51 protein-coding genes and 2 tRNA genes (2 of these 53 cut by a window edge) are annotated in these 57671 nt (G+C 69.6%); 13 read left to right on the top strand and 40 right to left on the bottom strand.

Annotated features, from left to right (window positions below; translation table 11 throughout):
* Positions 1-424, top strand: the 3' portion of a protein-coding gene (locus tag C5E05_RS12260) for an APC family permease (RefSeq protein ID WP_104342082.1). The gene continues 1100 nt to the left of window position 1, outside the view; 424 of the gene's 1524 nt are visible here — the last part of the coding sequence; its start codon lies off the left edge, out of view; the stop codon is at positions 422-424.
* Between the two features lie 126 nt (positions 425-550).
* Complete coding sequence (locus C5E05_RS12265; RefSeq protein WP_104243791.1) at positions 551-1789, top strand: saccharopine dehydrogenase family protein; 1239 nt, start codon at positions 551-553, stop codon at positions 1787-1789.
* Between the two features lie 245 nt (positions 1790-2034).
* Here the strand turns inward: C5E05_RS12265 and rbsK are convergent, their stop codons facing one another.
* The 9 genes from rbsK to soxR form a co-directional block, all read right to left on the bottom strand.
* Entirely contained in the window at positions 2035-2964 is a 930-nt protein-coding gene (rbsK, locus tag C5E05_RS12270; RefSeq protein WP_104307499.1) for a ribokinase, read from the bottom strand.
* Positions 2961-3371, bottom strand: coding sequence for a DUF6157 family protein (locus C5E05_RS12275; protein WP_104243794.1), 411 nt, complete (start codon positions 3369-3371; stop codon positions 2961-2963). The genes rbsK and C5E05_RS12275 overlap by 4 nt, the downstream gene beginning before the upstream one ends.
* Positions 3372-3413: 42 nt before the next feature.
* Positions 3414-3965, bottom strand: coding sequence for an AAA family ATPase (locus C5E05_RS12280; protein ID WP_258064859.1), 552 nt, complete (start codon positions 3963-3965; stop codon positions 3414-3416).
* A gap of 189 nt (positions 3966-4154) precedes the next feature.
* A complete protein-coding gene (locus C5E05_RS12285; RefSeq protein ID WP_104243798.1) occupies positions 4155-4712 on the bottom strand; it encodes a YceI family protein in 558 nt (185 codons plus the stop codon).
* A gap of 166 nt (positions 4713-4878) precedes the next feature.
* Positions 4879-6168 carry an ATP-dependent RecD-like DNA helicase gene (locus tag C5E05_RS12290; RefSeq protein WP_104243800.1) on the bottom strand — a complete coding sequence of 430 codons (1290 nt, stop codon included), beginning with the start codon at positions 6166-6168 and terminating at the stop codon, positions 4879-4881.
* Positions 6165-8318: a cytochrome c oxidase assembly protein gene (locus C5E05_RS12295; protein ID WP_228496663.1), complete on the bottom strand. Its 2154-nt coding sequence runs from the start codon at positions 8316-8318 to the stop codon at positions 6165-6167. Before C5E05_RS12295 ends, C5E05_RS12290 begins: the two co-directional genes overlap by 4 nt.
* A gap of 125 nt (positions 8319-8443) precedes the next feature.
* On the bottom strand, positions 8444-8731 hold the full coding sequence (locus C5E05_RS12300; protein WP_068483913.1) for an HU family DNA-binding protein: 288 nt from the start codon (positions 8729-8731) through the stop codon (positions 8444-8446).
* A 256-nt stretch (positions 8732-8987) separates the two neighbouring features.
* Positions 8988-10706 (bottom strand): AMP-binding protein, encoded by a 1719-nt coding sequence (locus C5E05_RS12305; protein ID WP_104342116.1) that lies wholly within the window; start codon positions 10704-10706, stop codon positions 8988-8990.
* Positions 10707-10968: 262 nt separating this feature from the next.
* Positions 10969-11460, bottom strand: coding sequence for a redox-sensitive transcriptional activator SoxR (gene soxR / locus C5E05_RS12315; RefSeq protein ID WP_374953210.1), 492 nt, complete (start codon positions 11458-11460; stop codon positions 10969-10971).
* Between the two features lie 115 nt (positions 11461-11575).
* Between soxR and C5E05_RS12320 the strand changes: the two genes are divergently transcribed.
* The 3 genes from C5E05_RS12320 to C5E05_RS12330 all read left to right on the top strand — a co-directional run bounded on the left by C5E05_RS12320 (position 11576) and on the right by C5E05_RS12330 (position 13728).
* Positions 11576-12115, top strand: a complete 540-nt coding sequence (locus C5E05_RS12320; RefSeq protein WP_104307695.1) for a flavin reductase family protein — start codon at positions 11576-11578, stop codon at positions 12113-12115.
* Between the two features lie 124 nt (positions 12116-12239).
* Positions 12240-12863, top strand: a complete 624-nt coding sequence (locus C5E05_RS12325) for a superoxide dismutase (RefSeq protein ID WP_104244356.1) — start codon at positions 12240-12242, stop codon at positions 12861-12863.
* Positions 12864-12957: 94 nt separating this feature from the next.
* The gene (locus C5E05_RS12330) at positions 12958-13728 is read left to right on the top strand and encodes an EI24 domain-containing protein (protein ID WP_104342117.1); all 771 of its coding nucleotides are present in this window, start codon (positions 12958-12960) and stop codon (positions 13726-13728) included.
* Between the two features lie 309 nt (positions 13729-14037).
* Here the strand turns inward: C5E05_RS12330 and C5E05_RS12335 are convergent, their stop codons facing one another.
* From C5E05_RS12335 to serS, 18 genes are all read right to left on the bottom strand, one after another.
* Complete coding sequence (locus C5E05_RS12335) at positions 14038-14883, bottom strand: hypothetical protein (protein WP_104342084.1); 846 nt, start codon at positions 14881-14883, stop codon at positions 14038-14040.
* 238 nt (positions 14884-15121) lie between these two features.
* On the bottom strand, positions 15122-16006 hold the full coding sequence (locus C5E05_RS12340) for a helix-turn-helix domain-containing protein (RefSeq protein ID WP_104342085.1): 885 nt from the start codon (positions 16004-16006) through the stop codon (positions 15122-15124).
* A 24-nt stretch (positions 16007-16030) separates the two neighbouring features.
* Positions 16031-17242 carry a PLP-dependent aminotransferase family protein gene (locus C5E05_RS12345; protein ID WP_104342086.1) on the bottom strand — a complete coding sequence of 404 codons (1212 nt, stop codon included), beginning with the start codon at positions 17240-17242 and terminating at the stop codon, positions 16031-16033.
* Positions 17243-17316: 74 nt separating this feature from the next.
* The gene (locus tag C5E05_RS12350; protein ID WP_104342087.1) at positions 17317-19020 is read right to left on the bottom strand and encodes an ABC transporter ATP-binding protein; all 1704 of its coding nucleotides are present in this window, start codon (positions 19018-19020) and stop codon (positions 17317-17319) included.
* A 22-nt stretch (positions 19021-19042) separates the two neighbouring features.
* On the bottom strand, positions 19043-19912 hold the full coding sequence (locus tag C5E05_RS12355) for an ABC transporter permease (protein ID WP_104342088.1): 870 nt from the start codon (positions 19910-19912) through the stop codon (positions 19043-19045).
* Positions 19909-20958, bottom strand: a complete 1050-nt coding sequence (locus C5E05_RS12360) for an ABC transporter permease (RefSeq protein ID WP_104244344.1) — start codon at positions 20956-20958, stop codon at positions 19909-19911. Before C5E05_RS12360 ends, C5E05_RS12355 begins: the two co-directional genes overlap by 4 nt.
* 26 nt (positions 20959-20984) lie before the next feature.
* Complete coding sequence (locus C5E05_RS12365) at positions 20985-22643, bottom strand: ABC transporter substrate-binding protein (protein WP_104307691.1); 1659 nt, start codon at positions 22641-22643, stop codon at positions 20985-20987.
* 143 nt (positions 22644-22786) lie between these two features.
* Positions 22787-24229: an FAD-binding oxidoreductase gene (locus tag C5E05_RS12370; RefSeq protein WP_104342089.1), complete on the bottom strand. Its 1443-nt coding sequence runs from the start codon at positions 24227-24229 to the stop codon at positions 22787-22789.
* Positions 24230-24583: 354 nt separating this feature from the next.
* Positions 24584-25996 carry a glycoside hydrolase family 1 protein gene (locus C5E05_RS12375; protein WP_104244338.1) on the bottom strand — a complete coding sequence of 471 codons (1413 nt, stop codon included), beginning with the start codon at positions 25994-25996 and terminating at the stop codon, positions 24584-24586.
* 59 nt (positions 25997-26055) lie between these two features.
* A complete protein-coding gene (locus C5E05_RS12380) occupies positions 26056-27915 on the bottom strand; it encodes a beta-glucoside-specific PTS transporter subunit IIABC (protein WP_104342090.1) in 1860 nt (619 codons plus the stop codon).
* A gap of 187 nt (positions 27916-28102) precedes the next feature.
* On the bottom strand, positions 28103-29020 hold the full coding sequence (locus C5E05_RS12385) for a PRD domain-containing protein (RefSeq protein ID WP_104342118.1): 918 nt from the start codon (positions 29018-29020) through the stop codon (positions 28103-28105).
* A 158-nt stretch (positions 29021-29178) separates the two neighbouring features.
* Positions 29179-29268: transfer RNA gene (locus tag C5E05_RS12390), tRNA-Ser, on the bottom strand.
* 165 nt (positions 29269-29433) lie between these two features.
* Positions 29434-30723, bottom strand: a complete 1290-nt coding sequence (locus C5E05_RS12395; protein WP_104342091.1) for an LCP family protein — start codon at positions 30721-30723, stop codon at positions 29434-29436.
* A 117-nt stretch (positions 30724-30840) separates the two neighbouring features.
* Positions 30841-32190 carry an LCP family protein gene (locus C5E05_RS12400; RefSeq protein ID WP_104307687.1) on the bottom strand — a complete coding sequence of 450 codons (1350 nt, stop codon included), beginning with the start codon at positions 32188-32190 and terminating at the stop codon, positions 30841-30843.
* A gap of 29 nt (positions 32191-32219) precedes the next feature.
* Positions 32220-32307, bottom strand: a tRNA-Ser gene (locus tag C5E05_RS12405).
* Between the two features lie 100 nt (positions 32308-32407).
* Positions 32408-33865, bottom strand: coding sequence for an LssY C-terminal domain-containing protein (locus C5E05_RS12410; RefSeq protein ID WP_104342092.1), 1458 nt, complete (start codon positions 33863-33865; stop codon positions 32408-32410).
* An 8-nt stretch (positions 33866-33873) separates the two neighbouring features.
* A complete protein-coding gene (locus C5E05_RS12415) occupies positions 33874-34710 on the bottom strand; it encodes an HAD family hydrolase (RefSeq protein WP_194686498.1) in 837 nt (278 codons plus the stop codon).
* On the bottom strand, positions 34707-35972 hold the full coding sequence (gene serS / locus C5E05_RS12420) for a serine--tRNA ligase (RefSeq protein ID WP_104307686.1): 1266 nt from the start codon (positions 35970-35972) through the stop codon (positions 34707-34709). Before serS ends, C5E05_RS12415 begins: the two co-directional genes overlap by 4 nt.
* A gap of 85 nt (positions 35973-36057) precedes the next feature.
* Here serS and C5E05_RS12425 point away from each other — a divergent pair, with 85 nt between their 5' ends.
* The 3 genes from C5E05_RS12425 (at position 36058) to C5E05_RS12435 (ending at position 38019) form a co-directional block, all read left to right on the top strand.
* Positions 36058-37224 (top strand): diacylglycerol kinase family protein, encoded by a 1167-nt coding sequence (locus C5E05_RS12425; protein WP_104244317.1) that lies wholly within the window; start codon positions 36058-36060, stop codon positions 37222-37224.
* A gap of 164 nt (positions 37225-37388) precedes the next feature.
* On the top strand, positions 37389-37637 hold the full coding sequence (locus C5E05_RS12430) for a helix-turn-helix domain-containing protein (RefSeq protein ID WP_104244315.1): 249 nt from the start codon (positions 37389-37391) through the stop codon (positions 37635-37637).
* Between the two features lie 67 nt (positions 37638-37704).
* Positions 37705-38019 carry a DUF6907 domain-containing protein gene (locus C5E05_RS12435; protein ID WP_104307685.1) on the top strand — a complete coding sequence of 105 codons (315 nt, stop codon included), beginning with the start codon at positions 37705-37707 and terminating at the stop codon, positions 38017-38019.
* On the opposite strand, the gene C5E05_RS12440 is transcribed toward C5E05_RS12435, so the two are convergent.
* Positions 38016-38342 carry a hypothetical protein gene (locus C5E05_RS12440; RefSeq protein ID WP_104342093.1) on the bottom strand — a complete coding sequence of 109 codons (327 nt, stop codon included), beginning with the start codon at positions 38340-38342 and terminating at the stop codon, positions 38016-38018. The genes C5E05_RS12435 and C5E05_RS12440 overlap by 4 nt on opposite strands.
* A 245-nt stretch (positions 38343-38587) precedes the next feature.
* Between C5E05_RS12440 and C5E05_RS12445 the strand changes: the two genes are divergently transcribed.
* On the top strand, positions 38588-38911 hold the full coding sequence (locus tag C5E05_RS12445) for a DUF6907 domain-containing protein (protein WP_104300585.1): 324 nt from the start codon (positions 38588-38590) through the stop codon (positions 38909-38911).
* Here the strand turns inward: C5E05_RS12445 and pheA are convergent.
* Positions 38908-39855 carry a prephenate dehydratase gene (gene pheA, locus C5E05_RS12450; protein ID WP_104300583.1) on the bottom strand — a complete coding sequence of 316 codons (948 nt, stop codon included), beginning with the start codon at positions 39853-39855 and terminating at the stop codon, positions 38908-38910. The two genes, C5E05_RS12445 and pheA, sit on opposite strands and share 4 nt — an antisense overlap.
* Before the next feature lie 67 nt (positions 39856-39922).
* Here pheA and pgm point away from each other — a divergent pair, with 67 nt between their 5' ends.
* The gene (gene pgm, locus C5E05_RS12455) at positions 39923-41551 is read left to right on the top strand and encodes a phosphoglucomutase (alpha-D-glucose-1,6-bisphosphate-dependent) (protein WP_104244331.1); all 1629 of its coding nucleotides are present in this window, start codon (positions 39923-39925) and stop codon (positions 41549-41551) included.
* Positions 41552-41653: 102 nt separating this feature from the next.
* On the opposite strand, the gene C5E05_RS12460 is transcribed toward pgm, so the two are convergent.
* A complete protein-coding gene (locus C5E05_RS12460) occupies positions 41654-44176 on the bottom strand; it encodes a zinc ribbon domain-containing protein (protein ID WP_146081111.1) in 2523 nt (840 codons plus the stop codon).
* Positions 44177-44245: 69 nt separating this feature from the next.
* Entirely contained in the window at positions 44246-45178 is a 933-nt protein-coding gene (locus C5E05_RS12465) for a M15 family metallopeptidase (RefSeq protein WP_104300578.1), read from the bottom strand.
* 147 nt (positions 45179-45325) lie between these two features.
* Here C5E05_RS12465 and C5E05_RS12470 point away from each other — a divergent pair, with 147 nt between their 5' ends.
* Complete coding sequence (locus C5E05_RS12470) at positions 45326-45613, top strand: GNAT family N-acetyltransferase (RefSeq protein ID WP_104244301.1); 288 nt, start codon at positions 45326-45328, stop codon at positions 45611-45613.
* Between the two features lie 30 nt (positions 45614-45643).
* Here the strand turns inward: C5E05_RS12470 and eccCa are convergent, their stop codons facing one another.
* From eccCa to C5E05_RS12495, 5 genes are read right to left on the bottom strand one after another with little or no spacing between them, the layout of a single operon-like run.
* Entirely contained in the window at positions 45644-49615 is a 3972-nt protein-coding gene (gene eccCa / locus C5E05_RS12475; protein ID WP_104342095.1) for a type VII secretion protein EccCa, read from the bottom strand.
* Positions 49612-50466, bottom strand: a complete 855-nt coding sequence (locus C5E05_RS20365; RefSeq protein ID WP_104342096.1) for a hypothetical protein — start codon at positions 50464-50466, stop codon at positions 49612-49614. Before C5E05_RS20365 ends, eccCa begins: the two co-directional genes overlap by 4 nt.
* Complete coding sequence (locus C5E05_RS12485) at positions 50463-51797, bottom strand: EsaB/YukD family protein (RefSeq protein WP_104342097.1); 1335 nt, start codon at positions 51795-51797, stop codon at positions 50463-50465. The genes C5E05_RS20365 and C5E05_RS12485 overlap by 4 nt, the downstream gene beginning before the upstream one ends.
* Positions 51798-51844: 47 nt before the next feature.
* Positions 51845-52345, bottom strand: coding sequence for a hypothetical protein (locus tag C5E05_RS12490; RefSeq protein WP_104244293.1), 501 nt, complete (start codon positions 52343-52345; stop codon positions 51845-51847).
* Entirely contained in the window at positions 52342-53079 is a 738-nt protein-coding gene (locus C5E05_RS12495; protein ID WP_146081112.1) for an FHA domain-containing protein, read from the bottom strand. The genes C5E05_RS12490 and C5E05_RS12495 overlap by 4 nt, the downstream gene beginning before the upstream one ends.
* Positions 53080-53220: 141 nt before the next feature.
* On the opposite strand from C5E05_RS12495, the gene C5E05_RS12500 reads away from it, so the two are divergent.
* A complete protein-coding gene (locus tag C5E05_RS12500; protein WP_104244289.1) occupies positions 53221-53568 on the top strand; it encodes a hypothetical protein in 348 nt (115 codons plus the stop codon).
* 25 nt (positions 53569-53593) lie between these two features.
* Entirely contained in the window at positions 53594-53902 is a 309-nt protein-coding gene (locus C5E05_RS12505) for a hypothetical protein (RefSeq protein ID WP_104244287.1), read from the top strand.
* A gap of 148 nt (positions 53903-54050) precedes the next feature.
* Here the strand turns inward: C5E05_RS12505 and C5E05_RS12510 are convergent, their stop codons facing one another.
* The 4 genes in view from C5E05_RS12510 to C5E05_RS12530 are tightly spaced (at most 9 nt apart) and all read right to left on the bottom strand, a layout consistent with a single transcriptional unit that may run on beyond the window.
* Complete coding sequence (locus C5E05_RS12510; RefSeq protein WP_104342099.1) at positions 54051-54557, bottom strand: DUF6301 family protein; 507 nt, start codon at positions 54555-54557, stop codon at positions 54051-54053.
* Between the two features lie 9 nt (positions 54558-54566).
* The gene (locus C5E05_RS20185) at positions 54567-57095 is read right to left on the bottom strand and encodes a hypothetical protein (RefSeq protein WP_181059555.1); all 2529 of its coding nucleotides are present in this window, start codon (positions 57093-57095) and stop codon (positions 54567-54569) included.
* Positions 57092-57460 carry a DUF6507 family protein gene (locus C5E05_RS12525; RefSeq protein WP_104332614.1) on the bottom strand — a complete coding sequence of 123 codons (369 nt, stop codon included), beginning with the start codon at positions 57458-57460 and terminating at the stop codon, positions 57092-57094. The genes C5E05_RS20185 and C5E05_RS12525 overlap by 4 nt, the downstream gene beginning before the upstream one ends.
* A gap of 1 nt (position 57461) precedes the next feature.
* Positions 57462-57671 carry the 3' portion of a hypothetical protein gene (locus C5E05_RS12530; protein ID WP_104342100.1) on the bottom strand. It continues 126 nt past the right edge of the window, so the window shows 210 of its 336 coding nt (coding positions 127-336); the start codon falls outside the window, past its right edge; it ends in the stop codon at positions 57462-57464.

Here is a 57671-nt window from a genome sequence, read left to right on the forward strand (position 1 = left end):
CATCGTCGCGATCGTCTACTACGTCGGCATGAGCTTCGTGTCGAACAGCGTGCTGCAGGACTCGATCCTCTCGATCGGCCTCGCCATCGCGTTCTTCTACGGCATCGCGAGCTTCGCCTGCATCTGGTACTTCCGCACGAGCCTCTTCACGTCGACCCGCAACTTCCTCTACCGGTTCCTGTTCCCGCTGCTCGGCGGCGTGTTCATGGTGTGGGCGTTCTTCCAGTCGGCGATCGACATGGCCAACCCCGAATACGGATACACGACCTTCTTCGGCCTCGGCAGCGCGTTCGTCATCGGCATCGGCTCGTTTGTCATCGGCTTCATCCTCATGTTCGTCTGGGCCGCAATGCCCGGCTCGAAGGACTACTTCGAGAAGCGCACCATCAACCGCCACTCGGCGATCCTCACCCCGGAAGACTGACCCGCGGCCAGGGCGTCCCGCCTCTCGGCTGGGCACTCGAGCCGCACCGCATGACCTACCAACCGCAAGGTTCACACCGTGGACCGGGCAGCACATCCACCGCACGTGATCAGAGAAAGGCCTTTCGTGCATATCCTCATCATCGGTGCCGGAGGCGTCGGCGCAGCCGCTGCCCGCATCGCGAAGCGACGCAGCTTCTTCGACTCCTGCCTCATCGCCGACTACGACCCCTCCCGCCCGCAGGATCTCGTCGCCGAACTCGGCGACGACCGATTCCGCGCGGCCCAGGTGGATGCGTCCGACCCCGGTGCCGTCGAGGCGCTCGTGCGCGACAACGGCATCACCCACGTCCTCAACGCCGTCGACCCCCGCTTCGTGATGCCCATCTTCACCGGCGTCACCGGTGCCGGCGCGACCTACCTCGACATGGCGATGAGCCTCTCGAAGCCGCACCCCGAGCATCCGCACGAGCAGACCGGCGTGAAGCTCGGCGACGAGCAGTTCGAGCACGATGCGGCACTGAAGGAGCGCGGCGTCCTGGCGCTGTGCGGCATCGGCGTCGAGCCAGGCCTCTCGGACGTGTTCGCCCGCTATGCGGAAGATGAGCTGTTCTCGGAGATCGACGAGCTCGGCGTGCGCGACGGCGCCAACCTCACCGTCGAGGGCTACGACTTCGCCCCGTCCTTCTCGATCTGGACGACCATCGAGGAATGCCTCAACCCGCCCGTCATCTTCGAGCGCGAGCGCGGCTGGTACACGACGCCGCCCTTCAGCGAAGCTGAGGTGTTCGACTTCCCCGAGGGCATCGGCCCCGTCGAGTGCGTCAACGTCGAGCACGAGGAGGTGCTCCTCATGCCGCGGTGGACCGACGCGAAGCGCGTCACGTTCAAGTACGGACTCGGCCAGGAGTTCATCGACGTGCTCAAGACGCTGCACATGCTCGGCCTCGACAGCACCGACCCGGTCAGCGTCAAGGGCCAGCAGGTGTCGCCTCGCGATGTCGTCGCCGCGGTGCTGCCGGACCCCGCGAAGCTGGGCGACCGGATGCGCGGCAAGACCTGCGCGGGCCTCCTCGTGACCGGCAAGGGCAAGGACGGCGAGCCGAAGCAGGTGTACCTGTACCACGTGGCCGACAACGAGCAGACGATGGCGAAGGACAATTCGCAGGCCGTCGTCTGGCAGACCGCTATCAACCCGGTCATCGCCCTCGAGCTGCTCGCGACGGGCGTCTGGTCTGGTGCCGGCGTGCTCGCGCCCGAGGCGTTCGACGCGAAGCCGTTCCTGGAGCTGCTCGGCTCGGCGGAGCCCGCCGGCTACGGTTCGCCGTGGCACGTGCAGGACCGCAGCGCGGCGCTGTCCGCGTAAGCGCAGGGGTCCGCTGACCAACTTCAGTGCGATTTCGGGCCGAAAGCGCTGTTTTGACGCCGCTCGGCCCGATATTGCACTGAAGTTGGACAGCGACTGCGCAGCCGGGGCGCTCGACGGCAGCCGGTGGGCTCCGCTCCACACCCTGCCGCGCCCGCCGCCCGGCGGCCAAATTCCGTGATCAACGAGGCCAAGACGCTACTCTCAACGCGGCGAGCGCCGATCCATCACGCAAGTTGGCCGCATCAGCTGGCGAGCAACTCCTCGATCTCGGCGGCCGTCGGGATGCTCGGCGAGGCCCCGCGCTTCGAGACGGCGAGAGCACCAGCGGCCGCCCCGAACCGGATCGACGCTTCCAGCGATCGCCCGCCAGCGAGCGCAGCCCCGAGCGCACCGGCGAAGGCGTCGCCGGCCGCCGTCGTATCGACGGCCTCGACCTCGATCACGGGGAACGTCTCCGCGCGTTCGGGCGTCACGAGCGTCGTCCCGTCACCGCCGCGCGTGACGAGCACCGCCCCGACGCCGCGGTCGAGGAACCACCGTCCGGCCTCGACGGCGCTCGCCTCCGAGTCGACGACGATGCCCGTGAGCATCCGCGCCTCCGTTTCGTTGGGGGTGACGAGGTCGACGAGGCCCCACACCTCCTCGTCGAGAGGTGCGGCGGGCGCCGGGTCGAGGATCGTCGTGATCCCGGCATCCCGTGCCGTGCGCAGGATGCTCGCGGTCAGCCGCGCGGGCGTCTCGAGCTGGGTGAGCAGCACCGAGCTCGTGGCCGCGGAGTCGCGGATGCCCTGCACGACGGTCGCCTCATCGAGCGCGTCGTTCGCTCCCGGCACGATGACGATGGAGTTCTCGCCGCTCGCATCCACGCGGATGTGCGCGATACCCGTCTCCCCTGACACCGTCCGCAGCCTGTCGACACCCACGCCGGCGTCGACGAGCTCGCGCGTGACCATCGTGCCGAACGTGTCGTCGCCGACGCACGCGATGAACGAGGTGGATGCGCCAGCGCGGGCGGCCGCGACGGCCTGGTTCGCCCCTTTCCCCCCGAGGGCCAGGCTGAAGCTGTCGCCCCGCAGCGTCTCGCCGGGTTCCGGCGGCCGGGCGGAGAAGGCGGTGAGGTCGGCGGAGACGCTCCCGACGACAAGCACGCCGCTTCGGTTCGTGCCGCTCATGCGCGCTTCGAGCGCATCGCCTTGAGCTGCGTGAGCGACGCGTCGCCCGCCTTCTCCTCGTACTCGTCCGAGCCGAGCGGCACGAGCGCGACTCGCGCCTCATCGTCGGAGTGGATGCCCCACCCCCAGCGCTTCCCGAGGGGAGACGCGCGAAGGCACGCCTGGTCCTTGGCGAAGAAGGCGGCCCTGGCCGCGTCCCGCTCCTCAGCCGGTACCGCGTTGCGCACGGCGTAGGTCTCGAAGAGCACATCGTCGGACGTGTACTCATACGGGTGCGCGGCGATGAGGGCGTGCTGGAGGCTCGCGATGGTCGGCCCCTTCGCCGACTCGGGCGGCGCCTCAGCCTCGTCGACGGGGCAGTCGTCGGCGATCTGGATGAACGTGCTCGCGTAGTTCGTCGTTCCCATGGGCAGAGCCTACGGGGCGTGCATCGCAACACGCGGGGCTCGTCACGTCAGCGATGCGGGCGCAGGCTCCGAAGCCAGTCGTCGGCCTCGGCCTGCGACCGGAGACGGACCACGCGGAGGTTCGGCCGGGCCCGCTCTCCGGCGAATCTTGGCGCGCCCCTTCCACCCCCACCGGACGATGTGCTCCGGATCGACGAGGATCGTGTGCAGGGGAGGCTCGACGTTGCCGTTCCACAGTTCGACGCGCCGCAGCCTTCTGCGGAGCGTGCGCCGCACGAGCCGCGACATGTGCGTCCAGACCGAGTAGTCGAGGAATACGAGCGTGTCAGCCCGGCTCGTGAGCAGGTCACCGAGCTGAGTCGCGTACTGCCACTCCGTGACCCAGCGCTCCTCGCTGGTGAACGCGTCGACGGACTCGAGGAACCCGCGCTGCACCGTCCATCCCGGGCCATGGAACAGGGCGTCGATCTCCGTGTGCGGGAGGTTCGCCGTGCGCTCCACCCGGCGCGCAACCGCCGTCTTCCCGACGCCGGCGGCACCCGCGATCAGCACACGCCGAGGGGCGGATTCCGGGGATCCTGCAGGAGCTGACACTCTGCAACCCTACGGTCGCCTTCCGGCACTCGCTGGCCGGGTGCCGCTCGAGCTCGCCCGGGGCGGTCGGCGGCGGAGACACGAAGATGGCCGGACACAGGGTGTCCGGCCATCTTGTACGCGCTCAGGGGAGACGCGCAGCACGATCGGGGGATCGCGCCTCGGCCGCCGAAGCGACCTGGTTCGTCATTAGACGGCGAGCGTCGCCTGCACGTCGAGGTTGATCGTGACGGTGTCACCGAGCGTGAGGCCGCCGGCCTCGGTCGGTGCGTTCCAGTTGACGCCGAAGTCCTTGCGGTTGATCTTCGTGACAGCCTCGAAGCCGAGCTTCTTCTGGCCGTAGCCGTCGGTCGTGATGCCACCGAACTCGACATCGAACGTGACGGGCTTGGTGACGCCGCGGAGCGTGAGCTCGCCGTCGACCTTGACCGAGTCGCCCTCGACGCGCGTGGCGGAGGAGGCGAACGTGAAGGTCGGGAACTCCTCGGCAAGGAAGAAGTCGGAGGTCGCGAGGTGCTGGTCACGAGCAGGCTGCTTCGTGTTGACCGATGCGACCTCGACCTCGGCGTTGACCGTGGACTCCTCGATCGTCTCACCCGTCGTGATGGTGCCCGAGAAGGTCTCGAAGCCGCCACGGACCTTGCTGATCGCGAGGTGGCGAACGACGAAGCCGACCTCGGTGTGCGTGGGGTCGATGTTCCAGGTGCCGGCGGTCCAGCCGTTGATGTCTGCTGCGCTGATGCTCATGTCTTCTCCTGAAGGGTCGTTGGGTGCTGTCTCGGTCAAGTCCTGGACAACGTAACACATTGTTGCGGATACAAGTTATTCAAACGCATAGAACTGTGACGGTATTCCGACGCCCAGGGAAATCTTTGGGAAACGAGACGATAGCCTCGGCGGCCAGCCGTCCGAGCTAGCCCTGCTGCTGCTTCGCGGCGTCGCTGACCGACTTCATGAACCGCAGCACATTGTCATCCACGAAGATGTCGTTCGGCTGCAGCGGCCGCGACAGATGCAGCCCATCGAGCGCCCGGATGCGCGACAGGGCCACGTAGGTCTGCCCGGGCGAGAAGGCCCTCGCCCCGAGGTCGACGACGGCGCGATCGTAGGTCTTCCCCTGCGACTTGTGGATGGTCACCGCCCACGCGAGCCGCAGCGGGAACTGCGTGAACTCCCCCACCACGTCGCGCGACAGCTCCCGCGTATCCGGCGAGTACGAGTACTTCAGCTTCTCCCACACGAGGGGCTCCACCTCGTGCTCGTCGCCATCGATCTCGACGTAGACGGTCTTGTCGATGCGCGTGACCTCGCCGATCGAGCCGTTCACCCAGCGCCCGTCAGAGTCGTTGCGCAGGAACATGACCTGCGCGCCGACCTTCAGATCGAGGCGCTCATCCGCGGGGAAGTTGCGGCCGCCGAACTCCCCCGAGATGTCGGCGTTCGCGGTCATCGACGCCCCGGGCAGGCGCTCGAGGTTCTGCGCGTTGATGCGAGACACCTGCGCGTTGCGCGACGCGAGCGTGATCGTGCCGTCGGCCGGGGCGGGCCTCGCGCCCACCGTATTGAGGCGGTTCGCCATGTCGGCCGTGACCTGCCCGTACCTGACGGCCGTGAGGATGTTCTTGAACTCGTCCTCGTGCTGCCGGTGGATCTCGCGCAGGGCGTGGATGCGCAGCTCCGCCTCCTGCCACACCCTCGCGTCGAAGAACCACAGCGAACGGTAGTGGTCGCGGAAGTACGCGCGCTCATCGGGGTCCGACGGCGGCACCGGCGCCAGCTGGAATGGGTCGCCGAACATGACGAGCTGCACGCCGCCGAACGCCTCGTTCTTCCGCTGGCGCGCCTGCCGCAGCGAGCGGTCGATGGCGTCCATGAGGTCGGCGCTCACCATCGACACCTCGTCGATGACGAGCGTGTCGATCTTGTTGAGCAGCTTCCGCACATCCCCGTTCTGCTCGATGGGCGCATCCCCGATGACGCCGATCGGCAGCTTGAAGAGCGAGTGGATGGTCTGCCCGCCCACGTTGAGGGCCGCGACTCCCGTGGGTGCCGCGATGACGAGCTGCTTCGACGTGTGCCACGCGAGGTGGTTGAGGAGCGTCGACTTGCCCGTGCCGGCGCGCCCCGTCACGAACAGGTGCTCGCGCGTGTGCTCGATGGCGTCGAACACACCCTGCTGCTCCGGGGTGAGGACGATCGTCACTTGGTGGACTCCTGCTGCTGCTCGCGCTGGAGCCGCTCCTGCTTGCGCTTCTCCAGCGCCTCCGTGCGGTCGGCCATCACCTTGAGCTGCGCGTTGTACGCCTCGAGCTCCGCGTCGCCGTCACGGTCGGCCTTCCGGTCGCGCCGCTTCGCCTCCCGGTCGTCGGACCGGGACCACGAGTAGGCGACGAGCATCGCGAGGAGCACCGTCGGCACCTCGCCGACACCCCAGGCTATGGCACCGCCGATCTGCTGGTCGGTGATGGCATCCGCTCCCCACGGCCTGCCCATCGCGCCATACCAGTCGGCGAGCAGCAGGCCCGTGCCGCTCATGATGCTGAGGCCGAAGAAGGCGTGGAACGTCATGACCAGCACGAGGGCGATGAGGCGCATCGGGTAGGGGGCGCGCGTGCCGATCGGGTCGATGCCGATGAGCGCGTTGGCGAAGAGGTAGCCGACGATGAGGAAGTCGGCGATCATCCACATGTGCCCGACGTGGTCGGTCACCGCCCAGCGGAACAGCGGCGTGTAGTAGAAGACGAGCAGCGAGCCCGCGAAGACGACGGCGGACACGATGGGGTGCGAGAAGAACTTCGCCCACCTCGAGTGCACGAACTTGAGCGCCCACTCGCGCGTGCCGAGGCTGCCGTCGTGGCGCGCGTGCACGCTGCGCAGGAGGAGCGTCATGGGGGCCGACAGCACGAACATGATCGGAACCAGCATGGTGAGGAACATGTGCTGCGTCATGTGGAAGCTGAAGACGAACTTGCCGTAGACGATGAGCGAGCCGTTGACGAGGTAGAGCAGAATCACGATGCCGAGGACAAACGAGATCGTGCGACCAAGCGGCCACTCGTCGCCGCGGCGACGCAGGCGCAGGACCCCGGCGATGTAGAAGAACAGGCCGAAGAGGCACAGCGTTGTCCACATCGGGTCGAGACGCCACTCGGTGAGCAGACGGAACGGCTCGAACTCAGGAGGCAGCAGCTCGCCCGTGAGCAGCTGCGCCGGCGTCGGGGCCGCGAGCTGGTCGGCCGTGACCTCCGTGACGGGCGACGGGGTGCGACCGAGCGCCGCGGCGGCACCGGACGCGATGCCCATGAAGGCGAGTTCGAGCGAGATGAGCCACACCATGGGCTTGCGAGTGGATGCTCCCTGCTCGACGGCAGCGCGCATCCGGTTGATGAGTCCCCGCCGCTGCGCCCAGCCGATGAAGCCGAGCACCACGAGCACAACCGCCTTCACGATGACGATGACCCCGTATGGCGAGGCGAGCTCGGCGAACGAGCCGATGTTGGCGACGCTCGCGACGACACCGGATGCGGCGACCACGATGAACGCGACGAGGGCGAGCGACGAGTAGCGCTCGATCACTGCGAGGCGGCGGACGTCCGGCATGCGCGGCGCGAGGATCGCGACGACGAGGAGGCCACCGAGCCAGAGCGCGGCGCCCATGTAGTGCAGGGTGATGCCACCCACGACGGTCTCGTGGTTCGCGGCGCCCGCGGCGTGGCCCTGCGCCCCGAGCGGCCACAGGCAGAAGAGCGAGAACGCGGCCGAGAGCCCGACCATCCACGGGCTGCGGCTCGCGAACACCACAACCGACAGCAGCAGCACCATGCCGAGCGCCAGCACCCACGCCTGGCCGAGCTCAAGCGAGGTGAAGAAGAAGAGGAGTCCCTGCCCGAAGGCGGCGTCGAGCGAGAACGCGGCGTTGGAGATCTGCAGGTAGGTGAGGAAGGCCGCAGCCGCCGTGGACACCACCCAGGCCGCGGCACCGGACGAGGCGATCGTCATGGCCCGCTCGAACTCGGGCTGCTTGCGACTCGCCGCCCACGCCGCCAGCACCAGGGCGCCGATTGTGACCGAGGCCGACAGGTTCAGCGCGAGACGCGCGACCGGCACACCCCACATGACGATGGGTCCAGGGTCGGAGACGATGAGCGGGGTCGCTCCGCCACCGTAGGCGAGCCCCCAGATGACCGCCACGAGGGCCGCGAGGAGGAAGATCGCCGGCCCGAGCACGATCATGCGCTTCGTGTGCAGCGACCAGGAGTCGGCGCTCGCGCGATTGCGCTCGGCCTTGCTGCCGCCCCTATCCGCAGTTGCCGCCGCCTCGATCGTGGAACCGGAATCGAGGGGCGTAGGCATGATCATCAAGTGTAGATCGTCGCTGGCGCTCGGGCTTGTCATCCACAGGGGAAGCGACCGGCTGGGACAAGAACGCGGGGCCGCTTCCGAGTGGAAGCGACCCCGCGTGCATTCAGGCGCGAAGACTACTTAGCTGCGGCCTTGAGCTTCGAGCCAGCCGAGATCTTGACGCCCTTCGAGGCGGCGATCTGGATGGCTTCACCCGTCTGAGGGTTGCGGCCGGTGCGCGCGGCACGAGCGGTCTGCTCAACGGAGAGCCAGCCCGGGATCGTGACCTTCGTGCCCTTGGCAACGTTCGAGGCGAGTTCGCTGAAGAGTGCGTCGAGGACGCTTCCAACAACAGCCTGGCTCTGGCCGGTCTCGGTCGCGATCGCGGCAACGAGTTCGGTCTTGTTCACAGTCTTGTCTGCCATATGTCCTCCTTAGGACGCAGCCCCGCCCTTGCGAGTGCAGCATGTTGGGTTCAGAAGTCCTGCAGTTCCGCGGGATTCCGCGGCAGGACCTTCGTCAACCTACCAAAACCAGGGCCTCTCGCTTGCAGATTCGCCTGACACGCCGCGTCTTGCCACGGAATTCACCGGTTCGTGGCCGTTCTGGACCGGATCGATGCCCGTATCGGCGCTTGATGGGCCCAAGCGGTGGCGTTGCCCCAGCAGCGACGGAGACCACTCAGCGCCGCTTGATCTCCGGGAAGTCGTCGTCGCGCCACTCGTCGGCGAGGCGGGTGCCATCGGCCTCGATCTCGCGATTGCGGAGTTCGACGCGACGGATCTTGCCGGACGCCGTCTTCGGCAGCTCGAAGAACTCGAGACGCCGAACCCGCATGTACGGCGGCATGACCGCGCGGGCGTGCCGGAGCACCTCGAGCGCGGTCTGCCGGTTCGACTCCCAGCCGGCCGCGAGCGTCACGTAGGCCTTCGTGATGTTGAGCTTCGTCGCGTCCGGCGCCCCGACGACACCCGCCTCCGCGACGGCATCGTGCTCCAGGAGGAGGCTCTCGACCTCGAACGGCGACACCTTGAAGTCGGACGACTTGAACACGTCGTCGGTGCGCCCGACGAAGGTGATGCATCCGTTCTCATCGCGCACCGCGACATCACCGGTGTGGAAGAAGCCGTCGCGCACCGCGTTGTCGGTCGCCGCGGGTGAGCCGAGGTACTCGGTCATGAGGTTCACGGGGCGCTCACCACGCATGTCGAGGCAGATCTCCCCCTCGTCGCCTTCGAGGCCTGTCACCGGGTCGAGGAGCACCACGTTCATGCCAGGCAGCGGATGCCCCATGGCACCCGGCTTGATGACATCGCCCGGCGCATTCGCGATGAGGGCGGTCGTCTCGGTCTGGCCGTAGCCGTCGCGGATCTCGAGCCCCCACCAGGCGTGGATGCGCGCGATGACCTCGGGGTTCAGTGGCTCGCCGGCTGAGAGCAGCTCCCGCATCGCCCGGGGCTTCGCTGACCTGCCGTGCTGCACCAGGATGCGCCACACCGTCGGCGGGGCACAGAACGAGGTCGCGCCCGCCTTGTCGAGCTGGTCGAGCAGGAGGGCCGCGTCGAAGCGCTGGTAGTTGACGACGAAGACCGTCGCCTCGGCGTTCCAGGGCGCGAAGAAGCTGCTCCATGCGTGCTTGCCCCAGCCCGCCGCGCTGATCGCGAGGTGCACGCCGCCCGGCTCGACGCCGATCCAGTACATCGTCGAGAGGTGCCCGACGGGGTAGGAGCGGTGCGAATGGACCACGATCTTCGGGTGGCTCGTCGTACCGGAGGTGAAGTAGATGAGGGCGGCGTCGTCGCTTGCCGTCCGCTTCTCGATCGGCGCATCCGACGTGTCGTAGATGTCGTTGAAGTCGAGCCACGCCTCCCGCGCGGCCCCCTCGAGGCCAGCACCCACCTGCGCGATGCGGTAGCTGCCGAGGACGTTGTCGAACTTCACCGCGTCGGCCTCCTCGGCGATGACGAGACGCACCCTGGCACGTTCGACGCGATCGTCGAGGTCGTGCGGGCCGAGCACCACGGACGTGGGGAGGATGACGGCGCCGAGCTTGAGCGCGCCGAGCATCGCCTCCCAGAGCTCGCGGCGATTGCCGAGCATGAGCATGACGACGTCACCGCGGCGGATGCCCTGCGCCTCGAGCCAGTTCGCGACCCGGTTGGATCGCCGGCGCAGGTCGTCGAAGCTGTACTTCGCCTCGCTGCCGTCGTCCTCCACGATCCAGAGCGCGGTGCGGTCGTTGCCCTCGGCGATCTGGTCGAACCAGTCGAGCGCCCAGTTGAAGCCGTCTCCGACTTCGGGCCATTCGAACTCCCGGCTCGCGCGCCCAGCGTCTGTGCGGAGGGCGAGCAGCTGGTCACGTGCGCTGCGGAAGGCATCTGCGCCTCGAACATCTGACATGCGTGCCATTCTCACGCACCCCGCCGACAAAGACCTTCGCTCTGATAGGGCAGCTTCCTCCCATCCCCGCGGCCGAAACGGGAGGAAACTGCCCTACTCACGGACAGGGCGGGGCAGGACAGGCCGGGATGGGGCAGCTTCACCCCATCCCCGCGGCCAAGACGGGAGGAAACTGCCCCATTCGCGTGGCGGACGCAGCGGGAGGCGCCGGGCGCGGCGGGGCGGGGCGGGGCTCGGCGGCGCGGGCGCGCGCGGGCGGCGCTCAGTCGAGGCGGCGAGGGCCGGCTCCTCCGCCGGCGAGGGCATCGTCGGGGTTGAGGAGCCCGCAGGCCTTCATCGACAGGCAACCGCAGCCGATGCATCCCATGAGCTCGTGCTCGAGGCGCTCGATGCCGCGCCGCCGTTCCTCGAGCGTCCGCTTCCACCGCCGCGAAGCGCGCTGCCAGTCCTCCTGGCTGGGCGTCGCATCGCTCGGCAGGTCGGCAAACGCGTCCTGCACGTCAGACAGGGGAATGCCGAGGCGCTTCGCGACCGAGATGAGCGAGACTCGCCGAATCATGTGGCGGGCGTAGCGACGCTGGTTGCCGGCGGTGCGCACCGCGGCGATCAGCTCGAGTTCCTCGTAGAAGCGCAGCGCGGATGCGGCGACGCCCGTCCGACGAACCATGTCGCTCACCGTGAGCAGCTCGTCGGAGATGTGCGGCTGCCCCGGGGCCCGATCGAGCGCCTCTGTGTCCTTGCGTGTCTCGCTCACAGTGAAATCCCACCGTTCGAATTGACTTCAACCTTACTTTAGGTTCTAGCCTCGAAGAGGAAACGCACACGCAACTCCGATCACCGTCCTCCAGAACAGGCAGAGAGCCCACTCGATGACAGAACCCGCCCCCGAGGCACCAGTCCCAGCGGCGTTGCCCCAAGCAGCGCTGGCAGAAGAGTTCAAGGCCGCCTTCAGGGAGCACCCCGCAGCCGTCGCCATCATCGCGGCCCAGACCGCGAACGGCCCCGTCGGCCTCACCGCATCGAGCGTGAGCTCCGTCGCCGTCGACCCCGCCACGCTCTCGTTCTCCGTGACGCGGGCCACCGGCAGCGCCGGCGGACTCCTCGAAGCCGGCGACGTCACCGTGAACCTCCTCAGCCACGAGCAGGAGCAGATCGCCCTCGACTTCGCCCGCAGCGGCGCCCCACGTTTCACTCCGGAACAGGGCTGGGATCACTTCCCCACGGGCGAGCCCTTCCTCCCCGAGGCTCGCGAGACGCTGCGCTGCCGCATCGCCAGCACCGTCAAGGTCGGCGGCTCGACCATCGTGCTCGCCGAGGTCCTCGAGGTCCTGCACGGCAGCACGGTCCCGCCGCTCATGTACCAGAACCGCCGCTTCGGCCGCCTCGACGCCGCCACGTTCGGCGACTGAACCCGCGACTGAACCCGCGCCGCAACCCGCCGCATCAACCCGCGACCGAACCCGCGATTCGGCCGCCCCTCACACCACCCAAACTCACCAATACCGCAGAACACGACAGAAAGAGGGTCACACCATGACCGCATACACCCTTCCCGACCTGGCCTACGACTACTCCGCCCTCGCCCCGAGCATCAGCGGCGAGATCATGGAGCTGCACCACTCGAAGCACCACGCCACCTACGTGAAGGGCGCGAACACGGCGCTCGAGCAGCTCGCCGAGGCCCGCGAGAGCGGCAACCTCGCCAACGTGAACAAGCTCGAGAAGGACCTCGCGTTCAACCTCGGCGGCCACGTCAACCACTCCATCTTCTGGACCAACCTCTCCCCCAACGGCGGCGGCCAGGCCACTGGCTCGCTCGCCACGGCGATCGACGAGCAGTTCGGCTCCTTCGATGCGTTCGTCGCGCAGTTCACGGCAGTGGCGCTCGGCGTGCAGGGCTCCGGATGGGCTGTCCTCGCCTACGACGTGCTCGGCGAGCAGCTCGCCATCTTCCAGCTCTTCGACCAGCAGGGCAACGTGCCGTTCGGGCTCGTCCCGTTGCTCATGCTCGACGTCTGGGAGCACGCCTACTACCTCGACTACCGCAACGTTCGCGCCGACTACATCAAGGCGTTCTGGAACATCGCGGACTGGGACAACGTGCAGCAGCGCTACGACGCCGCGACGACGAAGACCAACGGCCTCATCACGCTCTAGGTTCTTCTCGCTCGAACCGCACGGCTCCTGAGGCGCGGCGGGGGAACGGATGCACGCATCCGCTTCCCTGCCGCGCCTCAGTAGTCTCGGTGGCATGATCGGGCAGTTCTTCTCAGGCGTCAGCGCGCTCTTCCAGGGCTTCGGGTACTGGAAGAAGAAGCCGCATCTGATGCTGCTCGGGCTCATCCCGGCGCTCATCGTCTTCCTGCTCGTTGGCGCCGCGCTCGTCACGCTCCTGTTCTTCGTCGACGACCTCGTCGAGTGGGCCACCCCTTGGGCGGCATCGTGGGACGAGGTGTGGCGCAACGTCCTGCGCATCGCCTTCATGACCCTCATCGTCGCGGGCGGCGTCTTCCTGTCGGTCACGACGTTCACCGCCATCACGCTGACCGTCGGCGATCCGTTCTACGAGCGCATCTGGCTGTCCGTCGAGCGCGACCTCGGTGACGAGAACCCTGGCGAGGGGCTCGGGCTCCTCGCGGCGGCCAGAGGCAGCCTGTGGCTCGTCGGCATGGGCATCCTCGCGGCCATCGCCGTCGCGATCATGGGCGTCATCCCGCTCATCGGCTCGGTCGCCGCGGCGGTCGTCGGCGTCACGCTCAACGGGACGGTCCTGTCGCGGGAGCTCACCGGCAGGGCACTGGATGCGCGCCGGCTGCTCGGCGAGCAGCGCGCCTCCGTCATCCGCGGGAATCGTGCGCAGCTGCTCGGCTTCGGCGTCGCGACGCAGCTCTGCTTCATGGTGCCTGGTGGGGCCGTCTTCACGATGCCTGCCGCCGTCGCCGGCTCGACGGTGCTGGCTCGCCGCCTGCTCGACGAGCGCGGGCTCACCCGCGCAGGCTCGCCCGCGAACGCGGAGCAGTAGTTCCAGAGCAGAACGCCCTACGCCGGCCGGTACTGGCCCTTCCACTCCACTGCCGGGACGAGCGGCTCGGAGCAGCAGCCTGGGTCGACCGCCTGGACCTGCAGCTCGCGGCAGCAGCTCGGAGCAGCAGGCCCCCGCCCGCCGAATCGGCGAGGGCAAGGCCCGCTGCCTCGAGATCCATCTCGCGCGCCTCTCGACGAGCGGACGCGAACCGCAGGCCGTCCCGAACCCCGAGGGCGAGACGACCGACGGCTCAGCTCCACCCGCCGAGGGAGCGCCTGACGCGAGCCAGCTCGTGTCAGACGCGACCTAGCAGGCGGCCCGGCGCTCGACCCGCAGACCGGTGACGAAGATCGTCTGGTCGTTGTCGGTGTTCACCGTGTTGTTCGTGGTGCCGAGCATGTACCCGAGGCTGAAGTAGCGCACCGTGAACGAGCGCACCGGGCCGGCGAAGACGACGTCGACCTGGCCACCGGGGGCGTCCTCGGCTTTGTTGCCGTCGACCGAGTTGTACCAGGGGCTCGTGGCGGTCCCGGCGCCCGTGACCGTGGAGCCGCTCGGGATCGAGAACGTCCTCGGTGCCGCGGACTCGAGCACAACACCGTCGAGGAAGTCGCGCGTGAGGCCGTTCCCCGCTCGCCAGAGCCGGTCGATGTCGGTGATGGAGAAGCGCACGTTGTAGAGGTCCTCAGCGAAGGTGAAGACGACGGTCTGGAAGTCGTTTGCAGACGGCTGCGTCAGGGCGTTCGGGCCGTTGAACTGGTTGATCTGGTAGCCGCGCTGGCCGATGCCGCCGACGTTCTGCGCCGAGACGGTGCCGTCGTTCGTCTCCGCCCGCATGTTGCCGCTGAAGGTGTGGCGCACCGTGGCGCTGATGTTGGACGTCGTGGGCCGGGTCGAGTTCTGCGGGCGGAAGACGGCCGTGCGGTCGAGGGTCGAGGATGCGCCGAGGGTCGCCGCGGTTCCGCTGACGGTCGCGAGCCCCCAGTTGATGCCGACGTCGGGGTCGACGCACAGCGTGGAGGCGGCTGCGAGGGGAGCCGCGATGGCTGTGGCCACGACCGGCGCCGACCAGGCGGCTGCGGTGAGCAGGGTGCGGCGGGTGGTCGTCGTGGGCGTTGCTGCGACGTTGGCGGGTTCGGGGGAGGTGTTCATTGCGCGACTTTCTGGGTTCCGAAAATTGGGCACACGAGCGAGCACCGCGTGGGAGTGCGGTGCTGCGGAGTGCTGGGAGTGGGCGTACCGCATCTGAGCGATTCGCGTCCGTGGTCGCGCTACGTCGCCTGGGGGCACACGAGCGTTCGACCTCGCGACTCTATGCGCAGGGATAGACCTTCCGGTCGGTCCGGCGACGGAATCGACGATTCTCGCGACAGAACAGGCCGCTCCGGCGTCAGTCGCGGCCGAGTGCCTCGATCGCCGCGAGCATCGATGTCACCGATGCGAAGCCCGACGCCCTGGCCGCGGCCCTGCGCTGCGTCGGCGAATCGCCCGTCGCCAGGAGGTGCCTGGCATGCCTCGCCCGAGCGTTGCGCAGCTCCACCGCTGGCGTCATGCCGACGCTCTCGAACGCCCTATGCAGCAGGGAACGCGAGACGCTGAGGCGCCGCGCGAGGGTGGTCGCCGAGAGCGACCGGTCGGCGAACTCTCCCGCGATGATCTGCCTGGCCCCCTCGATCAGGACCAGGAACCGGTCGCCGCCTTCGCTCGTGGTCGCCCGGAAACGCCCCACCGCCTCCGCGATGCTCGCGAGCAGCGCCGACTCGATCGCGATGCGCAGGTTTCCCGCGCCCGGCCCGGAGTAGTCCCTCTCGGAGTCCAGGACGCTCGTGACGAGCGCGCGCAGGGCGCGACTGTAGACAGGGTCTGCGTCGACCCTGAGGGGGAACTCCCGGATAATCGGCTCGACCGCGGAGCGCCGGACCGAGTAGAGGAACGAGGTCGTCTCATCTGCGCTCGACACATCGTGCGGCCGCCGCGGGTCGAAGAGGAGGTACGAGCCCGGAGTCAGCTCGTGGGAGATTCCTGCGATCCTGACGGTCATCGTCCCCGAGACGGTGGAGAGCACCTGCACCGTCTCGAGCTCCCCAGGCAGGACGTCCGCGATCGTGGCCTGCACGGGCGTGAGGTGCAGCCGCCACATGGCGACATCGCCGAGGTCGATGGCCGTGACATCGACCGCGAACTCCGCCTGCGCACCTTCGACGCGGTAGCCGCTGAGCTCGGCGAACTCAGCCGCACCCCTGCCGCGACGCCGGTATCGTTGCGGAGAAGCCACCCGAATATTTTGGCACGAGTCCGCTTATTGCTTCTCGAGTGCGCGGCCGAGGCGCGCGGCCGCCTCCTGCAGGCGCTCGACGGGGGTGTCTCCGTAGGCGAGCCGAAGACGTCGAGGCGCGTCGGTGCCCGGCCCGGACGGGAAGAACGAGCCGCGCTGGTAGCCGATGCCCTCAGCGCCGGCATCCTCGGCGAGCCTGTCCGCGTCGATCGCGTCGTCGACGAGTCGCGGCCACAGGAACAGGCCGCCATCTGGCGCGTCGATCTCGAAGGCCCCGGGTGCGTGGGCCTCGAGCGCGGCGGAGAGCGCATCCGCCCGCTCCCGGTACAGCACGCGCGCGGACGCGAGCGTGTCGTCGAAGAACGACGGCGCGCTGCCGAGCAGCTCGGCGACCGCATGCTGCACGAGCTGCGACGAGTGCGAGTCCTGACGTGCGCGCAGCGACACGAAGTCGGGGACGAGCCGCTCCGGCAGCACGATCCAGCCGAGGCGCAGGCCGGGGCCGAGCGTCTTCGTGAAGGTGTTGATGTGGATCACGTGCGAGGAGCTGTTGAAGATCTCGAAGTCGAGCTCTTCGCCGCGGAAGCGCAGCTCCCGGTACGGGTTGTCGGCCAGCAGGATGAAGTCGTACCGCTCCGCGAGGCGCACGAGCTCACGGCGCCCCTCGAGGGTCAGACTGTGCTGCGAGGGGTTGTGGAAGTCGGGCACCGTGTAGACGGCCGCCGGACGCGCGCCGGCGATCAGATGGGCCTCCAGCTCGGCGACGTCGAAGCCGTCGCGGCCGACCGTGATCGGCAGGATCCGCGCGTCGGAGAGTTCGAGGCCGCGCAGGAACAGCGGGAAGATCGGGTTGTCGACCGCGACGAGGCCGCCCCGCTCGACCACGAGCTGCACGGCGAGCGAGATGCCGTGGAACCCGCCGTTCGTGATGAGCACACGCGATACCGGCACGCCCTCGCGTGCGGCGATCCACTCCCGGAGCGCGGGCACGCCCTCGGTTCGCCCGTACTGCAGCGCGGGCACGCCCGGCACGGACAGGACCCGCGCGGTCGCCTCGGCGAGTTCGGCGGAGGGGAGCACCGACGGGTCGGGGATGCCGCCGAGCAGCTCGATCGAGTCAGGGTGCCGGTCGCGCAGGGTCGCGTCGCCGAAGCCCTTCGGCGCGTTGAAGGCGCGCGCGAGCTCCGTCGACGTCCAGGTCGGCGTGAGGGTCGGCGTGCTGGCGGTGCTTGTCATGGTGTCGTCGTTCTCTCTCGCACGAGGCGCTCGGCCTCGGTCGGTTCAGGTGGAGGTTCGGAGGTGCGGCTCGCTCAGACGAGCGCCGGGACCTGGACTGCGGGCGTCACGTTCGCATCCGCTGACGGAGCCGCATGCCCGTACCGGGGCGTGGGGATGGCATCGATGAGGGCCCGCGTGTAGGGCTGCTCGGGATGCGCGAGCACCTCGGCAACCCGTCCGGACTCGACGACCTTGCCGCCCTGGAGCACCGACACCGTGTCTGCGACCTGGCGGACGAGCGCGAGATCGTGGGAGACGAACAGGTAGGTGAGCCCCAGCTCAGCCTGCAGCTGGAACAGCACCTCGAAGATCTCCGCCTGCACGGTCACGTCGAGGGCGGAGGTCGGCTCGTCGAGCACGAGCACGTCTGGCCGGAGCACGAGGGCGCGCGCGATGGCAACACGCTGGCGCTGGCCGCCGGAGAGGGCGGACGGCTTCCTGGACAGGAACTCCGCGCCCAGGCCGACGGACGCGAGGGCGGCCCGAGCCTTCTCGGCGCGCTCTCGCTTGTCGCCGACCTCGTAGCGGTCGAGCGGCTCGCGCACGATGCGCTCCACACGCCACGTCGGATCGAGGGAGGTGAACGGGTTCTGGTAGACGAGCTGCAGGTGGCGGCGGATCTCGCGGAGCTGCTTGGGAGAGCTGCCGTCGACTCGCTCGTCGCCGACGCTGATCTCGCCGGCGTCCGCCTCCTCGAGGCCGAGCAGGATGCGGACGGCGGTGGTCTTGCCCGAGCCGGACTCCCCCACGAGCGCGTGCGTCGTGCCTGCCCTCACCGTGAACGACACGTCGTCCAACGCCGCGACCCGTCGCTCCCCGACCGAGAAGCTCTTCGATACGCCCGTGACCGCGACCTGCTCGGTCGCGGCGCCGCGGCTGTCGCGCTGCAGCAGCGAACCGTAGCGGTCGGGGTTCAGGGCGGGGGCATCCTGCCGCAGACGAACCGTGTACGGCGACGTGGACTCGGTGAACACGTGCTCCGTCGCGCCGGCCTCCTGCACCTCGCCTCCCTTGAGGACGACGATCTTCTGCGTGCGCTCGGCAGCGATCGCGAGGTCGTGCGTGATGAGCACGAGCCCGATGCCGAGTTCGCTCTGCAGCTCGCTGAGCACCCCGAGGATGCGCTTCTGGATCGTCACGTCGAGCGCACTCGTCGGCTCGTCCGCGATGAGCAGCTCGGGGCTCGGCAGCACGGCGAGCCCGATGAGCACACGCTGCAGCATGCCGCCGGAGAGCTGGTGGGGGTAGGACTCGTACACGCGCTTCGGGTCGGGCAAGCCGACCCGCTCGAACGTCGCGAAGATGAGCTCCCGCTGCTCGTCGCGGGAGAGGCCGTCGACGAGGTCGGCCGCCTCGTGCGCCTGGGAGCCGATGGTGCGCACCGGGTTGAGGGCGTTCGCCGGGTCCTGCGGCACGAAGCCGATGCGGGTGCCGCGCAGGGGGCGGAACTGGCGCGGCGAGTACGCGAGCACGTCCTTCCCCTCGAAGCGGATGCTCCCAGCCGCTCGACCGCCGTCCGGCAGGAGACGCAGGATCGCGCGGGCGATCGTGGACTTCCCGGACCCGGACTCGCCGATGAGCGCGAGGCTCTCGCCACGGTTCAGCGTGAAGCTGACGTCGGAGACGACCTCGCTCCTGCCGTACGCGACCGACAGGTTCTCGACCTGCAGGAGGGGCTGAGCGGAGGATTCGGGAGCGGGTGCGGGTGCAGGTGCAGATGCAGATGCGTGGGTCATTGCGTGCCTCTCGTGCGTTCGGTCAGGACGTCTGCCGGAGCCACCGGCTGATGCGGTTGACGGAGAGCACCGTCGCGATGGTGACCAGCGCTGGCCACAGCACGAGCCAGGGTGCCCGCGGGTAGTCCTTGCCGTTGGAGATGAGCAGCCCCCAGTCGGATGCGGGCGGCGGGTCGCCGTAGCCGAGGAACGCGAGGCCAGCGATGACGAGGATCGAGAGCCCGAACTGCAGCACCGCGAGCGCCAGGACGGAGCGAGACGCGTTCGGGAGGACGTGGCGGCCGAGCACATGCCACTTCGACCCGCCCTGGAGGTAGGCGGCCTCCACGAACGTGGCCCGCCGCGTCTTCAGCACCTCGGATCTCATGACGCGGGCGAACACCGCCACGGCGGAGACGCCCGTGGCGATCGCGGCGTTGATGGTCTGGAAGCCGAGGGAGGAGACGATGACGACGGCCAGGAGGAAGCTGGGGATGGCGAGCAGCACATCCACGAACCTGGCGAGCACCGTGTCGGTCCAGGAGCCGATGAATCCGCCGATGAGACCGATCGCGCCGCCCACGACGACGCCGATGATGACGGCGACCAGCGCCGACGAGATCGAGGACTGCGTGCCGAAGACGACCCGGGCGAACTGGTCGCGTCCGAGGTGATCGGTGCCGAACCAGTGCTGCGGGCTGGGCGCCAGGAACTTGTCGGCGGGGACGCCGTCGACCGGGCTGGAAGAGGTGAAGACGCCGGGCAGCAGCGACCAGGCGAGCACCAGGGCGATGACGACGAACGACAGCACGACCGTCGGGGGGAAGACGCCGATCGTGCGCACCTTGAACGCGGCCCTGGGACTGCGGGAGCCGGTCGCGCCCGGTGCGGCGTTCAGAACTGCGGAGGTCATACGATGCTCGCCTCTTCCTTGACCGGGGAGTCGGACGGTGTGGAGGAGGACTCGGGTGCCGACGCGTCCGCGTCGCCGATGACGGGCCCGCCCTTCTTCCGGTTTCCTTCGATGTCGACGCGCGGATCGAGGATCGGGTAGGCCAGGTCGGCGAGGAGGTTGACGAGCACGAAGACGACGGCCGCGAGGCCGACGACCGCCTGCAGCACCGGCAGGTCCTGGCTGGCGACGGCCCGCTGCACGATGCTGCCGATGCCGCTGCGCCCGAAGACGGCCTCCGTGATGAGGGAGCCGCCGAGCAGCTCGCCCACCGTGAGTGCGAGCACCGTCACCGCGGGCAGCGCCGACGGCTTCAGGAGGTGCCGCGTGAAGAGTCGCCGCTGCGTGAGCCCGCGGGAGCGCGCCACCGACGCGTACTCCTGCGAGGACGCGTGGTCGAGGTTCGTGATGAGCACCTCCGCGATCTGCGCCGAGACCGGGATGCCGAGGGCGACGGCGGCGAAGAACGTCGCCCACGCGCTCTCCGGGTCGACGATGCGGAACAGGCCGAGGCCAAACGCGAACACGTTGATGAGGAGCAGGCCGATGACGAAGTTCGGCACCGACAGGAACAGCGACGGGAACGCGCGCAGGACGCCCTGGCCGTAGCGGACCGGCAGCACCTGCGTGCCGAACGCGATGAGCACGGCGAGCACAACCGCCACGAGAAGGGCACTGCCCGCGAGAGCGAGCGTCGAGGGCAGCGCATCCCCGATGAGGTCGGCGACGGGCAGGTTCGAGCGCAGCGAGACGCCGAAGTCACCGACGACGAACCTCGTGAGCGAACCCCACAGCTGCACGAGCAGCGGCTGGTCGAGGCCGTAGTAGGCCACGATGCGGGCGATCTCCTCCTCCGTGAACCCGTTGTCGGGGTTGCGCAGCGTGCTCGTGACCGGGTCCCCCGGCAGCACGCTGATGACGAAGAACGTGAAGACGTAGGCGAGCAGCACGACGATGATCGCCTGGCCAGTGCGCCTCAGCGCGAAGCGCGTGTAGTTCTGTCTCATGCTGATCCCCTCCCGCCGGCCGGGGCCTAGTCGACCCAGGCCGTGGCGTAGTTGGCGTACGCGACGCCGTTGTACGTGACGCCGTGCAGGTTCGGCGACTGCACGTACACGCGCTGCACGATCTGCGTGATCGGGGCGAAGTAGCCCTGCTCGAGCACGTACCCCTGCAGCTCGTCGGCGAGCGCCGCGCGTGCCTCGGTGTCGCTCGAGCTCGAGATGCCCTCGGCGTACTCGTTGAGCTTCGTGTCGCTCGTTCCCACGCCGAACCAGTCCTCGTCGCCCTCGTTGAGGCTCGTGAGGATGCCCGCGACCGTGCCGACGTCGATGAAGCTGCGCGTGATCTCGGTGGCCTGGATCTCGACGCCGCTGTTGAGCACGCGCTCGCCGTACGTGACGACGTCGTACGCCTCGATTTTCACGTCGAAGCCGATCTTCTTGAGCTGCTGCGCCACGAGCTCGTCGACCGACTGCGAGGTGGCGAGGTAGGGGTTCGGGTAGAGCGTCACGGCGAGGGTCTCGCCGTTCTTCGAGCGGATGCCGTCAGCGCCTGCCGTCCAGCCGGCCGCATCCAGCAGCTTCTTCGACTCCTCCGGGTCGAACGCGAACGCGTCGCTGTGGTCCGTCGCCTCGGGGACGTTGCTCTGGATGAACGACTCCGCGGCCTCCCAGTCCTCCGTGTACACGGTGGAGAGGATCTCGTCGCGGTCGATGCCGTGCTGGAATGCCTGACGCACCTCGGTCTCGTTGAACGGGGCGACCTGCGTGTTCAGCGCGTAGCCGTTGACGAAGCCCAGGTAGCGGGGAACCGCGACCTCGAGGCCCTCGTCGGCGAGCGCATCCAGCTCCTGCGGGGAGGTGTTGTAGGCGACGTCCGCCTGGCCCGCCTGCACCGAGGAGGTGCGCAGCGACGGCTCGGCGACGATCTGGTAGGTGATGGAGTCGAGGAACGCGGGGCCCGTGTGCTCGAGCGCCTCCGGACCCCAGGTGTAGTCCTCGCGCTTGGTCAGGACCACGTCCTGCCCCTCCTGCCAGGACTCGACCGTGAACGGGCCGCTGCCGACGAAGTTGCTGAGGTCGGCCTGCTCCTCGGCCGGCAGCGCGATGACGGCCGGTGAGGTGAGGATCGAGCCGTGGTAGCCGAGCGTCGGGATGAAGCCGAGGGTGGGCTTCGAGAACTTCACCTCGACGGTCGCCGCGTCGACCGCGGTCGCACCGTCGTAGTTCGCGGCGGGGAACAGCCCGATGCGGTTGATGCCGCGGTCGGGGTCGCCCTTGGCCCAGATGTCGAGGTTCGCGACGACCGCCGCGGCGTCGACGGGGGTGCCGTCCGAGAAGGTCACGCCGTCCTTGAGGTGCAGCGTGTACTCCGTCGCGTCGTCGTTCTGCTCCCAGCTCTCCGCGACCCACGGGCTGACGTTGCCCTCGCCGTCGACGTACACGAGCTTGTCGGTGACGTGGCCCCAGACGTGTCCCTGGTAGCTGGAGATGGCGCTGTTGTTAGGGATCCAGCTGTCGCCGAGGGAGTCGATGAGGAACGTGATGTCGCCGCCGTTCTTCGGCTCGCCCTCCCCCGCAGCTCCCGGCGCGGCGTCGGAGGTCGCGCAGGCTGCGAGCAGCGACATGCTGGCGAGCACGCCGATGGCTGCGGCGAGTTTCCGTCGGAGTCGTGGGTGTCGTGTCGACATGGTGGTGGCTGCTTTCTCGGGGTCTGCTTTGGGGATAGCGGGTGGTCGGTCGGTGGGTGCGTGTACGTGTGCGTGTGCTGGCGCTGGTGCTGGTGCTGGTGCTGGTGAGCGGATGCTCGGGATGGGGCGCTCGCGGCGCCGGGTCAGATGGCCTTGCCCGGGTTGAAGAGTGCGGCGGGGTCGAGCGCGCGCTTGATGGCGTGCTGCGCTTCCCGGCTCCGCTCGGACAGCTCGAGGGCTGCGAGGCCGAGCTTCGACGAGCCGATGCCGTGCTCACCGCTCACGGTTCCGCCGAGCTCGAGCGCGAACTCGGCGAGGGCGACGGCCGCGTCGTGCAGCTGCGGCGGGACGACGCCCGGGTCAGCTCCCTCCGGGATGCGGAGCGTGATGACGGGGTGCAGGTTGCCGTCGCCGGCGTGCGCGACAGCGCCCACCGTGACGCCGAAGCGCTCCTCGACGACCGGGAAGTGGGCGAAGATCTCGGGGATGCGTGACTTGGGAACGGCGATGTCGCCGCCCGCGAACCACTCGGCGGGATCGAAGCCGCGCCCTGAACGGCGCAGCTCCCACAGCGCCTCGCCGTCCTCGACGCTCTCCTCGGTGACGAGCCCGCCGACGGCTTCGAGCGCCGCGCGGAGGTCGGCGGACTGCTCGTCGATGCCGTAGCCGTCGAGCTCGATGAGCAGCAGGGCGCCACCGCGGGCGGTGAGTGTGCTGCCGCTGTGCGCGTCGATGTTCGCGAGCGTGCGGGAGTCGAAGAACTCGACAACGCTCGGGCGCACCGTGCTGCGGGTGATGGCGGCGAGCGCATCCGCGCCAGCTGCCGTCGTCGCGAAGAACGCCGACACCGTGCGGCGGGCGACGGGGATCGGACGCAGGCGCACGGTCGCCGCGACGACGATGCCGAGGATGCCCTCCGAGCCGACGAAGAGGGAGACGAGGTCGAGGCCCGTGACGCCCTTGATGGAGCGGTGGCCGACGTGCACGAGGGCGCCGTCGGCGAGCACGACGTCGAGCGCGAGGATCGACTCGCGCGTGACCCCGTACTTCGCGCAGCGCAGCCCGCCGGCGTTGGTGGCGATGTTGCCGCCGATGGACGAGATGTCCCAGCTGGCCGGGTCCGGGGCGTAGAAGAGGCCGTACGGCTCGAGGTGGCGGTTGAGGTCGGCGTTGATGACGCCCGGCTCGACCACGGCGACCTCGTCGAGCGGGCTCACCTCGACGACCCGGTCGAGGCGCTCCGTCGAGACGACCAGCTGCCGCTCGTCGGCGGTCGCGCCTCCTGCGAGGCCGGAGCCAGCGCCGCGCGGCACCACCGCGATGCCAAGCTCGGCCGCCGTTCGCACGATCACCTGCACCTCCGCCGCCGTGCTCGGGAACGCGACGGCCGGGCCGATGTCGATGCCGGCGAGACGGCCCCTGGTGCTCGCATCCACCGCGTACTCGCGTGTCAGCGCCGAGGGCACGCGCACCTCGAGCTGCGGCAGCTCCGCCTGCAGCTCGCCGATGAGCCGCTGCAGCGGTTGCGCTCCCTCGAGCGAGGAGAGCGGCGCGGTCGGCGCGGGGGTGGCGAGCTCGGTGGGCATGCTGGCCTTTCGACGGGAGGCGGGAGGATCCCTCGAAAGGTACGGAAGCGCCCATCGCGTGAACAGGCGCCGTCGTCGCTTCCCTTCGCCGAACGTTGTCGGGCTTCAGGCGGCGTCACGGTGCGTCATCAACCACGTCAGAAAGTGGCGCACGCTCGACCCCGAGTTGCCTCACAGGCAACACGCGCGGCGGGTAGCCGGGCGGGCTGTCCTTCCATCCCGCCTCCGGCGCCACCTCCCCGCCCGCTCGACGCGAAAAGGCGGGCCGCGCCATGTGCGCGACCCGCCTCCTGCGAGTGCCGGCCCCGGCGTCCGGCCGCGAGGGCCGGATACCGGGGCTCGGGATGCTGGCCGTTACGCCTGCAGGCTTCCTCCGTTGGTGCGGATGACCTCGGCGTACCAGTCGAACGACTTCTTCTTGTAGCGCTCGAGCGTGCCGGAGCCGTCGTCGTTGCGGTCGACGTAGATGAAGCCGTACCGCTTGCTCAGCTGCGCCGTGCTCGCCGAGACGAGGTCGATGCAGCCCCACGTCGTGTAGCCGAGCAGCTCGACGCCGTCAGCGATCGCTTCGCCTGCCTGCACGAGGTGGTCGTTGAGGTAGGCGATGCGGTAGCCGTCATCGACGGTCTTCACGCCGTCGATCTCGACGAGCTGATCCTTCGCCCCGAGCCCGTTCTCGACGATGAACAGCGGCTTCTGCCACCGCTCCCAGAACTGGTTCATGACGATGCGCAGGCCGGTCGGGTCGATCGCCCAGCCCCACTCGCTCTTCTCCAGCGTCGGGTTGGGCACGCCGCCCATGATGTTGCCTTCACCGGCGCCGGCAGCGGGATCCGCCGTCTCGGCGATGCTCATGTAGTAGCTGAACGAGATGAAGTCGACCGTGTTCTTCAGGATCTCGCGGTCCTCATCCGTGATGTTGAGGTCGATGCCCTTCTCCTTGAAGAGGCGCAGCGCGAAGCCCGGGTACTCGCCGCGCACGTGCACGTCGCCGAACATGAGGTTCGAGTGGTCGACGTCCATGACCTTGAGCGCGTCCGCGGGGCTCGGCGTGAGCGGGTAGACGGGCATGGCGATGAGCATGCAGCCGACCTGCGCATTCGGAGCGACCTCGTGCGCGATCTTCGTCGCGAGCGCCGAGGCGACGAGCTCGTGGTGGATGGCCTGGTACAGGTCCTGCTCGCTGAGCTGCTCCTTCGGCGTGAGGATGCCACCGCTCAGGAGCGGGGCGTGCAGCACCGAGTTGATCTCGTTGAACGTGAGCCAGTACTTCACTCGCGAGCCGTAGCGCTCGAACAGCACTCGGGCGTAGCGCTCGTAGAAGCCGATGAGCTCGCGGCTCACCCAGCCGTCGTACTGCTGCGCGAGGTGCAGCGGCGTCTCGTAGTGCGAGATCGTGACGAGCGGCTCGATGCCGTGCTTCTCCAGCTCGTCGAGCACTCGGTCGTAGAACGCGAGGCCCTCCTCGTTGGGCTCCAGCTCGTCGCCCTTCGGGAAGATGCGGCTCCACGCGATCGAGAAGCGGAACGTCTTGAACCCCATCTCGGCGAAGAGCGCGATGTCCTCCGCGTAGCGGTTGTAGAAGTCGATGCCGACGTGCTTGAGGTTGTCGTCCGTCGGCCCCTCGGTCGGCGGCGCCATGATGCCCTTCGGCATGACGTCCTGGATGGAGAGGCCCTTGCCCCCGTCGAGGTAGCCGCCCTCGAGCTGGTTGGCTGCGGTCGCGCCGCCCCAGAGGAATCCGTCTGGGAAGTTCGTTGTCGTCATTCGCGTGTCTCCTTCGTTCTGCGATGCGTTGGTGCGTGAAGTCGTGCGGTGGGATGCGGCTACTTGGCGAGTGCCACGGTCTCGACCGACTTGGCCAGGTACAGCGACTCTCCGTGCGAGATGGGGCCGGTCACCTGGCTCGTGATCTCCGGGTACAGCTCAGAGTTCGTGATGATGACGGGCGTCGTGACGTCGTAGCCCGCCTCCTTGACGGCGTCGACGTCGAACTCGATGAGCAGCTCGCCAGCCTTCACGGCCTGGCCGGACTCGACCTTCATCGTGAAGTGCTGGCCGTTCAGCTTCACCGTGTCGACACCGATGTGGATGAGCACCTCGGCACCGTCCGCGTGGCGCAGGCCCACCGCGTGGCCCGTCGGGAAGGCGGCTGCCACGACACCGTCGAACGGTGCGTAGACGGCGCCGGAGCTGGGGATGACCGCCGCGCCCTTGCCGAGCACACCGCCGGCGAAGACGGGGTCGGAGACCTCGGACAGCGCAACCGCGGTGCCGTCGAGGGGGCTGAGGATCTCGAGGTCGTTGCTTGCGGCCTTGGCCGGAGCTTCCTCTTCCACCGGGTCCTTGAAGCCGAGGATGACGGTGAGGAGGAACGACACCACGATCGCCGCGACCAGGCCGAGGCCGAGGAAGACCATGTTGCCGTTGCCGAAGAGCGCAGGCAGCGCCAGCCCGGAGGGAACGACGAAAGCGGTGGAGAAGACGCCGCCCATGGCGATGATCGCCCCGCCGAGTGCGCCGCCGATGACGCCGAAGATGAAGGGGCGCTTGAGGGGCAGGTTGATGCCGTAGATCGCGGGCTCGGTGATGCCGGCGAGGAAGCCGGACAGCGTGGCGGGTGCGGCGAGCGACTTGAGCTTCTTGTCGCGGGTGCGGACCCACACGCCGGCGACGGCCGCGGACTGCGCGAGGACTGCAGCGAACACCGGGCCGATCAGCAGGATCTGACCTGTTGCCTGGAACTCGAGCGTGAACAGCGGCACGAAGCCCCAGTGGAGTCCGAAGATGACGAAGACCTGCCACAGACCACCCATGATCGCGCCGCCGAGCCACGGGACGTTCGCGAAGATCCAGCCGATGCCCTCGCCGAGCCATCCGCTCAGGAGCGCGGAGATCGGGCCGACGACGACGAACACGAGGGGCACCGCGATCAGAACCACGATCATGGGCGTCAGGAAGCGGCGGACCGAGGAGTGCAGCTTCGCGTAGAGGAACTTCTCCGCGTAGCTCTGCAGCCACACGATGAGGATGATCGGGATGACGCTGGAGACGTAGCTGACCATCGTGAACGGGATGCCGAAGAACGTCAGCCCCTCGGCTCCGACCAGCGGAGTGATCGTCGGATAGACCAGCGCGCCGGCGATCGCGAACGAGGTCCACTCGGAGGCCTTGAAGTAGCGTGCCGCCGTGATCGCGAGCGCCATCGGCAGGAAGTTGATGAACGCGTCGGAGAGCGCGTTGAGGACGAGGTACGTCGACGTGTCGGTGGCGATCCAGCCGAAGGTCGCCGCGGCGGACAGGAATGCCTTCAGCAGACCGGTGCCGGCGAGCGCCCACAGCAGTGGGGTGAACAGCGCCGCGATCATCGAGATGAAGCGGTTGAACAGGTTCTTCTTCGGCTCGTCGGGATCGACCGTCGCCGTCTGCGTGCCCGCGACGAGGTTCGAGATCTTGCCGAGCTCGGCGTACACCTCAGGGACCTCATTGCCGATGACGACCTGGTACTGGCCGCCGGCCTCGGCCGTCGTGATGACGCCCGGGATGGCCTTGACCGCGGCCTTGTCGATCTTCGCGTCATCCGTGATCGCGAAGCGCAGCCGGGTCATGCAGTGCACGACCGACTTGACGTTCTCTTCGCCGCCGACGCCCTTGAGCACATCCGCTGCAACTCTTGAGTGATCCATGGGACCGCTCTCCTTCTCCCGCCATCGGCGGCAATTCGGTCTGGAGCCCCTGGGCCGAACCGGCAGATTTTGGGCAACAAAAAAACCTGAACTCGAACACCGCCATTTCGGCGATATGAGTTCAGGTTTTGCCCGCTTGACCGGTAACAATCCAAGGATTCCGCAGGACTTCATTGCCCTGCGGCAGTCACTCTAGCATCGGCTCCACGTCTGTGCCATAGGCAATGTGCTGCGCGAGCCGTTCGATGTGGACCGTCACGTACAGCAGCTCCTCGTCGGTCAGCTCGACCCCCGTCGCCTCCCGCACGTACCCCTTCACCTGCTCGGCGATCGCGAACGAGCGCGGGTAGGTGCGCTTCGTGAAGTCAAAGAACGACGAGTCCGTGGAGCGGAGCATGCTGCGCGACACGAGCCGCTGCAGGAGGAACTGGATGTGCAGCACGAAGCGCGCGTAGTCGTGGCTGTCGACGTCGAGGTCGACGCCGAGGCCGGCTTCGACGGTCACGACCACGTGCTGGACGCGGCGGAAGAGCAGGGCGGAAGTGCCGTCGGGCTCGTCGCGCGTCGAGTTCAGCACGTGCATCGTCAGGAACACGGCCTCCTCCGGCGGGAGCTCCCGGTCGAGGGCCGAGGAGATGACCTTCGCCATGTGCTTCGACGCCGCGAACTCCTGCGGGTGCAGCACGCGCAGCTCCGGCATCGACGTCGCCGGAATGCGGATGCCCCGATCGAGCCGCTCGAGCACGTACTGGATGTGGTCGATGACCGCGAGGGGAAGCCGCTTGCCGAGGTCGCGTCCCAGCATCCGCTCGGCCTCGTCGACCGCGCTCATGACCGCCTCGACCACGGGGTACGGCACGGCGCTCAGCAGCTGCAGGGCCTGGTCGCCCTCGCTGCCCGTCGCGAGCACGAACGTCTTCTCCACCCTCGAGGGGTCGATGAGGTCACCCGGCTTCAACTGGAAGCCGAGACCGCGCCCCATCAGCACACGCTCCTGCCCGGCCCCATCGATCTGGATCACAACGTTGTTGTTGATGACCTTCGAGATGCCAGGAGTCGGGGAGCTTTCTGCCTTCGAGGAGCTCCTCCTGCGGGATTCGCCCATGATGGGCATTGTATTGCGCCAGGCTCGACGGCAAGCGCGAGGAGCGAGCCGGCTGGGCGGTGCACGCAGGTGGATGCACGCACGTGCACGCGAATGCACGAAACCCCGGCTCCGAGCTGGGCTCGTACCGGGGCTTCATCTTGGTGTTCTCTGCAGAGCGGAGACGAGGGGATTTGAACCCCTGGTCCCCTCAAAGGGGACTCCACCTTAGCAGGGTGGTGCACTCGGCCGGACTATGCGACGTCTCCAAGACTCACCTATCGTAGCGGGTCGCGGCGCAACTTCCGAACTGAGCGCGCGATTTCGCACGACCAACCCCACGGATGGGGCAGTTTCACCCCGTCCTCGGCCGCAACACGGGGTGAAAGCGCCCCATTCGGGCAGCGGAGGGGGCGGGCGGGGCGGGGCGCTGGCTAGCCGAAGAGGGTCGTCGGGTTCGAGCAGGACTCCTGGTCGGCGGCCTGGCCCGCGAAGGTGGGCGCGGGGGTCGCGACGGGGGCGTTCGGGTCGACGGGCGCATCCGTCGCCGCGTCCTCGCCGGTCGTGCCATCGCCGGTGGTCCCATCGTCGGCGACCGCGCCCTCATCGCCCGGCGCACCGGCGACGGACAGCGGCTGGTCTGCCGCCAGCAGGTCCCACATGGCCGTCGCATCCGGCTCCAGCGGAATGACCCGCGAACCGTCGTAGTCGCCCGTCGGCAGCTGCACGAACGAGATCTTCGACAGGTCGACCTTGTTGAGCGCCGAAGCCATGCCCATGAGGGTCGGCACGTCCGCGAGCGACTTCGTCATCTTCATGTTCTGCGTCGCCGCGACCCCGAGCCCGTACAGCTTGGTCGGGTTCGCGAGCGTGCCAGCGCTCTTCACCTCGCGGATGAGGGACGAGAGGAACACCTGCTGGTTCGCGATGCGCTGCAGGTCGCTGCCACCCACGCCGTGGCGGGTGCGGAGGAACTTCAGCGCATCCTCGCCCTGCAGCGAGTAGTTGCCCGGCTGCAGGTAGAGGCCGACGTAGTCGTCGCTGATCTCGTTCGCCACGCACACGTCGACGCCGCCGACGGCGTTCGACATCTCGATGACGCCGAGGAATTGCACCATCGCGGCGTACGGGATGTCGAGGCCGCTCATCGCCTCGACGGTCTCGACGACGCAGCCCATGCCGCCCTCGCCGAGGATGCTGTTCATGGGGACCTCGTAGCGCTCCTCCATCTGCACCCCCTCGTCGTTGGTGCACGCCGGCTGGTCGACCATCGTGTCGCGAGGGATGCTGACGACGGAGGCGTGCGTGCGGTCCGCCGAGACGTGCAGCAGCATGTTGACGTCGTTGAGCACCCCGGAGGCCGCCTCGTCGCCTTCCCCGTACTCGGCGCCCTGACCCGTACGGTCGTCGCTGCCGACGAGGAGGATGTTGAAGCCGCCCTCGATCTCGTCGAACGCGACGGGCGGCTCATCCCCGCCCGGGTCCGGCAGCAGCTGCAGGTTGCCGCCGAGGTTCGCCGCTGCGATCCCGCCGATCGCGAGCACGCTCACGAGCGCCGCGGAGAGCGCGACGAGCAGCCCCTTGCCGAGCGAGCGAGCGGCGGAGGTGACGGGCAGGCGGCCATGCTGGGCGACCCCACCCCGCGCATCCGGGTGCAGGATGCCATCGTCACCGGCACGGTCGAAGCGCTGGGCGCTGCTTCCCCGTCGTCGAGAAGTCGTCACAGGTGCGGGCCTCCCCCGGAGCGTACGTCGAGTTCGTCAGCATAGAGCGCGCGAACATGGATCTCCTGACCCCGCGCAGGATGCCAGCAGACGCGGGTGGTCAGGAAGCGTCGATGATCAGAACAGCGACGTGCTCGCGTTGGAGCATGACTCCTCGTCGGCCCGCTGGCCCGCGAGCGTGGGCTGCGGCACGGCGCTCGTCGGCGGCGTCTCGACCGGCAGCCCCGTGGCGGGGTCGACGGGGATGCCCGTCGCCGGGTCGATGGGGAAACCGGTCGTCGGGTCGATCTCCCAGCCCGTGGCCGGGTCGATGGAGACCGTGGCGCTCGGGTCAGCCGGCGTCTCGGTGGGCTCTGGCGCGCCCGCGACCTCCAGCGACTGGTCGGTGCGCAGCAGCTCCCACATCGCGGAGGCGTCCGGCTCGAGTGGCTGCACGCGCGCCGAGTCGTACGCCGCGGTCGGCAGCTGCACGAAGGTGATCTTGTCGAGGGGCACCTGCGAGAGCGCCATCGCCATGCTGACGAGCGTGTTCGGGTCGGTCAGCGAGCTCGACATGGTCATGTTCTGCGTCGCCGCGACGCCCAGGCCGTACAGCTTGACGGGGTTCGTGAGCGTTCCAGCGCTCTTCACCTCGCGGATGAGCGCTGACAGGAACACCTGCTGGTTCGCGATGCGGGTCAGGTCGCTGCCGTCGCCCACGCCGTGGCGGGTGCGGAGGAACTTCAGCGCATCCTCACCCTGGAGCGTGTAGTCGCCCGGCTGCAGGTACAGGCCGACATAGTCGTCGCTGATCTCGTTCGCGACGCACACGTCGACGCCGCCGACGGCGTTCGACATCTCGATGACGCCGCGGAACTTCACCATCGCCGCGTAGGGGATCTCGATACCGCTCATCGCCTCGACCGTCGACACGACGCAGTTCATGCCGCCCTCGCCGAGGATGCTGTTCATGGGGACCTCGGAGGCCTCTTCCATTGCAACGCCCTGGTCGTTGGTGCAGGCCGGCTGGTTCACGATCGTGTCGCGCGGGATGCTGACGACGGACGCACTCGAGCGGTCCTCCGCGATGTGCAGCAGCATGTTCACGTCGTTGAGCACGCCGTCCGCATCGGCTTCTCCCTCGCCGAACTCCGCGCCCTGACCGGTTCGGTCGTCACTGCCGACGAGCAGCACGTTGATGCCGCCCTCGATCTCGGCGAAGCTCGCCGGCTCCTCCGAGCCGGACGGGTCGGCGATGTCGAAGGTCGTGACCTTCGACTGCAGGTTGATCCAGGCGAGCGCACCGACGAACATGACGCTGACGAGTGCGACGCAGAGGGCGATCGTCCCGGTCTTGACGACCGAGTTCGTGGGCGTCGTCACGTGCTGCTTGCCGTGGCGCGCAGAGGTCACCTTCGGGGTCTCCTCCTGCACGCCCTTGCCCGGAACGTAGCCGCGCCGAGCGCGGGATGGTCCGGGATGCGTCACAGGCGGTGTTCCTCACGTCAGGGGATTGGTGGCGGAGGGCGTGGGATTCGAACCCACGAGACATTGCTGCCCACTGGTTTTCAAGACCAGCTCCATCGGCCGCTCGGACAGCCCTCCAGAAGTGCTCAGACAACGATTCAGTATCGTTTTCGAGCTCTTCGCGTGTCCATGGTAACCGAAAGTGAAATATCTGGTTACCCGGACGTTCGACGCAGACTCACGGACGCTGCCGCGAGTACTGACGCGCCGGCTTCCCTGACAGAGCCAGCAAGGACAGGATATCCAGAGCGGTGAACGCGAGGGTAGTGCTGAACCTGATTTCCTCATCTCCTGCCCACCAGCCGCCGAACTGCAGGGCGATCGACCCGGCCGCGTAGAGCAGCAGCGTGATGCGCGCCCAGTTCACGCCACGCAGCACGAGGATGCCGAGCAGCAGCGTCGAGGAGACGACGATCCCGCCCACGACCATGCTGGCGATCCAGGCCGGCTCCGCGAGGGCCGTCGCGTCCGTCCCGGAGAGCTCGGCATCCGTCAGCACCTCGCGCATGCCGTCCGGCCCGATGAGCGCCAGCACGCCGAAGAAGAGCAGAGCGAGCAGCGCGCGACCGAAGACGACGATCGCGCCGAACGTGATGGTGATGGGGCGCCCATGCCGGCGCACCTCCTCGGCGACCGAGCTCTCGACGGGGCTCGAGGTGCTCATGGCCTCGAAGGCGGCACGCTTCTTCGTCGAGCGCGCCGATGGCACCGAGCGCGCCGGGAGAGTCGAGTCGCGGGGAGCGGATTCGAGGCGATCTGCGGGAGCACCGCTGGCCGAGGGCAGCAGCACGGGCTCGGGGACGGTCAGCGGCGCATCGGAGGTGCTTGGCAGCTGCAGCACCGGCAGGTTGCCGTCGGTGCGGATCGAGTCGCCGCCGCCGTTGCGCGAGTGGTAGCCCGTCGAGAAGTCCTTGAGCACCGCGACGGACGCCCGAGGCGTGCCCTCGAGCACTGTGGCGACGATGTGGTCGCGCTCGATATCGGTGTCGGCGTCGATCTTGTGCGTCACCTGCAGCGTGAAGAGCGAGAAGCCGACAGCACGGTCGAAGGTGCCGGCCGCGAGCCAGTCAACCCGGGTGCCGCCGGGCAGCAGCCAGCCGTCCGGGCACTTCCAGAAGCGCACGTGATGCCGCTTCGCCGGGTTGCCTGCGACCTCCTGCTGGTACGCGAAGTCCTGCTGCCGACCGAAGAGGAACAGCGGGCTGACCGGCGCCTCGTGATAGCTGCGACGGGTGACCGTCGAAGAGATGATGCCGAGGCTCGTGCGCAGCGAGATGTCGTCGGCTCGCGTCCAGCCGGCGGCGCGCATCGCATCATGCAGCTCGGCCTCGTGTCCGAGCAGCCCCAGGTTGATGGGGTCGCCGAGCAGGCCGTCGCTGGTCCGCGCCCTGCCGATGAAGTAGTCGGGCACGTACACGGTCGTCAGGATGCGGTGGATGCGCGGCAGGACGAGGTACGCGAGCAGGCCCCAGAAGGCGAGCAGCAGGAGGATCCCCCACCAGCCGACCTGGAACGAGTCATCGGCGACGAGCACCGCGAGCCAGATCGCTGCCAGTCCTGCGAAGACGAAGAAGAAGCCGTCGAGCGCTTGGCCGATGGCGGCGAGCGGGCGCCTCCGCGGCACGTCGACGGTCATGCCGTCGCCTAGCTGAGCCTGCTCAGTGCCACGCCGAGTCCGTCGTGCGCGAAGTCCGGCGCCAGCACCGTGCCAGCGTCGATGACCTCCTGCGGGGCGTCGCCCATGGCGATGGCCGTGCCGCCGTTGGACGCCCACTGCAGCATCTCGATGTCGTTGCGCCCGTCGCCGGCGACCACGACCCGGTCCATCGGGATGCCGAGCTCGCGGCGCACCCGCTCGAGCGCTGTCCCCTTGTTGACGCCCTCCGGCGCGATGTCGAGCCACGCGGTCCAGCCGACGGAGTAGCTGACCTCGTGCAGACCGAGACGCTCGATGACCGCCGTGAACTCCTCGATCGAATGGTCAGGGGAGATGACGACAAGTCGCGTCGCCTCGGCGTTGAGGAGCCCCTCGAAGGGAACCTCCTCGCCGCGCGCCTCGAAGCTCCCGTCGGGGAAGTGCCCGCTGTACTTGAACACACCCTGCGGGTCCTCGACCGCGAACATCGCGTTCTCCAGCGCTCCCCGCAGGCTGACGAGCACTTCGGTGGGGTCGAACGTCTCGATCCAGCGAGTCGCGTACCCGCCCTGCGCGACCGCGTCGCGCTCGAGCGTCATGGCGCCGTTCGCGGACACGTGGAACTGCGAGTCGAGGCCGAGCCGCTCGGCGATGGGTCGCGTGTCCGCCCAGCTGCGGCCGGTGGCGAGCATGACCTCGTGGCCCGCGGCCTGCAGCCGCCGAACCTGCTCGAACGTCGCGTCCGGGATCGCACCGTCGATGCCGAGGATCGTGCCGTCGATGTCGAGCGCGACGAGCATCCGCCCGCCCGCAGCGCCCTGCTCTGGCAGGTTCACCGCGCTCACTTGACGGGCTCCATGACCTCGAGGCCGCCGAGGTAGGGACGCAGCGGCTCGGGGATGACCACCGACCCGTCGGCGCGCTGGTGCGTCTCGAGCAGCGCCACGAGCCAGCGCGTCGTCGCGAGCGTGCCGTTGAGGGTCGCAGCCGGCGCGGTCTTGCCGGACTCGGTGCGATACCTCGTCGACAGGCGACGGGCCTGGTAGGTCGTGCAGTTCGAGGTCGAGGTGAGCTCGCGGTACGCATCCTGCGTCGGAACCCACGCCTCGACGTCGAACTTGCGAGCCGCCGAGGAGCCGAGGTCGCCGGCGGCGGTGTCGATGACGCGGTAGCTCAGGCCGAGCGACTGCAGCACCTCCTCCTGCCAGCCGAGGAGCCGCTCGTGCTCCGCCTCCGCGTCCTCCGGCTTCGCGTAGACGAACATCTCGAGCTTGTTGAACTGGTGCACGCGGATGATGCCGCGCGTGTCCTTGCCGTGCGAACCGGCCTCGCGGCGGTAGCAGGTCGACCAGCCGGCGTAGCGCATCGGCGCTGCCTCGATGTCGATGATCTCGTCGGAGTGGTAGCCCGCGAGCGCCACCTCGCTGGTGCCCGTCAAGTAGAGGTCGTCGTCCTGCAGGTGGTACACCTCGTCGGCGTGCTCGCCGAGGAAGCCAGTGCCGCGCATGATCTCCGGCTTCACGAGCGTCGGCGTCGTGAGCATCACGAATCCGTTGCGGATCGCGACATCGAGCGCATACGTCATGAGGGCCAGCTCGAGGCGGGCACCGATGCCGCGCAGGAAGTAGAACCGAGCACCGGAGACCTTCGCCCCACGCTGCATGTCGATCGCCCCGAGCAGCTCCCCCAGCTCGAGATGATCGCGCGGCTCGAAGTCGAACGCCGGGCGCTCGCCCACCGTCTTGAGGACCTCGAAGTTCTCCTCGCCGCCAGCCGGCACGCCCTCGATGACGAGGTTCTGGATGCGCCCGATGGCCGCATCCGCAGCCGCGCTCGCCTCGTTCGCGGCCTGGCTTGCCGCCTTGACGCTCACCGCCAGGTCCTTCACCGAGGCGAGGATCGCCGGCTTCTCCTCCTTGCTGGCCTTCGCGACCAGCTTGGAGGCGGCGTTCTGCTCGGCGCGCAGCCGCTCGAACTCGGAGATCGCAGACCTGCGAGCAGCGTCAGCCTCGAGCGCCGCATCGACCGTCGAGGGGTCGTTGCCGCGCGAGATCTGAGAGCGCTTGAGGAGGTCGGGCTGGTCACGGAGAAGCTGGGCGTCGATCACGGTCCAAGCCTAGTCGTCGAGGGTGCCGCGAGCAGAGGAGCGCGTTCGCCGCAGACGCACACCGCCGCTGACTTAGGCTCACTGCATGCCGCATACCGCCCGACAGGGTTCAGACAAGCTCGCCGCCATCGTCGTCAACCCAGTGAAGGTCGATACAGAAGCCCTCCGCGCAGCCGCGGCCGAGAGCGCGGAACGGTACGGCTGGCCGGAGCCCCTGTGGTTCGAGACGACCGCGGACGACCCCGGAGCCGGGCAGACGAAGGAGGCCATCGAAGCCGGCGCGACGATGGTCATCGCCGCCGGGGGCGATGGAACCGTTCGACTCGTCGCCGAGACCCTGGCGGGCACGGACGTCGCACTCGGCGTGGTCCCGGGCGGAACCGGCAACCTCCTCGCGCGCAACATCGGCATCGAGGTCGCGGGAGGCGTGACCGACACGGTGTCCGAGATGGTGCAGAACGCATCCACTCTCCTACCCGGCGCGAAGCCCTCGACGCTCCCCATGACAACGCTCGCCCGAGCCGTCGAAGTCGCCTTCGGCGGTGTGGATGCGCGCATCGACGTCGGCTGGGCCGCCGTCGAACGCGAAGACAAGACCCGCGAGCGCATGGCGTTCACCGTCATGGGCGGCGTCGGCGTCGACGCCGGCATGATCGCGAATACCTCGGAGGACCTGAAGAAGAAGGTCGGCTGGGTCGCGTACCTCGGCGGCATCGCCCGCTCCGTCGCCAACGGACCGAACTTCCACCTGCGTCTCCGCGTCGACGGCAAGACGCATGCGCGGTCGCTCCGGGCGGCCACCGTCATGGTCGGCAACTGCGGGCTCATGCCGGGCGGGCTCCACCTGCTGCCCGACGCCGAGATCGACGATGGCAGGCTCGACCTCGCCATCATGCGCCCCAATGGCCTGATCGGCTGGCTGCAGATCTACGGCCGCCTCGTCGTGCAGTCCGGCATCATGCGGCGCACCGATGTCGGCAGGCGCATCCTCCTCGAGGGCCGAAAGCACGTGCGCGCCCTCACCTACGCGCAGGTCGAGGAGGTCACCTTCCGCCTCGACTCCGGCCCGGAGGAGTTCGAGGTCGACGGGGATGCGGCGGGGCAGATCACCGCTGCGCGCATCTGGATCGAGCCTGCCAGCCTCACGGTGCGCACCCCGAAGCCCATGCCCGAGAACGAGGGGCTCCGCACCCTCGCGCGTCGCCTCGGCATCACCGGACCTGAGAACAGCCCGAGCCGGCCGTCGCTCTAGGGACGACACGCCCGAACCCCGCATCGAGGGGCCCAGACCGCGCGTACCGCAGCTCACTTGTCTCACGGACCGCCGCGTTTCGCTTGACCCTGGTTCGTTCGGGGCAGAGAATGCTACTTATAACTCTGTAGACTCATGAGTAGCGGCATTCCATCATTTGGGGCATGGTCGGTGAACTCCAACGAAGCGTGGGCAAGAACATCCGTCGAATCCGCCTCTCGCGCGGTATCAGCCAGGAGGCGCTCGGCGACGTGGTGGGGCTGCACCGCACCTACATCGGATCCGTCGAGCGCGGCGAGCGCAACATCACGCTGCAGACCCTCGAGGGCATGGCGGAACTCCTCGGCGTGCCGCCGATGGACCTCCTTGCCGACGCAGGCGACACCGGGCCGACGGCACCGCCGGTCGCCTAGCTCCGCGCCTCAGCATCCGGGTCTGCTCGACGCCAATCCGCTGACTCGCGAACACCTGGAGCGACCGATGAAGCACCCCACCGGCACCACCCCTTGCCCCACCTGGTGCGTCTCGCTGCACCTCGACGGCGAGACGCTGCACTACGGCGAGAGTCTTGCCATCGAGCTCCTGCAGCGACCGACCTCCGCGGAGCTTCGCTTCCGACCCGAGGTCCCAGCCACCCCGACGACGCTCGAGCTGGTCACGCACCGGGAGGCGGGAGAATCGGAGACCTGGGTGGCGGTCCTGCGCGACGGGGCAGCCGTCCTCGACCTCACCGCAGCCAGCGCCGCACGCCTCGGCAGCACCCTGCAGGCGCTCGCCGAGGACACCAGCGCCTAGCGCGTGTCTGACACTCCCTCGTTCGAGTCGACGCCGCCGTCGCTCCCCGCGGCGTCCGCGTCATCCGCGTCCTCGGCGTGCCCACGCCGACGCATCCAGACGACGAAGGCGATGAGCAGCACGATGATGAGCGTCGAGAGCACCGCGATCGTGACGATGGCCGCCTGGGGAACAGACTGCACGGTCGCCGTCTGAGCTGTCCCGATCTCGATGGCGTGCGCCGTCGCGGGCTCCCAGGGGACGAGCACGGCGGCGAAGGCTGCTGCGACGAGCAGGCACGCGGTGCGCAGCAGACGCCTCAGGCGCTGATTGGTGGGCGACATGGCTGTCTCTCCTCCAGACACGAGAATGCACGCGACCCCAGGCCGGGGCGGGCACCCAAGTCTCTCAGAGGCGACCGCTCGGGACCTGGACCTCGCGACGCGGACCCGGGCGCCCGGTCGGGCGCGAAACGTCGGTGGTCGCCTCTACGGTGTCCGGACAGACCGAGTACGCCACACGCGACGACTCTCCCGGCTGTGCCGGACCGGGAGCGCCATCGTCGCACGCAAGCAGGGAGACCCCGCGCATGACCACGACATCCGGCACGCAGCGATGCCCAGAATGGTGCGTCGCACTGCACCTCGACACCGACGAGACCCTGCACTACAGCCTCAGCCGCGAGGTGTCGGTCGTGTCGCGAAGGCCCGACCACGAATCCCCCGGCGGGCGACAGCACGCCTTCGCGGTCGACCCGCTTGTGCTCGTGCAGCATCAGGAGGCACACGAGCGCGTCTCGTGGCTCGCACTCCTCCTCCACGGCGGGCCCGTCCTCGACATCACCGTCGACAGCGCCCGACGCCTCGCGGCGAGCCTGCTCGAGAGCTGCGGTCCCGATCCCGGCTCGCGCTAGCCGCGCAGAGAGTTCAGCCAGTCGACCGCTTCCCCGAAGTGCTCGTCGCCCCACTTGGGGTCGACGACGACCGGCTTCCGGTCGGCACGCGGATACGAGCCGAGGAAGATGACGTGCGGACTGAACCGGCGAAGCCCGAGCAGCGCATCCGCCACCCTCGCATCGTCGATGTGGCCGTCGAGGTCGAGCACGAAGCGATAGGAGCCGATGCGGTCGGGCAGCGGACGCGAGGTGATCATCGACAGGTTCACACCGCGAGTCGCGAACTGCTCCAGCATGACCATGAGCGATCCCGGGAACTCCTCGGGCAGCTCCACGATGAGGCTCGTCTTGTCGGCGCCCGTCCTGGCGGGCAGCTCGCGGCTCAGGCTGACGAGCGCGAAGCGCGTGCGCGCCATCTTGTTGTCCTGGATGTCCTCGGAGAGCACCGAGACGTCGAAGCGGCCCTCGACCCCCCGCGGCGCGATCGCGGCGTCGATGTCACCCCGCTCATCGAAGAGCGCATTGACGCTGGCGATGTTCGAGTTCGCGGCGACGTGCTCGTGGCCCGGGACGTGGGCGTGCAGCCACCTCCGGCACTGCCCGTACGCCACCGGATGCGCGGAGACGGTGCGGACATCCTCGAGACGGGTTCCGGGGCGCACCACGAGGCTGAAGGAGATGGAGACCTCGTACTCCCCCGCGATCCGGAGCCCCGGAATCGTGGCGAGCGCATCCTGCGACGCCGTGACCCCACCCTCGATGCTGTTCTCGATCGCGATCATCGCCGCGACGCTGCGCCCCGTCGTCACGTCGGCGAGCGCTTCGCCGACGTTGCTCACCGGCCGCCAGATCTGCCCCCGGGCCGCCTCGACCTGGCCGAGCGCCGCCTCCGTGAAGGTGCCCGCCGGCCCGAGGTAGGAGTACGTCTCTCGCTCATCTGGCACGGCACTGGCTTCGGTCATGGAGATCAGCCTATGCCGATGCTCGACTTCCTCCCCACGAGACACCTCGCGGTGCCAGACTGTGGACATGCACGATCGCGCTGGCAGCCTCGCCCTTGAATCTGACCTCATCGATCTCGACGCACTCATCGCTGCGTACGCCGAGAAGATCCCCGACCCCGCCGTCTCGACGCAACGCGTCGCGTTCGGCACGAGCGGCCACCGCGGCTCGAGCCTCACCTCGTCCTTCAACGAGACCCACATCCTCGCCATCACGCAGGCCATCGTCGAGTACCGCGAGGCGCAGGGCATCACGGGTCCGCTCTTCATCGGCCGCGACACGCACGGGCTCAGCGAGCCGGCCGAGCGCAGCGCCCTCGAGGTGCTCGTCGGCAACGGCGTCACCGTGCTCGCCGACCTCGACGACGAATGGGTGCCGACCCCGGCGCTGTCCCACGCGATCATCCGCTACAACGCGGACCCGGCCAACACCGAGCAGGCCGACGGCATCGTAGTCACCCCGAGCCACAACCCTCCCCAGGACGGCGGCTTCAAGTACAACCCCCCGCACGGCGGGCCGGCTGACAGCGACGCGACGGGCTGGATCGCGAATCGAGCGAACGAGCTCATCGAAGCGGGCCTCGACGGTGTGAAGCGCGGCACTCCGGACACGAGCAACGTGGGCCGCCACGACTTCAAGGGCGACTACGTGCGCGACCTGAAGAACATCATCGACGTCGACGCCATCAAGCGCGAGGGCGTGCGCATCGGCGCAGACCCCCTGGGCGGCGCGAGCGTGCGCTACTGGCAGGCCATCGCAGACGAGTACGACCTCGATCTCACCGTCGTGAACCCGGACGTGGATGCGCGCTGGCCGTTCATGACACTCGACTGGGACGGCAAGATCCGCATGGACCCGTCGTCGCAGTCCGCGATGGCCTCCGTGCTCGCGCGCCGCCACGACTACGACATCCTGACCGGGAACGATGCAGACGCGGACCGCCACGGCATCGTCACCCCGGACGCTGGCCTCATGAACCCCAACCACTACCTGGCCGTGGCCATCGACTACCTGTGCGCGCACCGCCCCGAATGGTCGGTGACGGCAGGCATCGGCAAGACGCTCGTGTCGAGCACCATGATCGACTTCGTGGCCGCCTCGCTCGGCCGCACACTCGTCGAGGTGCCCGTCGGCTTCAAGTGGTTCGTGCCCGGCCTCATCGACGGCTCGATCGTGTTCGGCGGCGAGGAGTCCGCAGGGGCCTCGTTCCTCCGCAAGGACGGCACCGTCTGGACCACCGACAAGGACGGCATCCTGCTCGCCCTCCTGGCGGCCGAGATCATCGCCGTCACCGGAAAGACCCCGTCGCAGCGCTACGAGGAGCTCGTCGCGGAGTTCGGCCGCCCCGCCTACGAGCGAGTCGACGCCCCGGCAACGCCGGCGCAGAAGTCCGTGCTCGGCAAGCTCGACGGCGACGCCATCTCCGCGGTCGAGGTCGCCGGCGACCCCATCACGGCGCGCCTCAGCCACGCCCCAGGCAACGGTGCGGCGATCGGCGGGGTGAAGGTCACGACCGCCAACGCGTGGTTCGCTGCCCGCCCATCCGGCACCGAGGACGTGTACAAGATCTACGCCGAATCGTTCAAGGGGCCAGAGCACCTGAAGCTCGTGCAGGCGGAGGCCAAGGCGATCGTCGACGCGGCGCTGGGCTCCTAGCAGCGCGTCCTCGCACGAAGAACGCTGCCTGCGTCTCGCACCTCCGGTCAAGCTCGGGAGGTGCGGACGCAGGCAGCGTTCTTCGTCGTGCCGTGCGGGCCGCTACTGCCCTGCCGCTGGGGTCGGGTTCGTCGCGCTCAGGCGTCCGGCCTGACCGACTCCCGCCGAGTACTCGACGCTGACGATGTCACCAGATGCGTTGAAGCAGGTCACGCCGGTCTCGAACGTGATCTCGCACACGAACTCGCCGAGCGCCACGGGTGAGTCGTAGGGCTGTACGACGGCGCCCTCGGTCGGGATGTCGTCCGTGAGGCACGGGAACGTGTAGCCGTTCGAGTCGAGACCGACCACGACGCCCGTCGCTCCCGCCTCGCAGGCCTGTTCCGGGACCTCGAAGCCAACCGTGTACTGCTGGCAGGTGACACCCGTCTCCGGGGTGATCTGGCAGCGGATGTTGCCGGTCTCGCTCGTGAACGTGACCGGGGCGAAGTTGGGGTCGGCAACGGCGGCGGGGACGGCGGGCGTCGTCGGATCCTCGGTCGCTGGCTGTTCCTGCGCAGTCTCGCTCGCTGTCGGCTCGTCGCGGTTCGCGCCGACGACATTGCCGATCATGATGGCGGACAGGATGAGCAGGATCGAGCCGACCACCGAGAGCGCGATGACGCCGAGACGGCGACGGTTGCGGTTGTCGAGGCCGCGGACGGCCGCTCCCATGCGACCGCCGCCACCGCCGTTGCCGCCGCCGAGGGCCGCCCCGACCCGATCGAACGGGTTGCGGTCGGAGGGCTTGAGGTCTGGCCCGTCGCCGACCGGTCCGGCGGAGGTGGGTGCAGGAGACCTGGGCGGGGCTCCCGCCGGTGCGGCAGACGCCGTGGCGGCCTGAGCGGGCCGGCGAGCCGCGCGCGCTCCGGCGGATGCGGGCGCCGACGGCTGCTCGCTTGCGTCGTCTTCGTCGAACCAGCTCGAGAGGAGTTCCCTGGCCGGGTCCTCTTCGCGCTGGCCATCGTCGGACCGCGGCGGCCGCGTCGTGCCTCGCTCGGAGGGCAGTGATGGAGCAGCCCCAGCAACTGCGGCTCCGGCGGCGGTTGCAGCTGCGGTGCCAGCGGCTGCCTGCCGATCGCGGTCGTCAGCAGGGGCGTGGTCGAACTCCTGGCTCGCACCCTGTCGCGGCAGCGCGCGAGTCCGCGGTTCGGCGTCTGGCGCGTGCTCGGCCACGGGTGGCTGTGGGGCCTGGGGCGCCTGCGGGGCGGATGGCGCTGGCGGGATCTGCGCAGCTGGCGTGGCTGGCGCGCCGAAGAGATCGGCCGCATCCTGCCGCTCGGACTCTCGTGCGCCTCCGAAGCTCTCCCGGGTTCGCGAGGGCAGCGGCACGATGCCGGTCTGCTCGAAGTCGCGGGAGACGATGGGGCGATCCGAGTCGTCCAGGACGCTGCCGTCGCTGCGCTCTCCGGCGAGGAGCTCATCGAAGGCGCTGCTCTCCGCGGGTGCTGCGCGCGGCGGCTCGCCCGGCACGACTGCAGGCCCGCTCGGGAAGACAGGGGCTGCGGATGCGCCCCGCAGGGGGTCGCCGGTCGCCGGCATCGGCGGCGAAGACGGGACCACCCTCGGCGCGGGAGCAGCTGGCGGGTCGGCGCGGAAGGACGGGATCCTGGGGCTGCTCGCGGGAGCCTGCGGCTCGGCCGTCGTGGCCTCGCGCGGCCCCTCGTTCGCGGGTGCTGCCGGCGTGGAGTCCTCGGCCTGCGCCGGTGGGCGGCCGAACTGCGGCGCCGCGCTTGTCGGCACTGCGGCAGGGGGTGCTGCGGGCTCGACTGGCGCAGCGGGGACTGCGGGTGCTGCGGGTGCCGCGGGTTCGGCGGGTGCCGAGGCCACGGGAGCCGGGTCGCCAGTGCCCTCGAGGCCGGAGAACCAGCTCGGGACCTGGCCTCGGGCCTCGTCGTCGCTACCAGACGATCCGGTCGGACCGGCGGCGCGCGTCGGCGTGCTCATGGGAAGCACATCGAACTCAGTGGTCGGCGGCTCGAAGGCGAACGCGTCGCGAACCGGACCCGTAGCGCCCGGCGCCGCTGGAGCATCCGCCTCGGCAGGCGTCGATGCGGGCGTCGGCTCCTCGACGGGGGGCTCGACCGCTGTGGGAACGGCCGGCTTCCTCGGGACCGCGGGGGTCGGGGGAGAGAAGGGCTCCGCTGCGACCGGGTTCGGGGCGACGATGTCGCGCTCACCCGTGGCACGCAGGTCGGGGTTGAACCGGCGGCGCGAGCGGAGGTACGACTGCGGTTCCGGGGCAGCCGACTCGGCGTCGTCAGCCTCGTCGTCGTCAGCCTCCGGTGCGCTCGGCGACGCGGCCTTCGGCCGGTACCGTGCGAAGAAGTCGTCGCCGTCGCTCGACGGTGGAGCCGCCTGCTGCGCTTCCTCGCGAGCACGACCCACCACCTCGGAGGGCGGAGTGGGCGCGGAGGCGTTCCAGCGGAACCCGCCAGCACCGATATCCGCGGGACGGCGAGGCGCCGCGTTGCTGCCTTCGCCCTCAGTGGCGCGAGGACGCGCGACCGTCAGCTTGGTACCGCACTCGGCACAGAATCTCTGTCCGACCTGCGCTTCGGCACCACACGTGGGGCACGTTGCCATCTCGACCTCCTGGTCTTGGAGTGCTTCTGCTTTCAAAGCTCTGGCAGAACTCTACCGAGCATCGTCTTCTCAGTAGCCCGGTGCCGCGGGAGCGGCAAGGAATTCCTCGTACGTCGTCGCGCCGGCCGCCTGCATCGCGGCCGATGTCTCGGCGCCCACGTAGCGGTAGTGCCAGGGCTCGAACTCGTATCCGGTAGTCGCGGTGGCTCCGTCGGGGAAGCGCAGGATGAACCCGAACCGGTGCGCGTTGGCAGCGAGCCACTGCCCACCGGCGGTCGTCGAGAAGCACTGCTCGAGGACGCAGCCCTCTCCCTGTGAGGAGATGTCTGCGGCGAGCCCCGTCTGGTGCTCGCTGTAGCCGGGCCGGGCCGAGGTGAGGTCGGCGGCTTCCTGCCCCAACTCGGCGACGTAGCCGGTGTACAGCTCCGTCTGGAGCCCGTAGTCGCGGTACCCGCTGGTCATGTCGAGGGTGAGGCCGGCTTCGGCGCTGGCCGCCGCGAACATGGTCTGCACTGCGGTTGCCGCTTCCGAGCGGAGCGAGTGGCCGTTGGCGGAGGGGACGCCGATGTCGGACATCGCCACGAGATCGCCCGGCGCATAGTCGGCCGGGGAGAGCGGGGTCTGCTTGTTGACGAGCACCGTGATGCTGTTGGGGTCCGTGATGTTCAGGGCCGCCGCAGGGGGCTGCGTCTCCGTCGGGGTGGGGTCTGCCGTCGGGGTGGACTCCGGCGTCGGTGTCGAGGTCGCCGAGGCAGATGGGGTCGCGGGCGGCGTCGTGGATGCGATCGTCGGCACGTTCGCATCCCCGTTCGATGCCGCGGTGACCGCCCAATAGACGAAGCCGCCGCCGAGCAGGACGACCACGGCCAGCGCCGCCGCTGCGATCTTCCTGTTGCGGCGAACCCGCGCGGAGACTCCCCGCTTGGTGCGCTCCGTCCGCTCAGCGCGCTCAGCACGACGCCCCTGATCGTCGGGTGCTTGGCCCTGCTGCTCCTCAGTCACCGGTCAACCCTCGCACAGCCTTGCGCACGCGCCCCAGGGGCTGGCCGAGTGGCGCGGATACGAGGGACGGCCTCGCCGCGAGCGGCGCACGGGACTGGCACAGCCGACATCGAGGTGGCTGTTCGCGGCACGGCGTACCCTCTGGCCATGTCAAACACCGTCCAGCACCAGCAGGATCGCTCGCGCTTCGCCCTCAACGACGGCGACGGCAACGAACTCGGCTACCTGAGCTACGTCACGACGGCCGATGCGATCGTCATCGACCACACCGTCGTCGACCCCGCCTACCAGGGGCAGGGTCTCGCCGCCGTCCTGACGGATGCGGCGCTCACGGCCCTCGGCGAGCAGTCGGCCCTCACGATCGTGCCGCAGTGCCCGTACGTCGCCTCGTTCATCCGCAAGAACCCCGAGTTCCAGGCCCTCACCACTCGCTGACCTCGGCGGGGCGGGGGCAGGGCGGAGGGGTCAGAGGGCCTCGGGGAGGTTCGCGAGCTGCACGACCGCGGGTGCCTCGCCGCGGCGCAGGTACTTGCCGCGCCCAGGGGGCATCCGCTCGGCGTAGACGCGAGGCGCGATCTGGCCCTCGCTGCGGTCGCCGGAGAGCAGCAGCAGCGCACCGCCCGTGTCGCGCGTACTCTGGAGGAACGGCGCGTACATGGCCCTCGTCGAGCCTGCCACCGGCCTCGTCACGACGATGTGGATGCCAAGGTCCCGGGCCGCGGGCAGGTGCGGCCCGAGCGCGCCGAGCGGGTCCGTGCCACCCGCCGCGACGATGTCGTAGTCGTCGACGAGCAGCACGACCCTCGGCGTCTTGCGCAGCTGCTCGGCGGTGCGTCCGGGACGCTCGGCGAGCTCGCTCGCGATGGAAGCGGCCAGCCCGCTGGCCTGAGCGGCCGATCTGGCGTGCGCCGCGAGGTATTCCTCGGGGATGACGCTCGGCACCTTGCCGCGCGGGTCGACGACCGCGATGGCGAGCTCGTCCGGCGTGAACCGGTCGACGAGCCCCTTCGCGATGACGCGCAGTGCCGTCGACTTGCCGCTCTTCGCGTCCCCGAGCACAACCAGGTGCTGGTCGGAGTCGAGGAAGTCCCAGAGGGCGGTGTCCATCGTGTCCTGTCGGAGCCCAAGGGGCACGGCCGTCGGCTCGTCGGCTGCGTCAGGGAGCGTCGACGCGTCGATGGTGTTCGGCAGGAGCCGGATGGGGGCCGCCGCCGGCCCACTCCAGGACTCCGCGGCGCGAGCAGCGAGCTCCTCGAGTGCCTCGCCGACCTGGTCCGGGTCGACCGCTTCCAGCGTCGGGAGGGCGAACTGGGCGAGCGTCTTCGCGTCGGTGAGGGCGCGCCCACGGGAGTCGGGCGGCACGGATTTCGCGAGCTTACGGTCGATGGCGGAGTCGGCGGGGTCGTTGAGGCGCAGCTCGATGCGCGTGCCGAAGAGCGACTGGTGGGCCATGCGCAGCTCGCTCCAGCGACCGAGCGTCACGACGAGGTGGATGCCGTAGCTGGAGGCCTGCAGCATGAGCTTCGTGAAGGGGCCGTCGAGGTGCTCGAAGTCCTGACGGAGCGCGCCGTATCCGTCGACGAGCAGCACGATGTCGGCGGTCGGGAGCTCCGGCAGCTTGCCGGCTGCGTGCATGGCCCGCAGCTGCGCCGTGCTGTCGATGCTGTGGCGCTTGAACAGCTCCTCGCGCATGCGGAGCATGGCGGTGAGCTCCTCGACGAGGCGCACGAGGCGAGAGTCGTCGCCCCGAGCGGCGACACCGCCGACGTGCGGGAACGCTTCGAGCCTGCGCAGTCCACCACCCGTGAGGTCCATGCCGTAGATGCCGACGGCCCCCGGCGACCCGCTCAGCGCGAGGGAGGCCGCGATCGTGCGAAGCGCGGTGCTGCGCCCCGATTGCGGCCCGCCGATGATGGCGATGTGGCCGCCGGACTTGGTGAGGTCGAGCACCCAGGGTTCCTGGCGCTGGTTCGCGGGCTCGTCCTCGACGCCGACGACGATGCGCAGCGGATGCCCGTCGCTCGGGTCGGCGAGGGAGGCGGCGCCGGCGATCGTCGGCTCGGCGGCGGGCCCGGATCCGGCGGCGAAGGCGTCGCCCAGCGAGATGCGCTCGGCGAGTGGCGGCAGCCACACCGGCCGGACCTTGTGCGGCCGGTCGAGCTGCGCGACGAGGTCGTCGATGAGGGTGCGCCGCGTCTCCGGCGCACGCAGCACGAGCGGCGCATCCGGGCCTCCCCCGCTCTCGATGCCGTTGTAGGCGGGGACCTCGACGATGCGCGGATGCTCGTCGTCGGAGGCAGGGCGCGCCTCGGCGACCTCGTCGACCGGCCCGGAGACGTAGCCGGCGTGGAAGCGCTGGTAGACGCTCGTGTCGACCTTCAGGTAGCCGTAGCCGGGGATTGGCGGCAGGTGGAACGCATCGTTGGAGCCGAGGACCACCTGGGACTCCGCCTCGCTGAAGGTGCGCAGGCCGAGGCGGTAGGAGAGGTAGGTGTCGAGCCCCCGCAGCTTCCCTCCCTCGATGCGCTGGCTCGAGAGGAGGAGGTGGACGCCGATGGAGCGGCCGATGCGGCCGATCTGCAGGAAGAGGTCGATGAAGTCGGGTTCGGCGGTGAGGAGCTCGCCGAACTCGTCGATGACGACGAACAGGTGCGGCATGGGCGCCAGCTCGGGGCGGGTGCGCCGCAGCTCGCGGTAGTGGGAGATCGAAGGCGACGAGTCGGCGCTCTTGAGGAGCTGCTGGCGGCGCACGACCTCACCCTGCAGTGAGGCCTTGGCGCGGACCGTGAGCTGCGGGTCGTCAGCGAGGTTGTCGATGAGGCCGGCCAGGTGCGGCAGTCCCTCGAACGGCGCGAAGGCGGCGCCGCCCTTGTAGTCGACGAGGATCATCGCGAGGTCTTCCGGCGGGTGGGAGACGGCGAGCGACAGGATGAGGGTGCGCAGCATCTCGGACTTGCCGGACCCGGTGGCTCCGATGCAGATGCCGTGCGGGCCCATGCCCTGCTGCGCGCTCTCCTTGAGGTCGAGGTGCACGGGTCGCCCTTGGTCGTTGACGCCGAACGCGACGCGGAGGAACTCCGCTGGCTGCCGTGGCGCCCAGACGCGGTCGAGGGAGACGGGCCTGTCGAGGGGCACGCCCAGGATCTCGGCGATGTCGGCGGCTGGGCCCTCGTCGTCGCGAGCGCCCGCCGCCGCGAAGGTGCGCTTCGCGGCAAGGGTCCTGGCGAGGCCGTCGAAGGCGGTCGCGGTGAGCTCGTCGGCGTCGAACTGCACAGTCCGCTGTCCGCTGCCGCCGGCATCGTGGGTGAGGCGCGCTGCCCCGTCCGCGTCGAGCTCGATGCGGACGTCGACGTCGTCGGGCTCGTCGAGGCGATCGTCGATGAGGTGGATGACGGTGACGCCGATCTCGCTCGGCGTGTAGCTGCGGTCGGGCAGCTGCAACGGTCGGGCGGGCTCTCCGTGGCGGTCGTCGATGACGACGAGGCTGGTCAGCGCGGTGGCCTTGCCGCCCCGGCGCCTCGCGGCGGCCGCCGTCTGCGTGCGGTCGAGGAGCTCGCTGCCGAGCACGGCGGCGAGCTGCCGCAGCTCGGGGGCGACGCGACGCGCGGGCACGGGCCCGTCGAACAGCCGGGGGTTCTGCGCGTGCGGCAGCAGGTCGAAGCCCCGCCAGTCGTCGCCGCGATCTGGGGCGAAGGCGGCGGCGAGCTGCACGTCGTCGGGCAGCTGGTGGCTTGCGAGCTGGGCGACGAGGCCGCGGGCGAGGGGCACGGTCCGCTCCCGCGGCCCGATGACGGCGACGACGGATGCGCCGCGAAGGTCAGCTATGGCGGGCATGCCGGGGATCTCGCTGTGCGTTTCGGCGAGCAGCTGCGCTTCGCGGAGCAGGATGGGGTCGGCGGGCTCGGTGGGCGAATCCTCGGCGGCCACCGCGAGCTGGAACCACGGCACGGTCGCCGTTCCCACGCGCGCCTGCAGGTGGTCGGCGTCGCCTCTGCGGCGGTCCCAGAGGCGCGCGGGGTCGTGCACAAGGGAGGCGAGCCCGCTGCGGTCGGGGTGCACGAGCCTCGCGGCCCGCACCGCATCCGTCGCCTCGTCACGCAGCTCGCTGCGCTGCCGTTCGAGGTAGTCGAGGTAGCGCTTGCGGCGGAGGCGGAGCGCGCGCCCGGCGCGGCCCCGCGCGGAGACGGCGAAGCCGACGCCCGAGACGATCGCGACGACGAACACGATGCCCGCGATGAAGAGGAACAGCGGCTGCCCGTTGCGCATGACGACCATCATCGTCACGGAGGTGAGGGCGCCGACGACCGGCAGGAGGAACTGGAACGGCGTCGCGCTCGCCTCGTCGCTGAGCGTGGGGGGCGAGGCGAGCTGCCTCGCCTCGGGCCTGGGCGCGGGGAAGACCGTGCGCGTGGGGCGGTGGGCGTCGCGGATGCTCACGATCGCGCTCCTGGTCGGTCGGCGTGGGGTGCTGGCGGGAACACCTGGGCGGGTGCGGGGACGTGTGGGGGCGCCGACGGCGGGACCTGCGGCGGAGCCTGACTGGCCTGGGCCTGGGGCGTGGGGGCAGGAGCAGGCACAGGAACAGGAGCAGGCGGCACCGCGATGCCCGCGGCGGCGTCGATGACCCTGGCGCCGAGGCGCAGCATCCGCACGCCGTCGAGACCGCGCGCCGCGCCCGCTCCCAGCGCCCGGTCGTGCCGCACGAGCACCGCGGGGAACGGCAGCCTGCTGACGAGCCTCTCGGTGGCGAGGCCGGCCCTCCGATGCACGTCGACGGCGACGAGCACGACGCGTGTGCGCTCGCCGATGGCGGCGGCGATGTCCAGGGCGTGCTGGATGCTCGCGCGCTCGGCGGTCGTCACGAGGCAGAGCACGTGAGAATGCTCGGCGAGGTCGCGGATGCGTGCGAGCGGGGAGGTACCCCAGTCGGTGACGGTGAGGTCGTACCGGTCGCTCGAGGCGCGGTGCAGCCGCCACCACGCCTCGACGTCCGCCGGCCACTCGGTCGGGGCGAGCTCGAGGGCCTCGATGCTCGTGCCCTCGAGGCCGCGCTCCGGTCGTGGGCTGGGACCCTGCGCGCTGACGAAGCGGACCCGGTCGTTTCTCGCGGAGGAGAGGAAGCGCGCGAGCTCGACGGCGACGGTCGTGCATCCCGAGCCCGGAACCAGCGAGGCGACGCCGACACGTCGCCGGAGCGCGAGGGGCACGGCGGCCCGCTCGCGCAGGTCCTGCAGCTCGGCCGCGCCGCGAGCCGTGAGCGCCTGCCTGAACCCGTCGAGGCGACTCAACGGAAGGCCTCGAGGAGGTCGGCGAAGACGCCGAACGAGCCGAGCGCGAGGGGCACGACCGTGAGCACGACAAGCAGCTCGAGGATGTCCGCCCATCTCCTGAGCTTCGCGGCGACGACCTCGCTGGGCTCCCACGCCGCGACGACGACGGCGACGAGCGCAGCGACGCCCGCGATGAGCGCCTTCCCCTCGTCGCTGACGAGCGTCGTCGAGAGCAGCCACAGCGCGGTCGGCACCGCGGCCGCCAGCAGGAGTGCGATCCGCGGCGGCGCGAGGGGGAACGTCCGCATGCGGAGCAGCGCGATGACGGCGAGGGACGCGGCGAGTCCCTGCCGCCACGGGTCCTGCGAGAGCAGCAGCTCGGAGAGCGAGAGGAGCGCGACGGCCGACACCGCGATGACGGTCCAGGTGAGCTGCGCGAACGACTCCGCGATCGCCGCCCGGACATCCGACGTCGTGGCGCGCGCGCCGCGCATGATGCAGTCGTCGTAGGCGGTGAGCCCGCTCAGCGAGAGCGCCGCGCCGGGGAGGAGACCGAGCACAGCGACGCTCAGCACCGCGGCGAACAGGGCCACGCCACCGCGGTCGAAGCCCGCCAGGTCGACGAAGAACAGCCCGGCGCTGAGCAGCAGCCCGACCCCAGCCCCGTACCTCGCGGAGGTCCGCTGGAAGCCGACACCCCAGACGAGGCCGAGCACGAACCATGCCGCCATCGCCGCGACGAGCACGACGGTCGGCAGCGCGTCCCAGCCGCCCTCGCGGCCACTCGCCGCACCGATCTCGGCGGCAAGGCCGAAGGCGGCGGGCACGGCGAGGCCGAGCGCAGCGCTCGCCGCCCCAGCCACCGCGGCCCGCTGGCCGGACCGCGCCAGACCCGCGCCAGCGGCGGCGAGCAACGCGACCGCGGCGAGCATCCACTCGGCGGGCAGCGCGAACGCGCTCATGACCCAGAGACCGGCTCCAGCGGCGGCGAGACCGGCGGCCACCGCGAGCACGGAACGTGTGTGCGCCTGCGTCCAGGCGTCCCGCCTCGCAGCGCCAGCTTCGGTGATGGCGTCCGTGATGTCGATGACCTCCGGCGCCTGCGGAGCATCATCCACGGTCGTGACCCGCAGCAGTGCCCCAGGCCGCACGCCCTGCTCTTCGAGGGTCGCGTCGAAGTCGAGGGATGCGCCCGTCAGTGTCGTCAGCGTCAGCACGGCGCCCCCGCTCGGGGTCTCCTCGAGGAGCTCGAGCACGTGCGGCAGGAGCACCCCGACGGGCTCGCTGTTCGGGAGTGCGAGCTCGGCCTTGCGCTCGCTGCCGATGACGGTGAGTCGCGTGTACGACACTCAGTGCTCCTCAGGGGTCGTGCGACGGGTGGTCATCCGGAAGCCGCTCACTCGACGACCGTCAGCGTCTGCGGGTCGATCGTGATGCCGCTCGTCGGGTTCGTGTAGTAGCCCGTCGCGGGGTCGATGTACCAGCCGATCCTCGTGTCGATGAGCTTGCCCTCCGGGTCGGTGGCGTAGCCGGTCACGGGATCGACGACGAACCCCGTCCGTGGGTCCGTGTACTCGCCCGTCGCCTGGTCGAGGAGGAAGCCCGTGGCCTCATCCTTCACGACCGTGCCGCCGGGCAGAACGGGGTTCGCGGCTGCCGCGGCCTGGAACGCGGAGATCGCCTCCTGCTGCTTCCGGTCCTCGAGGAGGTTCACGACGAAGCTCGTGCCGAGGCACGCGCAGCAGATGACGGCTCCGAGGATGACCGAGCCGAGGAGTCGCCCCACGTTGGTGTTGACCGACCGCCGCGTCGCCTGCGGTCCGTGCGCGAGCGCGCCCAGCATCCGCTCGCGGTGGGCGCGAGTCGTGTCGATGAGGGTGCGGTCGGTGTCGCTCATGCCGCCACCCCCGATCCTGCGATGCTCGCGCCGGGCCGTCCGAGACGCACGCGCCGCGACCCGAGGGCGAGCACGGTGCCGAAGGGAACCGTGATGGCGGTCTCCGGCTGGAGCCGCCTCGGGTCGCCGCCGGCGAAGGCCCACGTGCCGCCGATGCTGCCGAGGTCGGTGACCAGCACGCCGTCGAAGTTCGGCTCGAGGCGCACGTGCGTCGGCGCGAGACTCCGCGAGAAGTCGGGGACCGCGACGGGCCGCTGCCCCCTCGAGGTGACCTGCGGCGCACGACCCACGATGATGACGCCGCGCACGACGTGACGCGAGCCGTCGTCGAAGTGCAGCTCCAGGTCCGGGCTCGAGAAGCGCTGGGGAACACGCGTGGGCGGTGCGAGCTCGATGGGAGCCGGCATCAGCTCGAGCGGGTCGAGGCCTCTGCGGATGTCGACCGTCAGCCGCGCGCCGGCAAGCGGTCGCGCGGGCATCCCCGTCGAGCGCGCGACGGTGCGCAGACCGAGCAGCGTGTGGCCAGGGCTCGTGCCGAGGGCCGACCGCAGCCACCACCAGAGGCCGAGCATCAGAAGAGCCGCGGATGCTCCGACAACCGCGGCGAACGCGCCGCTGATCCGCGCGGCCAAGAGCGACAGGCCAGCCACGACGACGAGTCCGAGCGCGACATCGACCACGACCGACCAGGCGCGCTGGCGGGTCGCCGCTGGGAGATCGGCCTGTTTCCACACGAGTGGCAAGGCTAGTCGGACGAACCTGACCCCGGGAGGGGAGAACTCCCCTCGAAAAAGTTGGACGAGGGCGGTGCGATCATGCTGAACTGACGTCTCCGGAGGACAACGCGCGCCGACCGCGGTGCTGGAGAGGATGCCATGAAGTTCGCAATGGAAGACCAGACACTGGTCACGCTCGGGAACAAGTCGCAGACCGAATCGGACGACCTCGGCGAGCTCGTCAAGCAGCTCTTCGATGCTGCGGAGCCGCTCGCGTCCACCTTCAACGGACCGGCGAAGGCCAGCTTCAACAACTTCAAGGCCAAGACGGACGACATCTCGAACGCCCTCAACTCGGCGCTCGCCGGCATCGTCACGTCGATCAGCGGCCAGAACAAGGCGTTCGTCGCTGCCGCCGATGACGGCGCGGCAACCCACGAGGCGTCGTCGAACTCGACCGACTTCAGCTCCGAGTCCTTCCTGTCGCGCATCCGCCCGCAGGCCTAGCCTTCCCGAGAACCGGAGAACACGCATGTTCACGAACCAGATGGACCGCAACGACTACAACATCGGCTCCTCCGAGGCGACGCAGGCGAACTTCGAGCAGGTCGCCGCGCGCCTCGAGTCGGCACTCGACCGCCGCGACGCCGACGTCAAGCAGGCCATGGCCGACTACCAGGCAGACGGCGTCTCCGAGGAGTACGCGCACCTCGAGCAGCAGTGGAACTCCGCCGGCCAGCAGGTGCGCGACGTGATCGCCGCCATCCGCAACTCGCTCGTCGAGAACGACGACGTCGCACGCCGCGCCCTGTCGGCTGCGCGCGCCTCGATCCCAAGCTAGGCCGCGCCTCCCGTGCTCGGCCGAGCTTCCGCTCGGCCGAGCTTCCGCTCGGCCGAGCACGGGACGCCCGCACCCAAGACGGCGGCACGCTTCACGCGTGCCGCCGTCTTCTGTCGTCCCGTGTCGCTGCGCAGTGCGCAGCGGGCTGCTACCGGTTGTCGTCGGCGGTGCCCGGATTGCGGGTCGGGTCGATGCCGAGACGCTCCTCGACGCGTTCGATGTCGGCGAAGCGCTGGTCCTGGACCACGAGGAGCACCTTCTTCGGCACCGACTTCAGCCAGATGCGTCCGCCGTTGCCCAGCTCCCAGTAGGGGTCCCCCTGCTGCTGGCCCGACGGGGCCCCGAGCTGCGAGTCCACCGCGTCGCGAAGGGCGCTCGCCGCCTGAGAGAGGGCCGCCGAGTCGTCGCTCTTGTCACTCGCGGCGATCGTGATCTGCGAGACCGCCTCGTCGGCGACCAGCGACCGCACGGTCGGGAGGCTCACGGGGTAGCCGGAGCGGTGCTGGATGCCGCTCGACGTCTCCAGCTTCGGTTGCCAGCCGAGTTCCTCAGCCAGCGCCGCGTAGCCGTCGCGACCGAGCGGCCACTCGACCGCGTCGAAGGCCGCGCAGACCGCACGCACCTGTTCGTCTGTCGCGCGCGAGAGTGCATCCATGGGCTGATCCTATCGAGGCAGGCCGAGGTTCAGCTCGGCAGGGTTGAGGCCGAGCCTCTGGACGGAGATGCTGCCACCCGGGCTCGCCTTGACGAGCTGGTAGTCGACCCTGACCGAGCCGTCGGCCAGGCCCGCGGCGAGGGCCGGATTGTCGCGGAGGTACGCGGCGAGGTTGGCGTCGTTGCGGAACACATCGTTGAAGTACAGCGTGGACCCCTGAGCCGCGCGGCTGCCGTTCGGCAGCACGGTGCCGTCGGACAGCGTCGTGCCGTCTGGGAGGATCCGGCCCGTCGTGCTGAGGCGCGCGCTGCCGCCCTTCGCCTCGGCGACGATGAGCGTCTGCGTTCCGTCCTCGCCGACGCGCAGACCGATCTGATCGAACGTCCCGGGGCCAGCCCCGTCGCCGTCGACCACAACCGTTCCGCCCTGCGTGGCGATCGCGTCGCGTGCCGCCTGGTCGCCCATCTGCTCGGATGCGCCCACCTGCGCCCCGAAGGCCTCGCGCTCGGCGCTGGCCGCGACCTCGAGGTCGGCGATCGCCTGCGCCGCGGCGGCGTGCTCCTCCGGCGGCAGGTCCAGCTCATCGAGCTGGTCGTTGAGCTCGTCGATGGTCGCCATGATGTTCTTCTTGTTGAGCGCCCCGCCGTCGACATCGACCGTGAGATCGAGGTCGTTCAGGGCTTCGAGCTGCTCGTTGCGGGTCTCGAGCGCCTCATGCCGGATCGCCTCCTGCTCGGAGCGCGTGCTGTGGTGCCCGTCGAAGTCCGCCGAGCGGTCGACGCCGATGTCCGTCGGAGTGCGGTGCGCGGAGTGCGGGTCGATGCTCGAGGGCTCCACGCCGGGCGAGTTGACCGGAGCGCCCGTCCGCGGGGACTCGCCGCCAGGCACATCGCCGCCAGGCGCATCGCCGCCAGGCACAGCCGAACCCGGCCCATCCGGTGCGTGCGCAGGCGGTGGGTCGAAAGTGGGCGCGGTCGGCGACCCCGGGCCGGTGCCCGGGAGGGTTCCGGTGCCAGGCGCGGCGCCCGTTCCCGGGACAGTTCCGGTTCCGGGGACAGTTCCGGTGCCCGGAACGGTCCCTGTTCCCGGGACAGTTCCCGTTCCCGGCACAGCTCCCGTTCCCGGGACAGTTCCGGTTCCCGGGACAGTTCCAGTTCCCGGGACAGTTCCAGTTCCCGGCACAGCTCCCGTTCCCGGGAGGCTTGTCGAGCCGGGCGCCTCGAGGCCGAACGCGTTCGACACGGGAGGAACCCCTCCCGTGGGAGCGAGCGCATCCACGATCCCGGTCGCCCCGACGTACGGCGTGATGCGCAGGCCGTCCGGCGAGAACCGGATGCCCCGCGTCGCGAGACCGACGGCAAGCGAGCCGCCGGGGATGGCGAAGTCGGCGGCGAAGGCACCGGCACGCGTCACGATCGAGCCGACACGGCCCGCCGTCGAGACGCCCTTGGCGATGTTCGCCCCTGGGATGAAGAACGTGCCGATGTTCGCGAGCGTCTCGGTGCCCGTCGCGACGGCGTCCTCCTCCCAGGCGTGGAAGCCGTTCTCTCCTGCCAGCGCAGCCTGGTGGTCCCAGCCGATGAGGCTCCCCCAGCCGGTCGCGGCGACGTTCACGCGATCGTCGAACCACTGATCGGCCTCCGATCCCGGAGCGACGAGCTTCACGGCCCAGGTCGTCGGCGACAGCACGACGGCCGTCGAGAGGGCGAAGTTGCCGAGCCCTCCCCAGGCCGCGCCCGCCTTGTCCCAGCCCCACTCGCCGGAGACGGGGTCGCGGCCAATGAGCGACGCCGCGCCCGTCCACGTGCCGTGCCAGAAATTGCCGGCGCCGTGCGCGACCGACTCGGAGCAGTTGCGGTCCTCGTCGGCCGGGTAGCCCCAGGGCAGCTCTGTCGACGCCATGATCGCCTCGGCGGTGATGGCCTCGTCTTCCGTGACGTAGCTGCCCGTGCTGAGCGTCTCGAGCCCGGCCGCGCAGGTCGTCGCGGCGGCGGAGACGGTCTCGATGATCGCGGCGTACTCGGCGAGCAGCTCCTCGTTCTTGTCCCGCGCGGGGCCGTGCTCGGTCCACGAGATGTGCTCGGTCTTGTCGCCCAGCTTCGTGATGTCGGTCGTCGCCCACTCCCACGACAGCCCGTGCGCATCCCACACCGTGACGTTGTAGCCCCGGAGCGCCTCCTGCCGGAAGGCGGCGGCTCGATCCTCGAGGTCCTTGAGCGTCGTCTTGACGCCCTCGAGCTCTTCAGCGTATGTGCGCAGGTAGCCGGCCGCGCTCGAGAAGCTCGTCTCGACGTCGGAGGCCGCGTTGGTCGCCGGCGAGATCGCCGCGTACACGGACTCCTGCTCTGGGGCCTGGTACGAGGCGCCGATGCCCGCCCAGGTCGTGCTGATCGTCGACACCTTCTCGACGAGGCCGCTCCCCATGCCCTCGAGCGAGGTCGCCGAACCCTCGATGACCGAGGTGTCGAGGTCCGCGCTCTTGCAGACGAACGCAGACGGGTCGATGAGGCCGTCCCCGGTGCAGACTTCGATCGTCATGCGTCCCCCTGGTATCCGTGCTGCTCGAAGAAGCTGAAGTCGCCGTTCGAGCCGTCGGCGATGGCACCCTGGAACTCGAGCGCCATCTGCTCCTGCCCGTTGTTGTAGGCGTAGACGGCGTTGGCGACACCCGCGACGCTCGCGTTCACGGTGTTGCCGACCGCGGTGACATTCGACTGCTGCTCCGTGAGCAGCCCGGCGAGTGCCTCGGAGACTCCGACGGTGATGCCGCCGCCCCACGCGACCCCGGCCATGACGCCGTTCATGCCGGCCTCCGTGATGACGGTCGCGAGCTCACCCTGCGTGGCCTGCACGCTCGTGAGCACGCCCTGCACGCCGGTCGGATCGATCTTCCAGTCGGACACGTCACACCCTCTCTGTCACTGAGCCGCCGATCGCCGAGGCGAGCCGCTCGGCGAGCTCACGCCCTTGCTGCGCCGCGCCCCTCGGCACGGTCACCTCCGTCCAGAGCCCGAACGCGGCAGGCGGATGCGCCAGCGCCGCGGCCGCGCTCGTCGCGTCCACGATCGGCTGGCTCTCGAAGAGCGTGAGCAGCGACGCGACGTCACCGTCGAC

It is taken from the genome of Pseudoclavibacter sp. AY1H1 (genome assembly GCF_002931055.1).
Classification (GTDB): Bacteria; Actinomycetota; Actinomycetes; order Actinomycetales; family Microbacteriaceae; genus Pseudoclavibacter.

Excerpts from the sequence above, each read along its gene's own strand:
- C5E05_RS12355 (WP_104342088.1), bottom strand. The coding sequence starts at position 19,912 with ATGACCTCCGCAGTTCTGAACGCCGCACCGGGCGCGACCGGCTCCCGC.
- C5E05_RS12305 (WP_104342116.1), bottom strand. The coding sequence starts at position 10,706 with ATGTCAGATGTTCGAGGCGCAGATGCCTTCCGCAGCGCACGTGACCAG.
- C5E05_RS12275 (WP_104243794.1), bottom strand. The coding sequence starts at position 3,371 with ATGGGAACGACGAACTACGCGAGCACGTTCATCCAGATCGCCGACGAC.
- rbsK (WP_104307499.1), bottom strand. The coding sequence starts at position 2,964 with ATGAGCGGCACGAACCGAAGCGGCGTGCTTGTCGTCGGGAGCGTCTCC.
- C5E05_RS12300 (WP_068483913.1), bottom strand. The coding sequence starts at position 8,731 with ATGGCAGACAAGACTGTGAACAAGACCGAACTCGTTGCCGCGATCGCG.
- C5E05_RS12500 (WP_104244289.1), top strand. The coding sequence starts at position 53,221 with ATGAAGTTCGCAATGGAAGACCAGACACTGGTCACGCTCGGGAACAAG.
- pgm (WP_104244331.1), top strand. The coding sequence starts at position 39,923 with ATGCACGATCGCGCTGGCAGCCTCGCCCTTGAATCTGACCTCATCGAT.
- C5E05_RS12510 (WP_104342099.1), bottom strand. The coding sequence starts at position 54,557 with ATGGATGCACTCTCGCGCGCGACAGACGAACAGGTGCGTGCGGTCTGC.
- C5E05_RS12460 (WP_146081111.1), bottom strand. The coding sequence starts at position 44,176 with ATGGCAACGTGCCCCACGTGTGGTGCCGAAGCGCAGGTCGGACAGAGA.
- C5E05_RS12470 (WP_104244301.1), top strand. The coding sequence starts at position 45,326 with ATGTCAAACACCGTCCAGCACCAGCAGGATCGCTCGCGCTTCGCCCTC.
- C5E05_RS12435 (WP_104307685.1), top strand. The coding sequence starts at position 37,705 with ATGAAGCACCCCACCGGCACCACCCCTTGCCCCACCTGGTGCGTCTCG.
- C5E05_RS12375 (WP_104244338.1), bottom strand. The coding sequence starts at position 25,996 with ATGACGACAACGAACTTCCCAGACGGATTCCTCTGGGGCGGCGCGACC.
- C5E05_RS12360 (WP_104244344.1), bottom strand. The coding sequence starts at position 20,958 with ATGAGACAGAACTACACGCGCTTCGCGCTGAGGCGCACTGGCCAGGCG.
- C5E05_RS12430 (WP_104244315.1), top strand. The coding sequence starts at position 37,389 with ATGGTCGGTGAACTCCAACGAAGCGTGGGCAAGAACATCCGTCGAATC.
- C5E05_RS12285 (WP_104243798.1), bottom strand. The coding sequence starts at position 4,712 with ATGAGCATCAGCGCAGCAGACATCAACGGCTGGACCGCCGGCACCTGG.
- C5E05_RS12445 (WP_104300585.1), top strand. The coding sequence starts at position 38,588 with ATGACCACGACATCCGGCACGCAGCGATGCCCAGAATGGTGCGTCGCA.
- C5E05_RS12350 (WP_104342087.1), bottom strand. The coding sequence starts at position 19,020 with ATGACCCACGCATCTGCATCTGCACCTGCACCCGCACCCGCTCCCGAA.
- C5E05_RS12295 (WP_228496663.1), bottom strand. The coding sequence starts at position 8,318 with ATGCCTACGCCCCTCGATTCCGGTTCCACGATCGAGGCGGCGGCAACT.
- C5E05_RS12365 (WP_104307691.1), bottom strand. The coding sequence starts at position 22,643 with ATGTCGACACGACACCCACGACTCCGACGGAAACTCGCCGCAGCCATC.
- C5E05_RS12425 (WP_104244317.1), top strand. The coding sequence starts at position 36,058 with ATGCCGCATACCGCCCGACAGGGTTCAGACAAGCTCGCCGCCATCGTC.
- pheA (WP_104300583.1), bottom strand. The coding sequence starts at position 39,855 with ATGACCGAAGCCAGTGCCGTGCCAGATGAGCGAGAGACGTACTCCTAC.
- C5E05_RS12490 (WP_104244293.1), bottom strand. The coding sequence starts at position 52,345 with ATGAGCGACACCGACCGCACCCTCATCGACACGACTCGCGCCCACCGC.
- C5E05_RS12370 (WP_104342089.1), bottom strand. The coding sequence starts at position 24,229 with ATGCCCACCGAGCTCGCCACCCCCGCGCCGACCGCGCCGCTCTCCTCG.
- C5E05_RS12330 (WP_104342117.1), top strand. The coding sequence starts at position 12,958 with ATGATCGGGCAGTTCTTCTCAGGCGTCAGCGCGCTCTTCCAGGGCTTC.
- C5E05_RS12335 (WP_104342084.1), bottom strand. The coding sequence starts at position 14,883 with ATGAACACCTCCCCCGAACCCGCCAACGTCGCAGCAACGCCCACGACG.
- C5E05_RS12505 (WP_104244287.1), top strand. The coding sequence starts at position 53,594 with ATGTTCACGAACCAGATGGACCGCAACGACTACAACATCGGCTCCTCC.
- C5E05_RS12345 (WP_104342086.1), bottom strand. The coding sequence starts at position 17,242 with ATGACAAGCACCGCCAGCACGCCGACCCTCACGCCGACCTGGACGTCG.
- C5E05_RS12440 (WP_104342093.1), bottom strand. The coding sequence starts at position 38,342 with ATGTCGCCCACCAATCAGCGCCTGAGGCGTCTGCTGCGCACCGCGTGC.
- C5E05_RS12385 (WP_104342118.1), bottom strand. The coding sequence starts at position 29,020 with ATGGGCGAATCCCGCAGGAGGAGCTCCTCGAAGGCAGAAAGCTCCCCG.
- C5E05_RS12325 (WP_104244356.1), top strand. The coding sequence starts at position 12,240 with ATGACCGCATACACCCTTCCCGACCTGGCCTACGACTACTCCGCCCTC.
- C5E05_RS12320 (WP_104307695.1), top strand. The coding sequence starts at position 11,576 with ATGACAGAACCCGCCCCCGAGGCACCAGTCCCAGCGGCGTTGCCCCAA.
- C5E05_RS20185 (WP_181059555.1), bottom strand. The coding sequence starts at position 57,095 with ATGACGATCGAAGTCTGCACCGGGGACGGCCTCATCGACCCGTCTGCG.
- C5E05_RS12380 (WP_104342090.1), bottom strand. The coding sequence starts at position 27,915 with ATGGATCACTCAAGAGTTGCAGCGGATGTGCTCAAGGGCGTCGGCGGC.
- C5E05_RS12410 (WP_104342092.1), bottom strand. The coding sequence starts at position 33,865 with ATGACCGTCGACGTGCCGCGGAGGCGCCCGCTCGCCGCCATCGGCCAA.